The organism is Calditerrivibrio sp. (assembly GCA_026415135.1).
Classification (GTDB): domain Bacteria; phylum Chrysiogenota; class Deferribacteres; order Deferribacterales; family Calditerrivibrionaceae; genus Calditerrivibrio.
This window is the reverse complement of the sequence record JAOAHS010000006.1, coordinates 1-57,671: the sequence shown is the minus strand read 5'-3', so window position 1 is coordinate 57,671 and position 57,671 is coordinate 1. Positions and strand designations below refer to the sequence as shown.

At 34.4% G+C, this 57,671-nt stretch carries 62 protein-coding genes and 3 tRNA genes (1 of these 65 running past the window's edge); 23 read left to right on the top strand and 42 right to left on the bottom strand.

Going from position 1 to position 57,671, the window contains the following annotated elements; translation table 11 throughout:
- The 3 genes from nadB to N3C60_01415 form a co-directional block, all read left to right on the top strand.
- On the top strand, nt 1-744 hold the 3' end of the coding sequence (gene nadB / locus N3C60_01425) for an L-aspartate oxidase (protein ID MCX8083569.1). 816 nt of this gene lie to the left of the window's left edge; the window shows 744 of its 1,560 coding nt (coding positions 817-1,560); its start codon lies off the left edge, out of view; it ends in the stop codon at nt 742-744.
- The gene (locus N3C60_01420; GenBank protein ID MCX8083568.1) at nt 716-1,390 is read left to right on the top strand and encodes an MnmC family methyltransferase; all 675 of its coding nucleotides are present in this window, start codon (nt 716-718) and stop codon (nt 1,388-1,390) included. Before nadB ends, N3C60_01420 begins: the two co-directional genes overlap by 29 nt.
- A gap of 89 nt (nt 1,391-1,479) precedes the next feature.
- Nucleotides 1,480-1,553: transfer RNA gene (locus tag N3C60_01415), tRNA-Pro, on the top strand.
- Between the two features lie 18 nt (nt 1,554-1,571).
- Here N3C60_01415 and N3C60_01410 read toward each other — a convergent pair.
- From N3C60_01410 to N3C60_01375, 8 genes are all read right to left on the bottom strand, one after another.
- Nucleotides 1,572-2,021 (bottom strand): DUF2703 domain-containing protein, encoded by a 450-nt coding sequence (locus N3C60_01410; protein ID MCX8083567.1) that lies wholly within the window; start codon nt 2,019-2,021, stop codon nt 1,572-1,574.
- 50 nt (nt 2,022-2,071) lie between these two features.
- Nucleotides 2,072-4,891 carry an outer membrane lipoprotein-sorting protein gene (locus N3C60_01405; protein ID MCX8083566.1) on the bottom strand — a complete coding sequence of 940 codons (2,820 nt, stop codon included), beginning with the start codon at nt 4,889-4,891 and terminating at the stop codon, nt 2,072-2,074.
- 172 nt (nt 4,892-5,063) lie between these two features.
- On the bottom strand, nt 5,064-5,636 hold the full coding sequence (locus N3C60_01400) for a hypothetical protein (GenBank protein ID MCX8083565.1): 573 nt from the start codon (nt 5,634-5,636) through the stop codon (nt 5,064-5,066).
- A 91-nt stretch (nt 5,637-5,727) separates the two neighbouring features.
- Complete coding sequence (pnp, locus tag N3C60_01395; protein MCX8083564.1) at nt 5,728-7,848, bottom strand: polyribonucleotide nucleotidyltransferase; 2,121 nt, start codon at nt 7,846-7,848, stop codon at nt 5,728-5,730.
- A gap of 2 nt (nt 7,849-7,850) precedes the next feature.
- On the bottom strand, nt 7,851-8,120 hold the full coding sequence (gene rpsO, locus N3C60_01390; GenBank protein ID MCX8083563.1) for a 30S ribosomal protein S15: 270 nt from the start codon (nt 8,118-8,120) through the stop codon (nt 7,851-7,853).
- Between the two features lie 98 nt (nt 8,121-8,218).
- Nucleotides 8,219-8,809 carry a Holliday junction branch migration protein RuvA gene (gene ruvA / locus N3C60_01385; protein ID MCX8083562.1) on the bottom strand — a complete coding sequence of 197 codons (591 nt, stop codon included), beginning with the start codon at nt 8,807-8,809 and terminating at the stop codon, nt 8,219-8,221.
- A complete protein-coding gene (gene ruvC, locus N3C60_01380; protein MCX8083561.1) occupies nt 8,769-9,281 on the bottom strand; it encodes a crossover junction endodeoxyribonuclease RuvC in 513 nt (170 codons plus the stop codon). Before ruvC ends, ruvA begins: the two co-directional genes overlap by 41 nt.
- Before the next feature lies 1 nt (nt 9,282).
- Nucleotides 9,283-10,011, bottom strand: coding sequence for a YebC/PmpR family DNA-binding transcriptional regulator (locus N3C60_01375; GenBank protein MCX8083560.1), 729 nt, complete (start codon nt 10,009-10,011; stop codon nt 9,283-9,285).
- 124 nt (nt 10,012-10,135) lie between these two features.
- On the opposite strand from N3C60_01375, the gene N3C60_01370 reads away from it, so the two are divergent.
- From N3C60_01370 to secF, 9 genes are read left to right on the top strand one after another with little or no spacing between them, the layout of a single operon-like run.
- Nucleotides 10,136-10,633, top strand: a complete 498-nt coding sequence (locus N3C60_01370; GenBank protein ID MCX8083559.1) for a YajQ family cyclic di-GMP-binding protein — start codon at nt 10,136-10,138, stop codon at nt 10,631-10,633.
- A gap of 12 nt (nt 10,634-10,645) precedes the next feature.
- Nucleotides 10,646-11,002, top strand: coding sequence for a cupin domain-containing protein (locus N3C60_01365; protein MCX8083558.1), 357 nt, complete (start codon nt 10,646-10,648; stop codon nt 11,000-11,002).
- Between the two features lie 13 nt (nt 11,003-11,015).
- On the top strand, nt 11,016-11,432 hold the full coding sequence (ndk, locus tag N3C60_01360) for a nucleoside-diphosphate kinase (GenBank protein ID MCX8083557.1): 417 nt from the start codon (nt 11,016-11,018) through the stop codon (nt 11,430-11,432).
- Nucleotides 11,433-11,478: 46 nt separating this feature from the next.
- Complete coding sequence (thrC, locus tag N3C60_01355; protein MCX8083556.1) at nt 11,479-12,870, top strand: threonine synthase; 1,392 nt, start codon at nt 11,479-11,481, stop codon at nt 12,868-12,870.
- Nucleotides 12,871-13,890, top strand: coding sequence for a tRNA preQ1(34) S-adenosylmethionine ribosyltransferase-isomerase QueA (queA, locus tag N3C60_01350; GenBank protein MCX8083555.1), 1,020 nt, complete (start codon nt 12,871-12,873; stop codon nt 13,888-13,890). It begins immediately after the preceding gene.
- 9 nt (nt 13,891-13,899) lie between these two features.
- The gene (gene tgt, locus N3C60_01345; protein ID MCX8083554.1) at nt 13,900-15,021 is read left to right on the top strand and encodes a tRNA guanosine(34) transglycosylase Tgt; all 1,122 of its coding nucleotides are present in this window, start codon (nt 13,900-13,902) and stop codon (nt 15,019-15,021) included.
- Nucleotides 15,014-15,340 carry a preprotein translocase subunit YajC gene (gene yajC / locus N3C60_01340; GenBank protein MCX8083553.1) on the top strand — a complete coding sequence of 109 codons (327 nt, stop codon included), beginning with the start codon at nt 15,014-15,016 and terminating at the stop codon, nt 15,338-15,340. The genes tgt and yajC overlap by 8 nt, the downstream gene beginning before the upstream one ends.
- Before the next feature lie 3 nt (nt 15,341-15,343).
- Complete coding sequence (gene secD / locus N3C60_01335) at nt 15,344-16,897, top strand: protein translocase subunit SecD (protein MCX8083552.1); 1,554 nt, start codon at nt 15,344-15,346, stop codon at nt 16,895-16,897.
- 10 nt (nt 16,898-16,907) lie between these two features.
- On the top strand, nt 16,908-17,822 hold the full coding sequence (gene secF / locus N3C60_01330; protein MCX8083551.1) for a protein translocase subunit SecF: 915 nt from the start codon (nt 16,908-16,910) through the stop codon (nt 17,820-17,822).
- 28 nt (nt 17,823-17,850) lie between these two features.
- On the opposite strand, the gene N3C60_01325 is transcribed toward secF, so the two are convergent.
- The gene (locus tag N3C60_01325; protein ID MCX8083550.1) at nt 17,851-18,471 is read right to left on the bottom strand and encodes a flagellar hook basal-body protein; all 621 of its coding nucleotides are present in this window, start codon (nt 18,469-18,471) and stop codon (nt 17,851-17,853) included.
- Between the two features lie 81 nt (nt 18,472-18,552).
- Here N3C60_01325 and N3C60_01320 point away from each other — a divergent pair, with 81 nt between their 5' ends.
- Nucleotides 18,553-19,308 (top strand): DUF3108 domain-containing protein, encoded by a 756-nt coding sequence (locus N3C60_01320; protein ID MCX8083549.1) that lies wholly within the window; start codon nt 18,553-18,555, stop codon nt 19,306-19,308.
- On the opposite strand, the gene N3C60_01315 is transcribed toward N3C60_01320, so the two are convergent.
- The 8 genes from N3C60_01315 to N3C60_01280 all read right to left on the bottom strand — a co-directional run bounded on the left by N3C60_01315 (nt 19,296) and on the right by N3C60_01280 (nt 26,664).
- Nucleotides 19,296-20,246: a tRNA-dihydrouridine synthase family protein gene (locus N3C60_01315; GenBank protein MCX8083548.1), complete on the bottom strand. Its 951-nt coding sequence runs from the start codon at nt 20,244-20,246 to the stop codon at nt 19,296-19,298. The two genes, N3C60_01320 and N3C60_01315, sit on opposite strands and share 13 nt — an antisense overlap.
- Nucleotides 20,243-21,217: a tRNA (adenosine(37)-N6)-threonylcarbamoyltransferase complex transferase subunit TsaD gene (gene tsaD, locus N3C60_01310; protein ID MCX8083547.1), complete on the bottom strand. Its 975-nt coding sequence runs from the start codon at nt 21,215-21,217 to the stop codon at nt 20,243-20,245. Before tsaD ends, N3C60_01315 begins: the two co-directional genes overlap by 4 nt.
- Entirely contained in the window at nt 21,214-22,428 is a 1,215-nt protein-coding gene (locus tag N3C60_01305) for a divergent polysaccharide deacetylase family protein (GenBank protein MCX8083546.1), read from the bottom strand. The genes tsaD and N3C60_01305 overlap by 4 nt, the downstream gene beginning before the upstream one ends.
- On the bottom strand, nt 22,409-23,740 hold the full coding sequence (locus N3C60_01300; GenBank protein ID MCX8083545.1) for a S41 family peptidase: 1,332 nt from the start codon (nt 23,738-23,740) through the stop codon (nt 22,409-22,411). The genes N3C60_01305 and N3C60_01300 overlap by 20 nt, the downstream gene beginning before the upstream one ends.
- Nucleotides 23,737-24,897 carry a peptidoglycan DD-metalloendopeptidase family protein gene (locus N3C60_01295; protein MCX8083544.1) on the bottom strand — a complete coding sequence of 387 codons (1,161 nt, stop codon included), beginning with the start codon at nt 24,895-24,897 and terminating at the stop codon, nt 23,737-23,739. The genes N3C60_01300 and N3C60_01295 overlap by 4 nt, the downstream gene beginning before the upstream one ends.
- A complete protein-coding gene (locus tag N3C60_01290; protein MCX8083543.1) occupies nt 24,890-25,660 on the bottom strand; it encodes a permease-like cell division protein FtsX in 771 nt (256 codons plus the stop codon). Before N3C60_01290 ends, N3C60_01295 begins: the two co-directional genes overlap by 8 nt.
- A 115-nt stretch (nt 25,661-25,775) precedes the next feature.
- Nucleotides 25,776-26,453 (bottom strand): cell division ATP-binding protein FtsE, encoded by a 678-nt coding sequence (gene ftsE / locus N3C60_01285; GenBank protein ID MCX8083542.1) that lies wholly within the window; start codon nt 26,451-26,453, stop codon nt 25,776-25,778.
- Complete coding sequence (locus N3C60_01280; protein MCX8083541.1) at nt 26,446-26,664, bottom strand: hypothetical protein; 219 nt, start codon at nt 26,662-26,664, stop codon at nt 26,446-26,448. The genes ftsE and N3C60_01280 overlap by 8 nt, the downstream gene beginning before the upstream one ends.
- A 141-nt stretch (nt 26,665-26,805) precedes the next feature.
- Here N3C60_01280 and N3C60_01275 point away from each other — a divergent pair.
- The 4 genes from N3C60_01275 to N3C60_01260 all read left to right on the top strand — a co-directional run bounded on the left by N3C60_01275 (nt 26,806) and on the right by N3C60_01260 (nt 29,739).
- Nucleotides 26,806-26,879 (top strand) — tRNA-Arg (locus tag N3C60_01275).
- Nucleotides 26,880-26,933: 54 nt separating this feature from the next.
- Nucleotides 26,934-27,929 carry a GGDEF domain-containing protein gene (locus N3C60_01270; protein ID MCX8083540.1) on the top strand — a complete coding sequence of 332 codons (996 nt, stop codon included), beginning with the start codon at nt 26,934-26,936 and terminating at the stop codon, nt 27,927-27,929.
- Between the two features lie 336 nt (nt 27,930-28,265).
- Entirely contained in the window at nt 28,266-29,342 is a 1,077-nt protein-coding gene (gene leuB / locus N3C60_01265; GenBank protein ID MCX8083539.1) for a 3-isopropylmalate dehydrogenase, read from the top strand.
- A 10-nt stretch (nt 29,343-29,352) separates the two neighbouring features.
- On the top strand, nt 29,353-29,739 hold the full coding sequence (locus N3C60_01260; GenBank protein MCX8083538.1) for a nuclear transport factor 2 family protein: 387 nt from the start codon (nt 29,353-29,355) through the stop codon (nt 29,737-29,739).
- A gap of 16 nt (nt 29,740-29,755) precedes the next feature.
- On the opposite strand, the gene N3C60_01255 is transcribed toward N3C60_01260, so the two are convergent.
- The 17 genes from N3C60_01255 to N3C60_01175 are packed head-to-tail and all read right to left on the bottom strand — an operon-like array spanning nt 29,756 to nt 44,836.
- On the bottom strand, nt 29,756-30,613 hold the full coding sequence (locus N3C60_01255) for a prohibitin family protein (protein MCX8083537.1): 858 nt from the start codon (nt 30,611-30,613) through the stop codon (nt 29,756-29,758).
- A 1-nt stretch (nt 30,614) separates the two neighbouring features.
- Nucleotides 30,615-31,301 carry a 2-C-methyl-D-erythritol 4-phosphate cytidylyltransferase gene (gene ispD / locus N3C60_01250; GenBank protein MCX8083536.1) on the bottom strand — a complete coding sequence of 229 codons (687 nt, stop codon included), beginning with the start codon at nt 31,299-31,301 and terminating at the stop codon, nt 30,615-30,617.
- A complete protein-coding gene (locus tag N3C60_01245; protein ID MCX8083535.1) occupies nt 31,301-32,275 on the bottom strand; it encodes a PIN domain-containing protein in 975 nt (324 codons plus the stop codon). Before N3C60_01245 ends, ispD begins: the two co-directional genes overlap by 1 nt.
- Nucleotides 32,262-33,272, bottom strand: coding sequence for a potassium channel family protein (locus tag N3C60_01240; protein MCX8083534.1), 1,011 nt, complete (start codon nt 33,270-33,272; stop codon nt 32,262-32,264). Before N3C60_01240 ends, N3C60_01245 begins: the two co-directional genes overlap by 14 nt.
- Nucleotides 33,269-34,072, bottom strand: coding sequence for a YggT family protein (locus tag N3C60_01235; protein ID MCX8083533.1), 804 nt, complete (start codon nt 34,070-34,072; stop codon nt 33,269-33,271). Before N3C60_01235 ends, N3C60_01240 begins: the two co-directional genes overlap by 4 nt.
- A 12-nt stretch (nt 34,073-34,084) precedes the next feature.
- Nucleotides 34,085-34,768 (bottom strand): YggS family pyridoxal phosphate-dependent enzyme, encoded by a 684-nt coding sequence (locus N3C60_01230; protein ID MCX8083532.1) that lies wholly within the window; start codon nt 34,766-34,768, stop codon nt 34,085-34,087.
- Nucleotides 34,765-35,496 (bottom strand): polyphenol oxidase family protein, encoded by a 732-nt coding sequence (locus N3C60_01225; protein MCX8083531.1) that lies wholly within the window; start codon nt 35,494-35,496, stop codon nt 34,765-34,767. The genes N3C60_01230 and N3C60_01225 overlap by 4 nt, the downstream gene beginning before the upstream one ends.
- Nucleotides 35,472-37,034, bottom strand: a complete 1,563-nt coding sequence (locus tag N3C60_01220; GenBank protein MCX8083530.1) for a radical SAM protein — start codon at nt 37,032-37,034, stop codon at nt 35,472-35,474. Before N3C60_01220 ends, N3C60_01225 begins: the two co-directional genes overlap by 25 nt.
- Nucleotides 37,035-37,841, bottom strand: coding sequence for a 1-acyl-sn-glycerol-3-phosphate acyltransferase (locus N3C60_01215; GenBank protein MCX8083529.1), 807 nt, complete (start codon nt 37,839-37,841; stop codon nt 37,035-37,037).
- Nucleotides 37,842-37,859: 18 nt separating this feature from the next.
- Entirely contained in the window at nt 37,860-38,651 is a 792-nt protein-coding gene (locus tag N3C60_01210; GenBank protein ID MCX8083528.1) for a 1,4-dihydroxy-6-naphthoate synthase, read from the bottom strand.
- A gap of 5 nt (nt 38,652-38,656) precedes the next feature.
- Nucleotides 38,657-40,237, bottom strand: a complete 1,581-nt coding sequence (locus tag N3C60_01205; protein ID MCX8083527.1) for an MCE family protein — start codon at nt 40,235-40,237, stop codon at nt 38,657-38,659.
- 9 nt (nt 40,238-40,246) lie between these two features.
- Nucleotides 40,247-41,005, bottom strand: a complete 759-nt coding sequence (locus N3C60_01200) for an ABC transporter ATP-binding protein (protein ID MCX8083526.1) — start codon at nt 41,003-41,005, stop codon at nt 40,247-40,249.
- 5 nt (nt 41,006-41,010) lie between these two features.
- Nucleotides 41,011-41,781 carry an ABC transporter permease gene (locus N3C60_01195; protein MCX8083525.1) on the bottom strand — a complete coding sequence of 257 codons (771 nt, stop codon included), beginning with the start codon at nt 41,779-41,781 and terminating at the stop codon, nt 41,011-41,013.
- Nucleotides 41,781-42,869 (bottom strand): alanine racemase, encoded by a 1,089-nt coding sequence (alr, locus tag N3C60_01190; GenBank protein ID MCX8083524.1) that lies wholly within the window; start codon nt 42,867-42,869, stop codon nt 41,781-41,783. Before alr ends, N3C60_01195 begins: the two co-directional genes overlap by 1 nt.
- Nucleotides 42,866-43,993, bottom strand: a complete 1,128-nt coding sequence (gene prfB / locus N3C60_01185; GenBank protein ID MCX8083523.1) for a peptide chain release factor 2 — start codon at nt 43,991-43,993, stop codon at nt 42,866-42,868. The genes alr and prfB overlap by 4 nt, the downstream gene beginning before the upstream one ends.
- A gap of 7 nt (nt 43,994-44,000) precedes the next feature.
- The gene (locus N3C60_01180; protein MCX8083522.1) at nt 44,001-44,450 is read right to left on the bottom strand and encodes an N-acetyltransferase; all 450 of its coding nucleotides are present in this window, start codon (nt 44,448-44,450) and stop codon (nt 44,001-44,003) included.
- On the bottom strand, nt 44,450-44,836 hold the full coding sequence (locus N3C60_01175) for a hypothetical protein (protein ID MCX8083521.1): 387 nt from the start codon (nt 44,834-44,836) through the stop codon (nt 44,450-44,452). Before N3C60_01175 ends, N3C60_01180 begins: the two co-directional genes overlap by 1 nt.
- Before the next feature lie 195 nt (nt 44,837-45,031).
- Between N3C60_01175 and pyrR the strand changes: the two genes are divergently transcribed.
- The 6 genes from pyrR to N3C60_01145 all read left to right on the top strand — a co-directional run bounded on the left by pyrR (nt 45,032) and on the right by N3C60_01145 (nt 49,536).
- On the top strand, nt 45,032-45,568 hold the full coding sequence (gene pyrR / locus N3C60_01170) for a bifunctional pyr operon transcriptional regulator/uracil phosphoribosyltransferase PyrR (protein ID MCX8083520.1): 537 nt from the start codon (nt 45,032-45,034) through the stop codon (nt 45,566-45,568).
- A gap of 1 nt (nt 45,569) precedes the next feature.
- Nucleotides 45,570-46,508, top strand: a complete 939-nt coding sequence (locus N3C60_01165; GenBank protein MCX8083519.1) for an aspartate carbamoyltransferase catalytic subunit — start codon at nt 45,570-45,572, stop codon at nt 46,506-46,508.
- The gene (locus tag N3C60_01160; GenBank protein MCX8083518.1) at nt 46,508-47,782 is read left to right on the top strand and encodes a dihydroorotase; all 1,275 of its coding nucleotides are present in this window, start codon (nt 46,508-46,510) and stop codon (nt 47,780-47,782) included. The genes N3C60_01165 and N3C60_01160 overlap by 1 nt, the downstream gene beginning before the upstream one ends.
- Before the next feature lie 51 nt (nt 47,783-47,833).
- Nucleotides 47,834-47,921, top strand: a tRNA-Ser gene (locus N3C60_01155).
- A gap of 111 nt (nt 47,922-48,032) precedes the next feature.
- Nucleotides 48,033-48,809 carry a hypothetical protein gene (locus tag N3C60_01150; GenBank protein ID MCX8083517.1) on the top strand — a complete coding sequence of 259 codons (777 nt, stop codon included), beginning with the start codon at nt 48,033-48,035 and terminating at the stop codon, nt 48,807-48,809.
- 10 nt (nt 48,810-48,819) lie between these two features.
- Nucleotides 48,820-49,536, top strand: coding sequence for a J domain-containing protein (locus N3C60_01145; protein MCX8083516.1), 717 nt, complete (start codon nt 48,820-48,822; stop codon nt 49,534-49,536).
- Here N3C60_01145 and N3C60_01140 read toward each other — a convergent pair whose 3' ends face one another.
- The 8 genes from N3C60_01140 to N3C60_01105 form a co-directional block, all read right to left on the bottom strand.
- Nucleotides 49,537-50,619, bottom strand: a complete 1,083-nt coding sequence (locus N3C60_01140; GenBank protein ID MCX8083515.1) for a chemotaxis response regulator protein-glutamate methylesterase — start codon at nt 50,617-50,619, stop codon at nt 49,537-49,539.
- Nucleotides 50,606-51,469, bottom strand: a complete 864-nt coding sequence (locus N3C60_01135) for a protein-glutamate O-methyltransferase CheR (protein ID MCX8083514.1) — start codon at nt 51,467-51,469, stop codon at nt 50,606-50,608. Before N3C60_01135 ends, N3C60_01140 begins: the two co-directional genes overlap by 14 nt.
- A gap of 18 nt (nt 51,470-51,487) precedes the next feature.
- Entirely contained in the window at nt 51,488-51,985 is a 498-nt protein-coding gene (locus tag N3C60_01130; protein ID MCX8083513.1) for a chemotaxis protein CheW, read from the bottom strand.
- A gap of 64 nt (nt 51,986-52,049) precedes the next feature.
- Entirely contained in the window at nt 52,050-53,723 is a 1,674-nt protein-coding gene (locus N3C60_01125) for a methyl-accepting chemotaxis protein (GenBank protein ID MCX8083512.1), read from the bottom strand.
- Nucleotides 53,724-53,725: 2 nt separating this feature from the next.
- Nucleotides 53,726-55,882, bottom strand: a complete 2,157-nt coding sequence (locus N3C60_01120; GenBank protein MCX8083511.1) for a chemotaxis protein CheA — start codon at nt 55,880-55,882, stop codon at nt 53,726-53,728.
- Complete coding sequence (locus N3C60_01115; protein MCX8083510.1) at nt 55,883-56,164, bottom strand: STAS domain-containing protein; 282 nt, start codon at nt 56,162-56,164, stop codon at nt 55,883-55,885.
- A 12-nt stretch (nt 56,165-56,176) separates the two neighbouring features.
- On the bottom strand, nt 56,177-56,545 hold the full coding sequence (locus N3C60_01110) for a response regulator (GenBank protein ID MCX8083509.1): 369 nt from the start codon (nt 56,543-56,545) through the stop codon (nt 56,177-56,179).
- 14 nt (nt 56,546-56,559) lie between these two features.
- Nucleotides 56,560-57,671: methyl-accepting chemotaxis protein (locus N3C60_01105; GenBank protein ID MCX8083508.1), on the bottom strand; the 1,112-nt coding region annotated here is incomplete at its 5' end.

Below are 57,671 nucleotides of genomic sequence, written 5' to 3'. Positions count from 1 at the left end.
CTGGCACCAAGGGACATAGTGAGTAGAAGTATATTTTTTGAAATGATGAAAACAGACTCAGAATTCGTTTATATGGATTTGACCCACCTTGACAAAGAATTCGTTATAAATAGATTTCCCAAGATATATAATACATGCCTCAATTATGGTATTGATATAACAAAAGAGCTGGTACCAGTTAGCCCTGCAGCCCATTATTATATGGGTGGAGTAAGTACAGATATTTGGGGTAGAACTAATATAGAAAATCTATACGCTTGCGGTGAGGTTGCCTGTACAGGCGTTCATGGTGCTAATAGACTAGCAAGTAACTCCCTTCTTGAAGGTGTGGTATTTGGTGGAAGAAGTGCAAAAGCTGCAATTATCGATACCAAATCATGTGATATTATAAAAGTGGATTATAAAGTAAATAGTTACATCGATCCTAAAGATGTAGAACTAATATACGAAAATGTACAGGAAATCATGTGGAAAAATGCAAGTATCGTGAGAAATGAAAAATCATTAAAAACCTGCTTAGAATATTTAACCTCTGTTTTAAAAGATATAGAAAATAAGACCCCCTTATCAAGGAAATGTGGTGAGCTCAAAAACATTATCACTGTTTCTATTTTGTTAACTACTGCTGCACTTGAAAGAAAAGGTTGCAAGGGAGCCCATTACAGGGATGATTACCCAGAGAAGATTGGAGAAAGCTGGCACATAATCTTTGAAAATGCCCAATTTAGTCCCATTATTAAATGATAAAAAACTTTTTGCTACTGCTGATGGATCCATATCCTTTTACAACCTCACCTATGAGGAAGCTTACCATGCAAAATCGATAGGAGCTTACACAGAAAGTCTGTACAAATATGTATTAGCCTCTGGAATCAGGGAGAAATTGTTAAAAAAATCGATAAAACTCTTAGACATAGGATTTGGGTTAGGTTATAATATCGCAGTAACTATAGAGAAAACTCTTGATCTCAAAAACAGACTCCATATTGTCTCCCTTGAAAAAGATAAAGAACTAATAAATATCGTTTATAATCTTGAGATTCTGTGGCCAGTCAATGGATTTAAAATCTTAAAAAAGTTAATTAAAAATGGTGAATACGATAAATATTACTTTGACCTAAGATATGGTGATGCAGTGACAGAAATTTTAAAAGAAACAGATTCATATGATGTTATATATTTCGATCCCTTTAGCAAAAATAAAAACTCAGAAATGTGGAGCAGAGATGTCATAAATAAGCTTTATGATATTTTAAAGGATGATGGTGTTATAACAACTTATGCCTGTAGTAAAAAAATAAGGGAAGAATTCAGAAATATTGGGTTTAAGTATTTAGAGATAGAAAATCTACCAGATAGTTTCCAAAAAGGCACAATTTTTCATAAATAATACATATCTACCATGTAGTTTTAATAAAATTCAAAAAGTAAAATTTTAGTTGACATAAAATGGAAATTATAATATAAGTTTGCTTCCTTCGGGGCGTAGCGCAGCTTGGTAGCGCATCGGTCTTGGGAACCGAGGGTCGGGGGTTCAAATCCCTCCGCCCCGATACTTTTAAATATCTCTATTAACAGCAACTTCTATTTGGTCTTTTAGGAACATTTATTTCACAACATTGTCCCTTTTCTCCTTTAGCTATTATGTGTGAAGCTGCAAAAAGCCCAGCTTTAATTATAAGTTCTGCTGGTATCGACTCATAAACATAACCATCTATTTCAACGGTTCTACACTCAGCAGGTCCACATACATCACAACATGGACTTTGTCCGAATGTTCCTCCAAGCCAATCCTCTAAGAGTCTCTCGTTGAGCCAAATTTGATTAGATCTTAGCGGATCCCTTTCGAAATCCTCTAAAGAGATTTCACCCTTTTGCAGAACAACATCTACACCCAATGGCAAAAGAGATTCCTTGAGTACGGAAATAGCTTCCTTTATTTCTTGTTCTGTTAATGCACATCTGGGACATGTCTCTCCTTCAGATAATAGGCGCTGCCATTTGATGTTTAGTACTTTCATTTTCATACCTCTTAAGTAAAAATTTTCTCAGCATAAATATATTAACATTTTTATATTTTTTCAACAACCCTTTGCCAGTTAGAAAAGTTTAACTCTATCCTCTGCAAATTACCATCGTAGAAGATAACTTTTACTGGTAAATTGGTTTCTTTAGCTACGAAAACCTCTAACTTGCTATTAGTTGGTTGGTTTGTTTTCAGGGACTTTTCCCAAGTATAACACAATACACCATTTACAGCTACCAGGTTGGACTTTAGATCGAACTTGACATCTTTCAGTTCATGAATAAAATCATCAAGATCATACCTATCAATCTCATCCCTTTTAAATTCTATGTACTTTACAGTCTTAAGCTTATTTTTTTTATCCCATATTATGACAGGATCCATACCACCTGCATCCAATTTCTGCATATCATTGTAGATTGAAACCTTAAAAGCTCTACTATATGTAGGTTTAGTATTTGTGGCTGGATTGTAGTAGTTTACACTAACATCTGCTGTAAAGTTTTTGATAGAGACTGGAGCCACATTAACAAAAGGCTCTTTTGTATTAATATTTTCTTTGTGAACAAAAACTTTTTTATCGTAAAAAAGATTATCTTTATTAATATATCCCGATATACTCTTTTTCCGGTCTTCGTCAGACAGCTTAGCTATGTTAGTATGTTCAAACTTTTTCCCTTCGGTGAAAAAGGTAACCGACTCTATTACTCTATAATCTATATTACCAGATGTATTTGAAAAGTTCCCTTTGAATTTTTCAAAAGAAGTGGTTAGTTGTTCCACATAACCACCTATCTCCATCTCCCAGGGTCCAGTATCAGATACTATTTGTTTAAAACCCTGAACAGGTTTAGTATTCAGTCTAAATTCTTTTATTTGTTTGGTTTCAGTTGATTTTTTCCCATAAGGATGATCTATTATAACAAAGTAATAAGGACTAATTATAGAAGGTGCAGATGTTCCTTCATAGCTAAATATAACTGAACTGTTTTGGGAACTGAGCTTGTCATCTTCTTGTAAATACCTACCATCTATCGCCACATCAATACCTTCAGATTCTTTTTTATTGCTGGATACAACAAACCCCTCTTTTTCTAAAATTGCATATACTTTATCAAAAGGTCTTATATCATAATTAGAAAAAAGAAATACCCCATTGATCACTTGAGCCTGAAATTTTATAGGATACGAAATAGGGATGGATACATTTTCTGTTGCATGGATAGGGATATTATTTGTTCTTTCTACAACAACAGAAATAGATCCATTATACTTTGGAACTCCGTCAGCTGCATTCACATAACCCTTAACAACATTTTGGATAAAATCCACCTTTTCTATAAATACTTGATCATATGGAAATGTTGCTTCTTTAGATTCGGAGAAATTATTGGTAGTACCAGGAATCTTTACACTAACATAATCACCTTTTCTTAGATCAAACGAAAATCTAAAATTACCATTTTTATCAGTTTTTCCATTTATCAAACGTTCTTCACCAGCACTAGTAGTAATTTTGATACTTACATCTTTATCTGCGTATGGATGTAAACCTTCTATTATCTGCCCTTTTATAGTATCAGTGTAAGCGCATACATCAGTAAGGGAAATACTATATCGACTGGTTCTTTCTTTTATGTAACTAAAAAGAGGATATTTATATTCATACAGATCCTTGCTTTTATCGAAAGATTTTATTTTGACTTTGCCAGTAACTTTCATGAAACCATCCCCTTTTATGCTTAAAAAATCACCTGTTGCTCCTTTAACATTGGATTTAACATCTAACAATAGCCCTATCTTATTATCTAAAACTATTTTACCTTTGTTTATCACTTCAAAAATCACCTCAGCCAAGATACTCGCCTCACCTTTTAGATTAGCAGATAAGGAAACATTATCAGCATTCACCTTGAAATCAAAATCTTTTACTGTATTAAAACTTGTTGGGATAAAATATGCTGTATCCCCATATAAACCAGCCTTTAAAGAAGCATTTTGAGTTATGGCATAGGCAAAGGTAATCGAACCATCAACACCAATAACAAGATAAAACCCAATCCCAACCTTACACCCATCAGCAGGAATACTGTATTCATATAGTGGTATTTTAACATCTTTTTCTAAGTCAGCATGAAATTTAACATCTACCTGTGCATTTTGGGATGTAATGAATATAAATTTATAGCCACTGTTTTTAGAATATTTTACTTCAACGGAAGGTGCATCAACTATAATAAATCCTTTAAGAGCCACTTCCACAAGCTTTCCTTCTTTATCATAACCTGGAAGTTTTTTCTGTTCATCAAAATAAAAAGCAAAACCTGTCCCTTGAAATGTAGTTGATTTTTTCCCCAAAGAAACAGCTTTTATTCCAGGAGCAAGCTTTACAATATTTGCGTCGTTGAGAAACAGTTTTTGCTCGGCTATTGTTATATCTTCCACAATATCATCATCGGCTTCCATAACAATATAATAACCATCATCACCAACGATGAACTTCATTGCCAATAAAGAATAGGGATCTGCATAAATCTCTCCAGGCTGAACAAAAGGTACCAATCTTCCATTAATTTTACCATTTTCTGTATTCTCCCTTATAATCTTGGTTTGATCGTCTGTGAGCCAATTAACTTTTTCTTTTAATTTTAGATTAACATTTTTTAGTGAGACTGGCTTTATGCCACTCTCTCTTGCCCTTAGGGAGATCTCAGGTAAGTCTGTTGGCCCTATGTTTTTTAGCGTCTTTATGGCTATGGGATTAAAATTTGGAGAAATGTCCAATGTTTTTGCCATTGAAAAATCTGAATTAATCAAAATAAACAAAAAAACCACTGATACTAACAGCCTATAAAGTATAAACATACAAACCTCCTTTACTGTTTAAATATCAGTTCGAAAAGCTTTTAAGGAGGATTAAAATAGTCCGGGACATTATGTAGCATGACATGATGTTAGGGCTATAAAATTATCTCCTCTAATTTAATTGTAAAAGGTATTTGTGATATGTCAAATAAAGTTTACAAATTTTTAAATATTATCTCTTAATCTTATCAACATATTGAGGATATAAATCCTTAAAACAATCTGAACAGATCCCGTGGCTAAACATGATACCTACTTTTTGAAAATAATTTTCAAAATACATCCAATTCTCATTATCCCTTATTTTTTTGCATTTGGAGCAGATGGAAATTGGCTTCAAATTTAATTTTTGATATTCTATAAATTCTGTACAAACTTTTATAAGCTGAATATAACCCAAAATATCTTCCCTATCCCTTATTATTAAAATATTAAACTCCCTGTACTTTCCATCAACTGGACTCTTCTTAATAAATTTTATAATAGACTGATACCTATGATATTTACTAACAAAACAATCTTCACAAATTGTATCACGTCCCCTAATAACCCTATAACACTTTTCCCCCAAAAGACGTCTTCCTATAGGTATAAAATCAAGATCCTTCCAATTACAGTATAAAATATTTAAGTCTTTATCCATTATATTCACAGTATAACCTAAAATGTCTAATAAAATAAGTTGCTCAGAATCTGGGTTAGGATATTTAATTAGACCTGAAAGGGTGTTAACTTTCTCCAGCATGAAATAGCTTAAATTTTATTTTAAAATAAGTCAAGAAGAATATAAAAACACAAGTGGAAATATTATCCACCTGTGATTTATATAATCATTTTTAATCAGTGTGCTGTATCTTTTCTAAAATTGCTTTTCTCGATATTTTGTGGCGTCCTCTTTCATCTTTCCCCATGTATTTAACTTGAACAATATCTCCTACCTTTAGGTATTTTGAAATATCGTCTATCTTTTCATGACTGTACTGGGAAACATGTAAAAGAGCTTCTAATCCCGGAGCTATCTCAACAAAGGCACCATAATCCATAATCTTTTTCACTTTACCTTTGTAGGTTTTATCAATGGTAAGGTCTCCTATGATGGCCTCTATCATACCTATTGCACTATCGATAGCATCCTTAGAGCTTGCAAATATATTGACAACACCACCATCAAGGATATCAATGGAAACACCAGTTTCCTCAATAATCGCTTTTATATTTTTACCAGCCGGGCCAATTATAAGCCCAACCTTTTCAGGATCAACATTCATCGTAACAAAGCGGGGTGCATAAGGTGAAAGATCACTTCTTGGAGCAGATAAAACAGCTTTCATTTTCTCCAATATATATAATCTACCAACTTTTGCTGCAGCAAGGGCCTCCCTCACCAGATCCATTTTTAAACCTTCTATCTTTATATCCATCTGAAGAGCAGTGATGCCATCTTTTGTACCAGCCACTTTAAAATCCATATCACCGAGATGGTCTTCAATCCCCATAATATCACTTAATATCGCATATCTACCCTTTTCATAGATTAATCCCATAGCAATACCAGCCACTATATCCTTGATAGGCACACCAGCATCCATAAGAGCTAAGGATCCACCACATACAGATGCCATAGAAGAAGAACCGTTTGACTCCAATATTTCAGACACTACTCTTATTGTATAGGGAAAATCAGATTCATCGGGGATAACATAAGAAAGAGCCCTTTCAGCCAAAGCACCATGCCCCACTTCCCTTCTACCTGGAGCACCCATTCTACCAACTTCACCTACAGAAAAAGGTGGAAAATTGTAATGCAGCATAAATCTCTTAGAAGAGTTACCTTCGATATCATCCACCATCTGGCTATCCATCTTTGTACCCAAAGTTGCAGAGACAAGAGCCTGTGTCTCACCTCTTGTAAAAAGTGCAGACCCATGAGCCCTGGGAAGAAGCCCCACCTCTATATCTATAGGTCTGATTTCATCATACGCTCTGCCATCTACCCTAATCTTATTTTCAAGAGTGATCTCTCTAAATATCTTCTTTTCCACTTCATGATATGCTTCAGAAAATAGTGTCTTGTTTTCCTCAAACTGGTCACCCAATTCGTCCTTAAGTTTTTCGAGGTATTCATTTTTTACCCTATCTATCGCCTCATATTTCTCTTTTTTACCTTTAGTCATCACAGCATCAAAAAGAGCCTGTTTACAGTCAGCATACACCTTTTCAAGAATATCTGTAGGAACAGAAAAATCTTTGAACTCAGCCTTTGGTAATCCAATCTGCTCCCGCATACCCTTTTGTACTCTTACAATCTCTTTAATAGCTTCGTGCCCTCTTTCAAAGGCTTCCACAACCTCTTCCTCAGATACATTTTTCATCCCAGCTTCAACCATTACAATGGCATCTTCAGTACCAGCTAAAACTATATTCATAGTAAGCTGATCAAATAGATCTGCATCTGGGTTTATAATATACTCACCGTTTAACTTGCCAACCCTCACAGCACCAACAGGACCATTAAAGGGGATATCAGAAATCATGAGGGCTGCGCTGGCAGCATTTATGGACAGAATATCTGGAGAGTTCTTTTGATCACTTGATACAACTGTTACCACAATCTGAACTTCATTTCTAAATCCATCTGGAAAAATAGGTCTCAATGGTCTATCGATGAGCCTTGATATAAGGGTCTCTTTGTCAGATGGTTTCCCTTCTCTTTTAATAAACCCTCCGGGAATCTTACCAACAGCATAAAACTTTTCAATATAATTAACTGTAAGTGGGAAAAAATCGATATCATCAGGAACATTCTTACTCATCACAGCAGTGACAAGAACAACAGTATCCCCTTGTTTTGCCCATATACTTCCGTTTGTCTGCTTTGCCTTCCAACCGGTTTCTAAAATTATAGGCTCGGCATCACTGCCAAGCCTTATTTCAAAAGACTTAATATCTTTTTCCATCATTACTTCCTTATACCAAGTCTTTCGATCAACTGCTGATATCTATTGAAATCTTTTCTTTTTAGATAATCAAGCAGTTTTCTTCTTTTACTTACCAACATTAAGAGCCCTTTTCTTGAATGATGATCCTTTACATGGGTCTTAAAATGTTCTGTAAGCTGGTTTATCCTTTCAGTTAAAAGGGCAACCTGGACTTCTGGAGAACCTGTATCATTCTCCTTCGTTTTGAACTTTTCGATAAGTTCTTGCTTCAATGCTTTTTCTAATGCCATTACACACCTCCGAATTTGATACTATAACATATTTAGACTATTTTACAAGTATTTTGTGACAAAAATTTATGATTCATACAAAGATCAATTGTAACCAATTACTGATTCAATAGCCTCAAGGCTTCCCTTAAACGATCCTGTAACGTTTTATATGATGGATCTATCTTTTTAATTACAGCCAGAGCATCCCCTCGCTTATAACCAAAATTTATCAAAGCGCTTACCAAATCCGAATCGTTATCCAATAAATCTGATGAAAAAACCTCGACCTCATCAACTTTATCCCTAAGCTCCAATATAATCCTCTCTGCAGTTTTTTTACCAACACCAGGGGAAATGGCAATCGAACCTATATCTCTCTCTTTAATAGCTCTTTTAAGGACATCAACATCAATGGAAGAGAGAATAGAAAGAGCTATTTTAGGTCCAATCTTCGATACAGTATTTAGCAATCCAAAAAGCTTTTTTTCCTCCTCGTTTAAAAAACCATATATCGTAATACCATCTTCCCTGACAACAGTTTGGGTGGGGATGGTCACCTCATAATTTACCTCTGGCAAACCTGAATAACACTTTAAGGTTATAAAAATCTCAAAATAAATGTTGTTTACATCCAAGATAATTCTATCTGGATATTTTTCAACCAATTTACCTTTTAATCTTGCAATCATAAACGATACCTTTTTCATAACAGGTTAACTGAAAAGCCAAACAGATAGCACAAGCCAGAGCATCACTGGCATCAGATGCAACCCCAGAAAGATCAATCTTTAGTAGAATCTCCACCATCTTTCTAACCTGTTCCTTATCTGCCTTTCCATAACCAACAACAGCTTTTTTTATCTGTAAAGCACTAAACTCAAAGAGATCCACCTTATTGGATAATAGCGTAGATATTATAGCACCCCTTGTCTCACCCAAAAGGATTGCACTCTTAATATTAACAGAATAAAATATATCTTCTACAGCAGCGTAAGCTGGCCTGTACTCTGTTACCAGTGAATGCACACCATCAACAATACTTTGTAACCTTTTCACCAATGATTGTTTAGGATCAGTCTTGATTACATCGTGTTTTATATAACCCAAGTTTTTCCCTTCAAGCTGCAGTATACCAACCCCTGTTTTGTTTAAACCCGGATCTATTCCAAATATGATCAAATTACTCTACCATATCAAAATTAGAATACACTTCCTGCACATCGTCTAAGTCTTCGAGGGCTTCAAGCAGAGCCATTGTTTTTTGAGCTTCTTCACCTGACAGCTCTATGGTATTTTTTGGTCTCATTGTGATTTCCGCATACTCTATTTTTATATTGTTAGACTCAATAGCCTTTTTTACATTTTCATAGTTGGATGGATCGGTGATTACTTCGTAACTTTCTTCGTCCCCAACCACATCTTCTGCCCCAGAATCTATAGCAAGCATCATTATTGTATCCTCATCTACTGCATCTTTTGGAATATTTATTACCCCTTTTTTATCAAACATCCACGCAACACAACCTGCTTCCCCCAAACTACCTCCCCTTTTTGTAAAAGTTGACCTAACTTCTGCAACTGTTCTATTCTTGTTATCGGTTAACGCCTGAACAAGTATTGCTACACCACCAGGTCCGTAACCCTCATACATTACATCCTCATAGTTTGCACCATCACCTTCTCCTAAACCCTTTTTAATAGCCCTTTCCACATTCTCTTTTGGCATATTAGCGGCTTTAGCCTTATCAAGAGCAAGCCTCAACCTTGGGTTGAACTCTGGGTCTGCACTTTGTCCTATTTTAGTAGCCACCGTAAGTTCTTTGGCTATTTTTGTAAAAATCTTCCCCTTTTTTGCATCTTGAGCAGCTTTTCTATGTTTTATATTTGCCCATTTACTATGTCCAGCCATTAAAACCTCCACAAATTTTGGGTGTGATATTATAATCATAAAATATTTTTTTTCAAGATTTTTCTTGATTTTAAGTTTAGAATATGTCATATTTTCTATTTGTGATGTTAAAAAGGAGGTAAGTATGGCTGAAGAGCATTCCTTCGACATCGGTTGTGAAATAGATTTTCAAGAGGTATCAAATGCTGTTAATCAAGCCAACAAAGAGATCGAGCAAAGGTTTGACTTTAAGGGTTCTGCCAGTAAAATAGATTTCAACAAAGGTGAAAAGGAGATCACTATCATCTCCGATAACGAAGGAAAACTAAAAAGTGTACACGAAATACTTATTTCAAAACTTGTAAAAAGGAATGTATCTGTAAAAGCCCTTATCTTTGGCAACATAGAAAAAGCATCTGGTAATACAGTCAGGCAGAAAATAACCTTTCAACAGGGCATCCCCCAAGATAAAGCAAAGGAGATTGTAAAAACAATAAAAGACTCCAAAATAAAAGTGACTGCTTCAATAAACGACGATAAAGTAAGGGTAAAAGGTAAAAAGATTGACGATCTTCAAGAAGTAATAAAGCTAATAAAGTCAAAAGATTTTGGCATAGAAATACAATTTACTAATTACAGATAGGAGAAAACGCTCATGATAATAAGAGGTGAAAATTTAGAAGGAAAGATAATCGAAAAACCACGAGAGGGTCAAGGAAGTCTTGTCAATTTCGGGTATGAAGGGGTACATGGTATTAAAGGTAAAATCAAAATGTTTTCTGTAGTAAATCTTCAGCCTGACTCATCTGTAGGTTACCATCAACATGTAAATGATATGGAGATCTATCTTATGTTAGATGGCACTGGAGTAGTAAATGATAACGGAAATATCGATATTTTAAAACCCGGGGATATGTTAATTACTAATTTTGGAGAATTCCACTCCATAGAAAACAAATCAGCAGAACCTATTACTTTTTTAGCCATTATAATGGATAAAATTATAAACTAGGAGGAATAGATCAATGGAAAGAACATTTGCTATCATTAAACCTGATGCTGTCGCTGCGGGTAATTCTGGAAAAATTATCGATCGCATTGAGAAAGAAGGCTTTAAGATTGTAGCAATGAAAAAATTGTGGATGACCAAAAAGATGGCTGAAGGTTTCTATGCCGTCCATAAGGACAAACCTTTTTTTAATGCCCTCACAACATTTATGAGTAGTGGACCATCCATTGTTATGATTCTTGAAAAAGAAAACGCCATAGCAGACTGGCGAAAACTTATGGGAGCAACAAACCCAGCTAACGCTGAAGAAGGAACAATCAGAAAAGAGTTTGGTAAAAATATTGATAACAATGCAGTTCATGGCTCTGATGCCCCAGAAACTGCTGCCCAAGAAACAAGATACTTTTTTGCTGACATAGAAATAGTCTCATGAGAAAGGGGGGCTCCCCTTTTCCTTTTAAATTTTTTGAGGTGAAACGATGAGATACAAAAGTACAAGGGGAAAGGTAAAAAGTATTTCATTTTGTGATACCGTTCTTATGGGTTTGGCTGATGATGGTGGGCTTATAATACCTGAACATATCCCAGATATTTCAGAAGCATTACCAGTATTAAAAAATCTCCCCTATAAAGAGCTTGCTTTTAACATAATTTCAAAATTTGTAGATGATATCCCAGCAGAGGAGCTAAAAAACATAATAGAAAAAAGTTACTCCACTTTTGATACAGATGAAGTTATACCAGTAAAAAAGTTTGGGAACAATCTTTTTATAGGTGAGATTTTTCATGGCCCCACTTACGCTTTTAAGGATATAGCATTGCAATTCTTAGGTAATCTTTTTGAACATGTTTTAAATAAACAGCAGAAAAATATAAATATTTTAGGTGCCACCAGTGGAGATACCGGTAGCGCTGCAATTTATGGTTTTAAAGGGAAAAAAGATATAAACATATTCATCCTTCACCCTTTCGGAAAAGTTAGCCCCGTCCAAGAACTACAAATGACAACAGTAACAGATCCAAATGTATTTAACCTAGCCATAGATGGAACATTCGATGATTGTCAACATATCGTCAAATCGATTTTTAATGACCTTGATTTTAAAAAAAGATATTCTTTAGGTGCAATAAATTCGATAAACTGGTCAAGGGTCTTAGCTCAGGTCGTATACTATTTTTTCACCTATTTTAGAGCTACAGAAAACTTAGAAGAATTTCCAAAGGTATATTTTTCAGTACCCACAGGTAACTTTGGTAATATATTTGCTGGTTTTATTGCTTGGAAGATGGGATTGCCTATAAAAAAACTGATATTAGCTACTAACGAAAACAATATACTAACCAGGTTTATACAAAATGGTGATTATAGTGTCAGTGAAGTAGTCCAAACCTACAGCCCATCTATGGATATTCAAGTGGCAAGTAATCTAGAAAGGTACCTTTATTTCCTTTACAATGAAAACTCAGAAATCCTTACAAAAAAGATGTTTGAATTTCAAGAAAATCATAAGCTAACCTTTTCCAAAGAGGAACTTACCAAAATCCAAGAAACATTCATTTCCATATCCACAACCAACGATGAAACCCTAAACACAATAAAATCATTTTACAATACCCATGGTTATATCTTAGATCCCCATACAGCTTGTGGCGTAAACGCTGTTAAAAAGATTGATGATGGATCAAGCTATTTCATCACACTGGCTACAGCTCATCCAGCCAAGTTTGAAGATGCTATTATAAAAGCTATTGGTAAAAAACCAGAAGAACCAGATAGAATAAAGGCTATAAAGACAAAAGAAAAAAGGTACTCAAGACTGCCTAACTCCATTGCGGAAGTAAAAAACTTTATTAAGAGGCAGTTAAGCTAAATGTCATATAAGCTTTCTGATTTCGATTTTGATCTACCAGAGGAACTCATAGCCCAATACCCACTTGAAAAAAGAGAAGACTCAAGACTTTTAGTAGTAGATAGAAATACCAAAAAATATTTCATCACAGAGTTTAAACATATAAAAGACTATCTGCCTAAAAAGAGCTTCTTGGTTTTAAACAATACAAAAGTGATAAAAAGTAGACTTTTAACCAGAAAAGATACCGGTGGCAAGGTGGAGCTGTTTTTTTTAGAACAAATCGAGAAAAATAGATTTAAAGCTTTAACAAAAGGTAATTTAAAGAAAGGAGATTTATTAAAATTTGATAATCATATAGGAGTCAAAATTCATTCAGAAGATGGAGATGGCATAAAGATAGTAGAAGTCTTAGGTACAGACCCTCTGGAGCTATTAGAAAGATACGGTCATATCCCTTTGCCACCTTATATAAAAAGAAACGATGAACAACTGGATGAACATAGGTATCAAACGGTATATGCATCTAAACCTGGTTCAGTAGCTGCCCCCACAGCAGGGCTACATTTCAGCGAGGAGTTACTTCAAAGCATAGGAAAGGATCATCCATTAATAGAAATAACATTAAACGTAGGCATAGGTACATTTAAACCTATAAAAACCGAAAATATCAACGATCACAAAATGCACCAAGAACGATACTACATACCCAAGTCATCATTCGATCAGATAAATGATCTAAAGTTAAAGGGTTACACGTTGATTGCCGTTGGGACAACATCCCTTAGATCTCTGGAATCTTCGTCAGAAGATGGTTTATTGACAAGATATGGTGAACAAGTGACAGATATATTTATAAAACCTGGTTATCAGTTTAAAATTGTTGATCATCTTATAACAAATTTTCATTTACCAAAATCAACGCTATTTATGCTTGTATGTGCTTTTGCAGGAATAGATTACATGAAAGAAGTCTATAACTATGCGATAAAAAACAGATTGAGATTTTTTAGTTATGGAGATGCAATGCTTATATTATAGGAGGTTGATATTTTAGAGTTTAAGATAGATGCCAAAGATACCACATCTGCTGCAAGAGCAACAACCATAAAAACTTCAAAAGGTATAATACAAACACCGATCTTTATGCCAGTGGGCACTGTTGGATCTGTAAAAACCCTCACCCCGGAAGAACTTTATGATATAGGTGCAACCATCATCTTAGGTAACACATATCATCTACATCTAAGACCTGGGGAAGACATTGTGGAACACTTTGGTGGTTTACACAGGTTTATGAACTGGCAAAAAAGTATTCTAACAGACAGTGGAGGTTTTCAGGTTTTTAGTTTAGCCGATCTGAATAGGATTAGTGACGATGGAGTCGAATTTAAATCACATATTGATGGAAGCAAACATTTCTTTTCCCCCGAGATCTCCATGGAAATACAAAAGAAATTGAGCTCTGACATTGTAATGGCTTTTGATGAATGCGCTCCTTACCCATCTGAAAAAGAGTATGTATTAAAAGCTTTAGAAAGAACAACAAGATGGGCTGAAAGATGTAAAAAATATCCACTAAATCCACATCAGTCCCTGTTTGGAATTGTTCAGGGGGGTGTGTTTAAAGATTTAAGGAAACTTAGTGTTGACCAATTAATAAACTTAGATCTTCCAGGTTATGCCATAGGTGGATTGAGTGTAGGTGAAGAGATACCTCTGATGTATGAAACAGCAGAGTTCACAGCACAACTATTACCAGAAAATAAACCAAGATATCTTATGGGAGTAGGAACCCCTGAAGATATTCTTAACTGTATTGAATACGGCATAGATATGTTCGACTGCGTTATGCCCACAAGAAATGCAAGAAACGCCTTACTTTTCACTTCAGAAGGGAGGCTTTCAATAAAAAGAGCCGATTTAGCTAAATCAGAAGATCCTATAGATAAAAACTGCGACTGCTACACCTGTAAAAATTTCTCAAGAGGTTATTTAAGACATCTCTACAAAGCAGGAGAAATACTTTCTATGAGACTTAACACCATTCATAATCTACATTTCTACATTTCTCTTGTAAAATCTGCGAGAAATGCTATAATCTCTGGCAATTATAAAAAATTTAAAGAAGAGATGTTAAATAAACTAAAACAAGGAGGAAACAATGTTTGAATCATTAGCTTATGCATCAAATGGAGCTCAAGGGGGTAACCCTTTAACGGGCCTTATACCTTTAATTTTGATTTTCGGTGTATTCTATTTTTTATTGATTAGACCCCAGCAAAAAAGGCAAAAAGAGCACATGAAAATGATAGAATCTTTAAAAGCAGGTGACGAAGTCATTACTTCAGCAGGTATTTACGGCCGTATAGATAGGGTATTGGATCAGAATACGTTTGATGTGGAGATAGCTAAAGGTGTTATAGTCAAAATGACTAAAAATGCTATCGCTGCCAAAGTGAATCCAACAAGTCAAACGGAGGTTAAATAACCGATGCAACTTAAGTTAAGATGGATAACCATCGCAATAGTCTTTGCGGTGGCTTTATTTTTTATGTTTCCATTGGATAAAAGGATAAAATTAGGTCTTGATCTTAAGGGTGGTATGCACTTAGTATTGGGGGTAGAGACAGATAAAGCAGTCCAAGCTAAAATCGACACGTTGACAACTCAGATAAGAAAGGAGTTAAGAAATTCCAAGATAAACTTTTCATTTGTCCAAAAAAATGAAAATAACAAAATAACAATAGGTATACCTGATGCCAATGAAAGAAAGAAGATCATCGAACTATTAAATAAAAACTATCCGATCCTCAAAGAAAGCGGTTTGACAACCGATGAAAAGATCATAGAACTATCACTTGATCCGGATGAAACCAAGAGAATTAAAAATTACGCCGTAGAACAGGCCGTCCAGGTAATAAGAAACAGAGTTGATCAGTTTGGGGTAAACGAGCCAATTATACAAAGACAGGGAACGGATCATATCTTAGTGCAACTTGCAGGCATAACAGATCCAGAAAGAGCTGTAAATCTCATAGGAAAGACAGCACAACTCAAATTTTATCTTGTGGATGAAGCTGCCAACAATGAAGAGACAATAAAGTCTGGTAATATACCTGCAGATTCTATAGTTCTTTACAGCAAAAAAATAGACAAAGTCACAGGACAGGTTACCTCCACTATACCTTACGTTCTGAAAAAAGATGCTGTCTTGACAGGTGACTATCTTGTAGAAGCAGAGGTAAGAATATCCTCCCAATTTAACGAACCCTATGTATCTCTAAAATTTGACCCGGCAGGCAGCAAGCTTTTCGAAGAAATTACCGCGGAAAATGTGAACAAAAGGATGGCTATAGTACTTGATGACAATGTTTATTCCGCCCCTGTTATCAGGGAAAAGATAGCTGGTGGTGAAGCCCAAATTTCAGGTAATTTCACCCTTGATGAGGCAAAAGATCTAGCCATTGTTCTTAGGGCTGGTAGTTTGCCCGCACCTGTTAAGATTTTAGAAAACAGAACTATAGGGCCATCATTGGGTAAAGATTCGATCAATAAAGGTATTATAGCTGGTATAATTGGAGTTGGTGCAGTTATTTTATTTATGTTAATCTACTATAAGTTTTCTGGTCTCATAGCAAGCATTGCTCTTTTGACAAATGCAATCTTGATTCTTGGTGCTATGGGGATGTTTAAAGCCACATTGACATTACCTGGTATTGCAGGGTTAATACTTACAATGGGTATGGCCATCGATGCAAATGTTCTGATCTTTGAACGTGTCCGTGAGGAGCTAAGAATCGGTAGAACACCAATGAATGCCCTTGAAGCTGGGTTTGAAAAAGCCATGTCCACAATCATCGATGCCAACATAACTACCCTTATTGCAGGTTTGGTTTTGTTTCAATTTGGGACAGGTCCAGTAAAAGGATTTGCTGTTACGTTAACTATCGGTATCTTATCCTCAATCTTCACAGCTGTTACCCTATCCAAAACTATTTTTCTGACCCTTTATGGCAATAAAGAGATCAAAAGGCTAAGTGTATAAGGAGTCGATGATGGCAGAGTTTTTAGAATTAATAAAACACAATTCAAAAATAGATTTTTTAGGAAAAACCAAACTATTCTTTATAATATCAGGATTGTTAATAGTGCTATCTATCATTCTAATAACCACAAAAGGATTAAACTATGGTATCGATTTTTCTGGAGGAACAGTAATCCAAATAAAATATGACAAAACCCCAGATATCAATAACTTGAGAAAAGCATTAAATGAATTAAAGATTGGGGATGTATCTGTACAAAACTTTGGCAATCCCAACGAAATTTTGATAAGATTAGGTAAAACTCAAAATATCCCTTTAGAGGAGTTATCTAAAAACATACAGGCTAAGATAGCTATTGTAGAACCCAACAATAAGTTTATCGTTGAAAGAATCGAACAGGTGGGCCCACAGGTCGGCTCCGAGTTGCAGTACAAAGCAATGATGGCTCTCATATATGCAAATATTGGTGTTTTAATATATGTGGCTATCAGATTTGAGCTTATTTACGCCATAGGTGCCATTTTAGCATTAGTACATGACGTAATTATAACATTGGGTTTTTTAAGCCTAACCTACAAAGAGTTTAATCTAACAGTAGTAGCTGCTTTGCTTGCTCTCATCGGTTATTCCCTCAACGATACAATTGTTGTTTTTGACAGAATAAGGGAAAGGATCAGAAACTCTGTAGACACCAAAATAGATATAAAAGATATTATGAATAAAAGTATCAATGAAACACTGAGTAGAACAATTATCACCTCTTTTCTAACATTTTTAACAGTATTATCACTTATGATTTTCGGTGGCGAGGTGATAAATCCTTTTGCTTTTACGCTCGTTGTAGGCATTGTTATTGGTACTTATTCATCTATAGGTATAGCCAGTGCACTGGTATTCACAATAAAGCATTTAAGGAATAAATAATCCCGGGTGGGTCCTCCCACCTGTTTATTTAACCTACAATGTTTACTATATTCCCCACCATCTCATCTATCGTCTTGATGCTCTTCACATTTACTTGAATATACCTGAGGTTTGTTATACTGTCCACCATCTCCCTTGCCAAATCGACATTGGAAGCTTCTAAGAAACCTGATAAAATCTCGTAGCTTGACTCAGGAATAGGTATACCACTTGGATCATATAGATCAATCTTACCCTTAAGCTCACCGTCTGCATACACATTACCCTTGTTATCTATTTCTATCTTACTGGAATCCTTACCCACATTGACACCCAGTTTTCTTCCAGAAACATCCACCAAGTCACCATTTTTATCTGCACTAAAAATACCGGTACGGGTGTAAGTAAATTTATCCCCATCACTTACTCTAAAATACCCTTTACCATTGATAGCCAAATCCAAAGGCCTACCAGAGTTTATAAAATAACCAACACCATCATCTGTAGTTACTGAGTAGAGTTCCACTCCACCCTTTGAAAACTCTTGTAGATGTGAAATTTTTGCTTTGAAACCTATGGAATTTATATTGGATATATTATTAGCTGTTATTCCATACTTTTTATTTCCAGCATTTATTGCAGAAAGTGCATAAAATAGACCTGGTATCATCTTTACCCCTTTTATAATAAGATATCGACCAAAATATTAAATTTCAATTGTTTTTTTTTTGAAAAAAAATATATTTTTTTTATGAGATTTCTATTAATACTTCTAATACTAATTTTTCCATATATAACATTCTCTGAAGAATTAAAACTATGCTATGACGTAAAAGCTTTTTTTGTGAAAATAGGTGAAACATGTATCTTTTATGATAAAAAAGATGAACTATTGTACTTTAATAGTTATATTAGATCATCCGAACTTGTCAGCTTTATAAAGAGGATAAACGATACAGGTAAAGGGATAGCAGATTTAAAAAAATTTGCCCCCATCTATTTCCTATTTGATCAGGAAGAAAGCACATATAAAGCCACCAATGAATACTTTTATCAACACAACAAAATAATATCCAAAACCATCAAGTATGACAAATCCTGGCAAAAAAAAGAGGAAGAGATAAAAGAGTTCGTTGAAACAGAATATTTTGAGCCTTTTATGTTGTCTATGGTTTTTTATAAAAATGTGAAAAATAACAAGTTAGAACCCCTAAAACTTTTCTATAAAAACAAAACATACAACATCCCTTACAAGATATTAGGTAATGAACTGGTCGAGATAAACAATAAATCATATAATACCATCAAGACCTCCGTGACCCCTTTTATTAAAGGTAAAGGCTTGTTGATACCAGACGGAGAATGGTTTATATTTTTAGACAAGGAAAATCTCTATCCTATAAAAATAGAAGCAAAATTTATAATTGCCAAAGCAACTGCTTATCTTAGCAAAGAATCAGGTGATAAAAGTCTTATAAAAAAAATCTTAGAACATTATTCCAAATAAAACTCAATAATCAAATCCCTAATGGCCCTTTCATCTTCCCCCACGGAATAGATTTTCTCTCTAAACAAGGTACTGTTTTTATATCCTTTAGAAAACCAAACAGCAAACTTTTTAAAAGATGATAAAAAGTATCTATTTTCTCTATATCTTTTTTCCTCCTCCAACAAAAGAAACAAGATATCCACAATCTCCTTAGAAGACAAATACCCTATAGGGTTTTTATTATGTTTCAAAGCCTCAAAGATCCAGGGGGATTTCATCATCCCCCGTCCTATCATAATACCATCCACTCCAGTATCTTGCATCTTTTTAAGTGATACTGGATCCACAACATCACCATTACCTATAATAGGGATCTTAGCAATTGATTTAATCTCCGCTATTGCGTCGTAGTTAACTGTACCTGAATAGAGTTGTGACTTTGTTCTGCCGTGAATAGTTATGGCATCTACCCCTTCCCCTTCACATATTTTTAACATTTCCCTATAAACATAGTTCTCTTGATTCCATCCCAATCTCGTTTTTACTAAAAGTGGCTTATGGGTAGCCTTCCTTGCAGCACAGACAATCTCTTTTGCTAACTTAAGATCCGTAAGTAGATATGCTCCTGACTTTGCTTTTATAACTTTTTTCACAGGACAACCCATATTTATATCAAAACAGAAAAAGTTGAAGTGGTCTTCGATTATTCTAATAGCACTTGGATATGATTCTGGATTACCACCAAATATTTGAATACCGATGGGGTTTTCATCATCAGCAACATCAATTAACTTCAACGTTTGTCTATTGTTCCGTTTGATCCCTTCCACCGATATCATTTCGGTAAAAATCAAACCTTTATGATATTTTCTAACTATTTTTCTAAAAGGTAAATTGGTAATTCCAGCAAGGGGAGCACCTACCAGTGGTTCCTTGTCTAAAAGAACACATATCATATCATCAAATCATCATTATCTTTTGCTGTTTCCCTAAACCCTAAAAAATCTCTTTTTCTAAAAATTTTGTATGCAGCATAAGCTATCATATCACCATTATCAGTACATAGTCTTTTTGATGGGAAAAAAACTTTACCATTTATTAGTAACGGCAAATGCTCTCTTAAATAGTTATTACAAGCCACCCCACCACTGACAACTACCTTTTTTAAACCGGTTAGAGATAGTACATAATTGACTTTTAGTGCTACAGTATCACAAACAACCCTCTGAAATGAAGCCGCAATATCTTCCAAACTAAAGGTTTTTGCCTCAATCAGATTGATCACATGGGTTTTTAACCCACTAAAACTAAAATTAGGTTCATTTTTAAGAGCTATAGGTAGTTTTACCCTATTTTCATCACCCTTTAAAGCAAGTTTTTCTATTTCAGGTCCACCTGGATAAGGTAGCCCAGCAAATTTTGCTATTTTATCAAAACTTTCCCCAACAGCATCATCCAAAGTTTTGGAATAAAGTCTAACATTGTAACACTCATCTACTCCATATATATGCGTATGCCCTCCGGATAAAACAACACCCAAATAAGGGGGGGTTATATCATTATCTATTTCAGCAGATAAAATATGTGCAAAAAGATGATTGACCCCAATCAACGGTCTATTTAGCCCAAGAGATAGCCCTTTAGCAAAAGAAATCCCAACAAAAAGAGCCCCAATGAGACCGGGAGATTTGGTAACACCTATAAGGTCTATATTATGAACCTCCAAACCAGCTTTCATCAAACATTTCTCAAAAACAGGTAAAATATTTAGAGCATGGTTTCTGGATGCTATCTCAGGTACAACACCCCCAAACCTGTTGTGGATATCAGCCTGAGATGATATTACAGAGAAAAAAATCTTTTTTTGGGAATTGTATATGGCTACAGATGTTTCATCGCAGGATGTTTCAATGCCACAAACAATCATTTGACTACCTCACTAATAGTGGATATATGGACACCATTTTTTTCAAGTTCGGGTAAAACCTTCTCCAGTACCTCAACAGTCATATTTCTCAAATGCCCAATAACTATCACATCCTGTTTATCCAAAAATCTGACAGCTTCATAGATCTTGTTTTTTATATAGTTGTAATCTGCCATATTGTCGATAAACCTCTTACTCTGACCGCATTTTAGACCGTCGATACTTTTACAGACATCATATGCAACCGTATTAGGTGTAGTATGACTATCTACGAAAATATCCGTATAACTTTTAATAATTTCAAGAGTTTCTTTCATTTTTTCGCTATTTTCTGTAAAAGCCGAACCCATATGATTGTTTACCCCCGATACTCCCCCAAGCCTGGTTATATTCTCCTTGATTGTAGCTTCTATTACAGATCTTGGCATATTAAGCAAAATAGCACCTTTTCCAGGGTTTGTGTCAGGATAGGATTTAGGTTCCATAGGTTGATGAAGTAAATACTCTTTTTTGTTATTTCTGGCTAATTCAGCGGTCTCTTTGTCAAATTTCGAATATGGAAGAATAGACATCACTATGGGATACTTCATACTTGCTACTTTTTTTGCTAATTCTATATTCTGACCGGCATCATCAAGGATCACAACAAATCTATGCTTATCTCTAAACCTATGTTCTGTTGACCCTTTTTCCTGTTTACTATTATCTCTTTTTATCTCACTATCGTAATCAGCTACATGGTTTTTAAAAGCTTTTTCTTCAATTAGATCTATCTCTATTTCTACAATTGTATTTGTGTGTTCAAAAACGAGTTTGTTTCCGTAATCCTGGAAAGTAAATCCTGATGATCTTAAAAAGCTTATCAATATCGGTTTTAACGCTTCATTTTCACTCTCGTAAAGGAGTAATTTATATCTGTGAAAAAAACCGCCTTCTACTTTTTGGGATCTTTCTAACTTTAATCTTTCTTTGCTAATCTCATGATCAAACAAGAATATCTTAAGTTTTTCATCGATATTGAGATCAACAACCTTAGGTAAACTATCCCTCTTGTTTTTTTTAGTAGCTTCCAAATCCTTCTTTATACCATCGACCTTTAGATTTACAAACAAAACAAAAACTATCGAAACAAGCAAAAAAAATATACCACCTACTATTAAAGTAGGTGGTATATTGTGTTTTTTATTACTCCTATTTGGTCTTCGTGCCATATATTATCATACCCTTCAGAAAATCATAGGCATATTTCAACTGTAGATCCTTTTCAAAGTCTATACGATCAAGATCAGAGAGAGTAATATTATCATTTTCTTTATTTTTACCCTTTTTACTATCCTGTTTCTTTTCTTCATCACCTGTTATATGTTTATCTAAGTCTTTCTCCCTTAATTCCATATCGTTCTCTCTATAAACGATTTCGCCAGATTTTACTTCTATATCAGGACTGATACCAACACCCTGAATAGATCTACCAGATGGGGTGTAATATTTTGCTGTGGTAAGCTTTATAGCAGAACCATCACTCAAATTAAAGGTTGTTTGAACGGATGCTTTCCCAAAAGATGTTGTACCTATGATTATAGCCCTCTTATGATCCTGAAGTGCACCGGATACAATCTCAGAAGCAGAAGCACTTCCACTATTTATCAGTACCACCATTGGAGTGTTATAATCGGATACCCCCAAATTTCTTGACTTAAGATACATGCTATTTTTTTCATTACGCTCTTTGGTAAATACTACCGTTTTACCCGGCTGTAAAAAGAGAGAAGTCACATTTACAGCTTCATCAAGCAACCCACCGGGGTTATTTCTGAGATCTAAAATGATCCCTTTTACACTATTTTGTTTGAGTTTTTCAAGGGCTTTAGATAATTCAGAGGATGCAGTCTCATTAAACTGAGTAAGCCTCAGATACCCTATATCATCTTTAACCTGAAACTTCACAGTTTTAACCTTTATGACCTCCCTAACAATAGTAACATCAAACGGTTTGCTATCTGATCCTCTCAATATGGTTATCGTAACTGACGTACCTGGTGTACCCCTCAATTTATTAACAGCTTCATCAATTGTAATATTTGCAGTAGACTTACCATCAATCTTTATTATTTTATCACCAGCTTTTAAACCTGCTCGATGAGCTGGAGTGTCCTCGATGGGAGCAATTATTGTCAACACTTTATCTCTCATACCGATAGTTATCCCTAACCCACCAAATTCACCTTTTATTTCTGTTTTAAAATTGTCAAAAGCCTGTTTATCCATAAAATTAGAATGGGGATCCAACTCATTTAACATCCCTTTTATGGCACCCTGTATCAACTTTTGGGGATCAACCTGATCCACATACTTTCTCTCTATTATATCAAGAGCATCTGAAAACATCTCGAGGTACTGAAACTTACTTATACCCTTCTGGGCATAAACAGATTTTACTTTAGCAACGGCAAAAATAGTCATAACAAGTGCCGTAGCTATTATGAAAACAACTAACACCTTACCAAATCTATTTTTTATCATGCTGCCTCCTTCTTAAGCCATTCTTCAGGGTTTAAAGCGTTATTGTTTTTTCTTATCTCAAAATAAAGATAATGCTGTACATCTTGAATGTCAACATCAATTATTCCTATTTTATCCCCTTTTTTCACCTTCTGACCATTTTGTACCATCACATCATCTATGTTGGCATATATAGTATAGTAGTTATCTTCATGGGAGATTATTATTAAGTTTCCATATCCTTTGATCCAATCGATATACTTTACAACACCATCATAAACTGATCTTACAAAACCATCACCCTGCACTTGAATCTTGATACCTTTATTAAAGACTTCTGTCTTCAAAGCCTCTACATACTTTACACCGTAGTGTTCAACTATTTTCCCTTTTACAGGCCAATCAAGACCCCCTTTGAGTTTGGCAAAACCATTACTTACTGGTTTCTGGGGCTGGTTTTTACTTTCTTTCTCCACTTCAAGGAATCTCTTATTTAGATCCTCATACCTTGAAGTAAGTATATCAAGATATGACTGCTTGTTCCTTTTATCAGCATCCAGTACTGCTAATGTTTGTTGATACAATACCTTTTCATTTTGAAGCTCTTTTATTACATCCCATTTCAGCTTTTTAAGGTCTTCGAGCTCTTTCTCTTTTTCTACCAATATCTTATTAAGATTATCTATAGCTTGTTTTTTTTCTACAATCTGATTTACCTTTTGCTTCATATTGAGATTAGCTTTCTCTAATATCTCAAGGTTTTTGATCATCTCATGATAGCTGTTAGAAAAAATAAGAAGCTTTAGATTTAATACACCTCTGTTATCAACAAAATAAATATTTCCCTTTTTTATCTCTTTTATTAGCTTACTTATATCATTATTCAAAATATCGATCTTTTCTATTACCTCAGCCCTACTCTCCTTAACAAGATTATACCTACGGTTTATCTCATGGAGAACATTTTCATTCAATCTGATCTCCTTTTCAATATTTCTTAATTTTATCACCAAGGACGTTTTTGATTGATCAATCTTTTTTAGCTCATCTTTTTCCTTATCCAGTTCTTTTTTTAATATCATAAGCTCGTTATTGGACTCAATGATAATGTTTTTAGAGGTAGATGATATGGATAATATCGGAACCAATAGTAAAACCAGTAAAACAATCCTACTCACCTATAGCCCCCATCTTATCCAAAAAGGAAAAGACCGAAAGAATAGATGCAAGAAAAGAGATAACCAATATAGAGGTATAAATAGCTAATAACAAAAAGAAAGATGGATTTTTAATAAATATTAACCCCAGTTTATCAAGAAAAAAATATTTTATAGAAAAAAATGTAATATACTGGAGTATAAACGCTACTAAAAAGGAGAGTGTAACCTCTATTATTGAAGCAAAAACAAATGGCGTTACTATAAAGCTTCTGGTGGCTCCAACTAAATTATATATTTTTATTTCATCCTTAAACTTATACAACTTTAGATTGATAGTATTATATATAACTGAACCTATCGACACAGACAATAGGAATGTTAATACCATAACAAAGATCTTCAAACCAACCTTTACTGATAAAAAGTTTATTAGCCACTTCTCCCCAAAAGATGTGACCTCTACAATATCAGACTTGCTTAGTTCAAGCTCAACCTCCTTTACATATCTTAACTCCTGAAAACTATCTTTTAAAACTATTTCAATAAAAGAAGGGAAAAACTCCTGGGGAAGTAGTTCTAAGTATTTCTCACCCATATATGAATTTTTTAGATACCTATGGGATTCTGCTGAAGAGTAAAATTTAACTTCTTTAACACTTCTTAGCTTTTTCAACTCCAACATAAGCTTATCTACTTTATCCTTCGAAGTGTCTTTAAGGTATGCTCTTATATTCTGAATATTTACAAGGTTTCCAAAAAAATTATCAACCGAATAACTCAAAATGAAAAAAATAAAAAAAATATATAAAGCAGTTATTATCGTAATAATAGAAGTTACATTTATAGCGATATTTCTCCTAAATAAAAGTACACCCTTTAAAAGAAGAAACCAAAGCTTATGCCAATTCAACTTTTTTGGTATCATTTATTATCTGTCCCTGTTTTAATTCTATTATTCTACCGTTATGTTTCTCTATTAGGTACTTATCATGGGTAGCAACCACAACGGTGGCACCCATCTGAACAGTATCATATAAAAGAGATATAATGTCTTCTGCTCTTTCCTGATCAAGGTTACCAGTAGGTTCATCTGCCAAAATTATGGATGGTTCATTGATCAAGGCTCTAGCAATAGCAACCCTCTGTTTTTCGCCTCCTGAAAGCTTCTTTACCAACGTTTCCCTTCTACTGTATATCCCTAGTCTTCTTAACAAAGGTAATATCTTATTCTCCATGGATTTCTTTTCAAGATAAAATATTTCGAGAGCTATTTTGACATTTTCATAAACAGTTCTATCCTCGAGAAGCTTATAATCTTGAAACACAACACCTATATTCCTTCGCAAATATGGTATGCTACTTTTACTTATATGACTTATATCTTTGTTTGCCACTAATACAACACCCTTTGTAGGCAAAAGATCTGCGTAAATAAGTCTGAGTAATGTAGATTTTCCTGCACCACTTTCTCCAGTGATGTAGACAAACTCACCTTTGTCGATTGTAAGAGAAACATTGTCCAAAGCTCTTTTTTCACCAAAAAAATTCACCGTAACATTAAAAAACTTAATCATTAGACACTAATTTATCCCTAATAATCGCAGCTTCTGCAGTCCTGTGCTGTTTTTTTGTTGTTTCGTAATCAATAAAATTATCCTTATAGGAAAATATAACCCTACCCTTTACAAAAACCTGAGTAATCACCTTATCACCTACAATCTCTGTCTGAACATGGTATATTTTACCTTTGTGGGTAACATTGGAATTCAACGTCTTATTAGCCATAGCTAACTATATAATATTTTATAACTTTTTCAAGTAGAAATCTTACTTAGATCAAACCCAACAAACCTTTTCGTTTTTATACTTGACAATTAAAACAATGGATGATAATAAAGTATTGAAGACGTTGATAAAATTCTTTATGCGCCCTTAGCTCAACTGGATAGAGCATCTGACTACGGATCAGAAGGTTGTGGGTTCGACTCCTGCAGGGCGCGCTTTTTTATTATATTTATTTGCTTTTTTTTTACTATCTGTTATAATTTATTAAGATGTACCAGGAAAAATTAAACTACTACTACTTAAAGATCGCTGAGGTTCTTTACCTTTTTAGCTTTACAATAACAATTGTCTCACTAAAATTTTTAGAACTGAACAACTCATTTTACAACTACTTCATAATTCTATTTCTTTTTATCTTTGTCATTGTAAAATTTTCAATAGAAGAAAATTATCCAAGCCACAAGATCATCATCTATATGATTCTACTACAATCGCAAAATTTGTTTTTTTCATCCCTGTATACCAAAGAATCGCTGATATTTATCTTTCTCATCTTATTTGGAGTAATGATATATACTGTATTAATGAGAGACAGCTTCACTAAAAAGATACATTACATAGTAATCGTAGTGATATCCTCCCTACTAATAATCTCTAAAAACCCAAATAGCCTTATTTATATCCTTTCATTACCATTCGTCATAATCATAGCCATCAACTTTGAAAAAACCAACAAAATAACATTCAATATCATAAACGAGTTATCCACCACCGACGATCTAACAGGGCTACTCAATCAAAGCGGTTTTATGAAAAAGATAGAAGAGGAGTTTTACAGATCCCAAAGATACAACAAAACATTTTCAGTACTCATGCTGGACTCAGATAACTTAAAGCATGTAAACGACACCTATGGACATAAATACGGAAGCATGGTGATTACTTCAATTGCCGAAGTCATAAAATCCAACATAAGAAGAACTGACTTTGCCGCAAGATATGGAGGAGATGAGTTTATAATCTGTTTAGTAGAAACAGAAATAGAAGGTGCTAAAGAAGTAGCAGAGCGCATTAGAAAACAGTTTGAATTAAAATCTTTTTTCACAAAGGATGAAAAAAAGTTTAATCTAACCGTTAGTATCGGCATAAGCAATTACCCGTTAAGTGGAGATAGCCTACTTGATATCATCGACAACGCAGATAAAGCTCTCTATGAATCAAAAAAACAGGGAAAAAACAAAACAACCCTAATGATTAAAAATTAATCAAGCGCTATAAGTATAAGTCTCTTAAAATCTTTATATCACTGTCCAGAAAAATCCAACAATTTTTCAACAGATAATGTTCATAAAAAAATTCTTGACAAGATAACTTAGGCTTTTCAAGAAAATACATACAAGTTGTTGTTAGACAACACATATTTCAGTAAATAATAGGTACCAAACAATTTATTCAATAATAACAGGAATTATTTTTCAACAATTTTTCAACATAAAACATGTTACATGTTATTCTTAAAACAGATATAAAATAGTATATTTAATTTTTCTTGAATTTTTTTTATTTTCACTATACTATATCAAAAACAGGAGAGGTGACATATGTATAAAATCGCTGTATTACCAGGTGATGGTATCGGTCCTGAAGTGATGAGTCAGGCAATAAAGGTATTAGCTAAAATAGAAAAGAAATACAATATAAAGTTTGATTGCTCTTTTGCAGATGTTGGTGGTATCGCAATAGATAACTATGGAGAACCACTCCCAGCACACACATTAAAGCTATGTGAAGAATCTGACGCCATACTTTTTGGCTCAGTAGGTGGACCAAAATGGGAAAACTTACCACCAGACAAACAGCCTGAAAGGGGAGCTCTACTACCCCTTCGTAAACATTTTAATCTTTTTGTAAATATAAGGCCTGTAAAAGTTTACCCAGCTTTAAAAGAATCATGTTCATTAAAGGATAAATTCATAAAAGATGGTATAGATATCGTTATACTCAGGGAATTAACCGGTGGCATATATTTTGGTCAACCTAAGTACATCGCCGAAGATAGAAGTTACGCTGTGGATACAATGAAGTATTCCGTTAAAGAGATTCAAAGGATTGCCAAAGTAGCCTTTGAAACAGCCAAACTTAGAAAAAAAACAGTAACAAGTGTTGATAAAGCAAATGTACTCATGACATCCATCCTTTGGCGCGAAGTGGTTACAGAGATTTGGAAAAAGGAATACCAGGATATAAATCTAAATCACATGTATGTGGACAATGCGGCAATGCAGCTTGTGAGAAACCCCTCCCAGTTTGATGTCATTCTCACGGAAAATATGTTCGGGGATATATTAAGTGATGAAGCAGCCATGCTCACTGGATCCATCGGTATGCTTCCCTCTGCCTCATTGAATGAAAAAGGTTTTGGATTATACGAACCAATCGGTGGGACTGCACCAGATATAGCTGGTAAAAACATTGCAAACCCAACAGCTCAAATACTATCAGCAGCTCTTATGTTAAGATATAGTTTTAAAATGGATAATGCAGCAAAAGATATTGAACATGCTATCCAAAAACTCCTTGAAAAAGGTATTAGAACAGCTGATATTTACTATGGTGACGAAAATACTTACAAAGTATCAACAGATGAATTTTGTGATGAACTTATTAAATTAATATAGGCTAAGAATTATGAATATCAAACAAGTAGAACAGTTTTTATATAACCATTTAAAATCTATTTATGATGGCGATTTTGATACCTACAAACGAACAACATCAGAAGATCTTGGACTTTACGAATGGTTCGTATCACCCCACAGAATAGATGGTATAGATTTCCATAGATTTATGATGACAAACAATTGGGCAAAAACAAAAAATGGTTATAACATCCACCTTCAGGATCTAAGGATTCAGATCTATAATAATACAGCAATTGCTAGTTACACTCTTCTTTTATCAGTGATATCAGAAAATGGTATAGAGCATAAAGTCATAAACGAGTCAAGGGTTATTATAAAAACCAAAGAAGGGCTTAAAGTGGTCCACGTCCACAAAAGCCCAGCAGGTAAATAACAAAGTTAATTTTTTATCAATGTTCTGCTTTTTTCAGCTTTTCTATATCTAAAAAAGGGATGGCACCTCCGGTAACAGCCGGTAGTTTCCCATCCCATTTTTCTATAGCTTTAAGGGAAGCCTCTATTCTTCTCAATTCCACAAGCAAAGGTGTAACATTTTCCTTTTGTATTCTCAAAGACTCTGCTTCTGCTTTTGCTTGGGTAATCTTCTGCTCAGCCTCTATTTTTACCCTTTCAAGATCCCTCTGGGCTTTTAAAGCTAATTGTTCCGCTGTCTGTTTTTGTTCTATTGCCTGAGTAAATTGCTGAGAAAATCGAAAATTTAAAATAGAAAAATCATCTACCACAATATTATAAGCAATTAGTCTTTCTTTAAGTAGTACTTTTATATCGTTTCTCACTTTTTCCCTTTGAGTAATTAATTCAACAGCAGTATATCTTGCAGTAACAGCCTTTACCACTTCCTGTACAGCAGGATCAACAATCTTATCCCGATACCCAAGACCTATAGTCTTGTAAATAACATTAGCTTTTTCAGGTATGATATGAAAATTTAGAGCAATTGTAGAATGTATATCCTGAAGATCCTTAGAAGCAGATTCCGCATCTGTTTGGGATTTTTGGACTTTCACATCCATTTTAATAACTTTCTGTACAATAGGGATGACAAAATGAAGCCCCTCAGATAACGTCTCATCACCTGGCTTTCCGAAGGTAAGTACTACCCCCCTTTCCCCAGCATTTATCACAACAAATGGATTAAAAATAAATAATAATACTATAGTTACCACGAGTATAGGAACAATAAGAGCAGCTTTTCTAAACCCACCAGCAGGTACATTACTTTTAAAAAAGGAACTATTTTTTTCCATACTAACCTCCTGCTAACATATCAAAATACATTAAAATATATTCCGCCAAATGTAGATCCTCTTTAGTAGTGATCTTTATATTGTACCATTCAGATTCCACAAAACCTACCTCATACCCAAAAAATTCGAGAGCCATCGACTCATCGGTTATAAAAATACCCCTATCATTTAATTCCTTCAAACACCTTAACAATATGTTTCGATTAAACACTTGAGGTGTGTGGATAAGATATAGCTTATTTCTATCTATCGTTTTATCCACAATATTATCACTGATCATCTTTACCGTATCCTTAACCTTTATACCACATACAATCCCATAATACTTAGAATAATGTTCGAGCATTCTATCGATAATAATCTTCGATAAAAAAGGTCTTACAGCATCATGAATAAGCACAAAATCGCTATGTGCTCTTATAATACAATTATAGACCGTATGCTGTCTTTCCTGACCTGCAGGAGCGAAGGAATAGTTTTTGATACCAAGGTCATTTAATATATCCTCAAGAACATTGTAATCATCATCCGAACAACCTATTATAAACTCTGCTGCATCTACACTTTTCAATCTGAGCAGAGTATGATATATGATCTCTTTACCAGCAAATTTATAAAACTGTTTTTTTTCCTTTTTAGAAAATCTCTTTCCGATCCCACCAGCAGGGATAATTATACTAAGACTCATTATTTTATCTTAGTGAAAATAATTCTACCAGATTCACTCTGTAACACTGAACTAACAATAACATCAACCGTTTTACCTATCAATGACTTCCCATTTTCCACCACTACAAGGGTTCCATCATCCAAGTACCCAACACCCTGCCCATATTCTTTCCCCTCTTTTTGAATAGTAATTTTTAATTCATCCTGAGGAAAAACATTTTGTCTAAGGGCAAGAGCTAGTTGATTAATATTCATACATACAATTCCATGAATTTCAGCCACCTTAATCAGGTTATAATCAGTGGTTATTATTTTCCCATTTAGCTGTTTAGCACAGGCTATCAACTTATCATCCACCGATTGGGCATCAGTGTAATCATCATCTATAACCTCAACAGGGTTATTTTTCTGCTCTTGAATCTTTTTTAGAATATCCAATCCCCGTTTACCCTTTTGTCTTCTAAAATGATCATGGGAATCAGCTATATTTTGCAACTCTTTTAACACAAAAGACGGAATTATCAGCTTAGATTCTATAAAGTTTGCCATAATAATATCGTAAATTCTACCATCTATTATAGAAGATGTATCCAATATCTTTGGGATTTCGATAATCTTTGTTTTATAACTTCTCTCTTTTTTAGACCACTTTTGAAAAAGGTAGTCAATGAGAAAATGGTTTTTATAACCTATGAAAATGCCTATATACCCCATAACAAAGTTAAAACCCATTTTCACAGCATCGTTATGAAAAAAAGTTTCAAATGTTTTGGTTAAAAAATATGAGATGAGTAAAAAAATAAGACCACCGATAAAACCAGCTAAAATTTTGGTACTTTTCAAATCTGAGATTAATATTTCAATAATATTGATTAAAAGGATTACCCCCAAACCATAAACAACAGCATAGTTTATATCGATCCCAAGCTGATCCCTGAGAAAGATAAAGGCAGTAATGATCACAATAGAATAAATCAACCTAAATTTCCACATTATCACCCCTTATGAAATTATCAAACCTTTTACAGTCCTCTACACTTCCTATTATAATGATTATATCACCACTCTCAATTATTTCAACGGCTTTTGGATTATAAATTATTCTTCCATCATTTTTTTTGAGAGCAAGTATAATCAAACCATAGTCCCTAATACCAGATTCAGCAATACTTTTATCACATAATTTCCTCCCTTTCAATACTTTTATCTCCATCACATCAACATGTAGATCACTATTTAATGTAAAATCAAAAAATTCCGAAACATGGGGTCTTAAAATGGAGTTTGCTATACTTTTACCACCTATCATATAAGGTGAAAAGACCTTATCAGCACCAGCCAATAACATCTTCTTATATGATTCCTCATCTGAAGCCCGGGTGTAGATGGTGATGTCCTTTCTCAACATACGAGCAGTCAACACTATATAAACATTTTCCGCATCCGTATTGACCACTGATATAAGGCCTTTGGCAGTTTTTATAGCTGCTAGCTCTAAGACCGATTCTTTAGTAGCATCACCTATAATGTAATAGAAACCATTTTCTTCAAAATAATCTAAAAACTTATCACTTTTTTCAATAACAACAAAATCTACCTTACCCTTAAACTCTTCAGCTACAATTCTACCCATTCTTCCAAAACCACACAATATATAATGATCCCTTAATCTTGCAATCTTCTTGTTCATACTATTCCTCTTAAAAATTCTTCTTATTTCACCTTCTATAATATATTCTACAACCTGAGTAGCAAAAAATGCAAGGGCACCTGTTCCAACAATAATTAAAAAAATAGTAAAAAGCTTACCAACATTATCAAGCTCTACAACCTCTCTGTAACCAACTGTTGCTATAGTAATAATCGTCATATAAAGGGCATCAATTATACCCATGTTGGATATAATCATATACCCAAAAGTCCCGATGATTATAACTATAAATAATAATCCTAAAGAGAGCTTTATCCTGTTTAGACTATATACTCTCATGCAAAAAACCTAAAAATCAAACCCCTTAATATCTCTATAACTAAAAGGACAACAATTGCTGAAAGATCGATGAACCCTAATGGGGGTATCACCTTCCTAAAAGGAGCTAAGATCGGTTCTGTCAATGAATATATAATCTGCACAATGGGGTTTCTTGGATCCGGGCTAACCCATGATATTAAAGCCCTTATTACTATAAGCCAAAACATAAATCCCAAAAAACTATTCAATATAAACACACTTCCCTTTAAGACACTAACAGCGGAAACTTCTAAAAAATAATCATCAAGGACTATCTTATTAGAAACAACCTGCAAAACAAAACTTAAACTCCAGTAAAGTATTAACATAAAGAGAATAGTAGGGATAACAATTCTGTTATCTGGTAGCTTAATAAACCTTCTAACAAACTTTACCCATGGTAGCCCTATACGATAGAAATAGATCGTATAATATGTACTAAGCCCCACACCAGCACCCAACAATATCGATAAAACAAAAAAAATAAATAGAAAATCGATGTTATCCTGTAGTACAGTAGTAAAAGTCAACAGAGGAGAATTAGAAACAAATATTAAACTAATCAGAAATTGTAAAATGATCAAAAAAAATATAAACAAAGGGATATATCTGTCAGTATATACCTTACTCTTTCCTTTAAAAATATTTGAAAAGATAGGCTCAGTCAACGAAGCAACAAGTTTACCAAAGGGATTAAAATACAGTTCCTGATTAGTAAAAACCTTTCTAAAGATCAACACCACAATGTAAACCTTGATTATTAAATTAAAAAAGAACATAACACCCCCATATCATCTTTCGCCAAAAATTGCTGTTCCAATCCTTACCATATTAGAACCTTCCTCTATAGCTATCTCAAAATCATCACTCATCCCCATTGAAAGTATATTAAAATCTCTAAAACAATCATACTTAACCTTTGTTTCGTCAAAGAGTTTTTTCATATTCCTAAAATGTAATCTATTCTCCTCAGGGTTTTCCCTGTAAGGCGGTATAAACATCAAACCTCTAAGGTTAAGTGAAACACAAAATTTAATGGTATTCAACAACTCATAGTAGTTTTCCATTTTCACACCATATTTTTGGGGCTCGTTTACTAAATTTACCTGTACGAGGACATCCTGTATAATCCCCAAAGTATTAAAATAATTGTTTAATTTCAAAGCAAGGTGAGCACTATCCACAGAGTGTAACAATGCAAAATTATCTTTTATCAGCTTAATCTTGTTTGTTTGGATATGACCTATTAAATGGAATTTAATATCCTTATGATCTGATAACTTAGCTATTTTATCTAAGGCTTCTTGGATCCTACTTTCACCAAATACCCTTAGACCACACCTGTAAGCATCTAAGATCTTTTCAACAGGAAACGTTTTACTTACCGCTACAAGTACTATATCCTGGGGATTACGACCGGACCTTAAAGCCGCCTTATCGATCTTCTTTATTATAGTCATAATATTTTCAATCATAACTTCCCCAACAATGATAACATCCTACCTGTTTTCCCATGATCACGCCTATAGGAATATAGATAATCTTTACAAAAACTGCAATACGATATATATTCAACATTTAAAATTGCATGTTTTTCAAGTTTTTCACGTATTAATTGTCCAATATCCATATAAAAACGCCCATTACATCTTTTATAAAAACCCCCATTTGATACCTTCGAAAACCTTTCTATCAACTCTCCACCCACTTCATAACAATCAACACAAATGCCAGGCCCCACAGTAGCAAAAACAACTCTGTCATTTTTTTTATAAAAAAGCTCAAGCCCGTTTTCTACAATTCCAAAATAAACACTCCTCCAACCACAATGTAGATTACATACATAGGTACAACCAATCAATTGTACAGTCCAACAATCTGCAGTTTGAATACCAGTAACCACACCTTCAAGGGATGTAAATATACCATCAGCTTCAACCAAAGCTTTCTCTCCCCTTGAATTTAACTCAAAGATCTCAGCACTATGAACTTGCTTGACTATACTTATATGACTTATATCTAAGATCTTTTTTAATAAATGGTAATTCCCAATAACATTGTTATCATTTGTAAAAAAACCGAGATTAAAACTACTAAACTCCCCACGACTCTTACCCCCAAATCTCGTAGTATATAATTGCAAAATACCCTTTGGCGTATTTTTCGGTCTGATATACATTATGCCTTTATATGCATTAAGCATTTATGATACTCCCTTTCCACAATCTCTTTTTTAACAGGATATTCTAAAAATTGTTCCCATGCAAAAGAACCGTTTGAACTATAAATATAAGTGTGATCATACCTTTTTAAAGCTATTTTATCATCATAACCATTTTCTAAATAATTTTTATAAAAATTCCTTATATCTTCAGGAGCTTTTGCAATAACCGTCTGGATAACAGCATTACGGTATGGCATTATATCATATTTTAAGTTTGGAATTCTTTTTAACTGAGAAAGTATCTTAACCTTTTTATCATAGTCAGATTTAGTAGCAAGTGGAAAATATTGCATGGGGGTAAATGGCTTGGGGTTAAACACATTTAAAGAAACCTTCATTTTACCCAATCTATTAAAATAATCTTTTTGAGTTTTTCTGAAGATATCGGAAATATTCATTACCCTCTCAACGATAGCTTCAACATCCATCAGATCTTCCCCTGGCAAACCAAAGATATAATATAATTTTAAGTTTTCTATACCTACCTTACCAACCGTCTCAGTAATTTTATATAGTTTGTCCTCATCTATTATTTTGCCAATAGCTTTTTTTAGCTTAAAAGAAGCAGTCTCTTCAGCCAGTGTTATGGATCTTACACCCAATTGTTTAAGAATTTTGATAACATCTTCCGTCAAAGCATCGATCCTTAGGGATGATACAGATATACTGAGATTCTGCTGACCAAACCATTTGAGAAGATCTATAAGATTTGGTATATCACCAAACGCTGCGCTAACTATTCCTATATTTTTTGAAAAAGAATATTTTAATACCACATCCTTTATCTTTTCAATATCTATTTTTCTATAAGGTCTAAGGTTATATCCAGTGGTACAAAATCTACAAAAAAATCTACAACTCTTTGACGCCTCTACCAAAAAAGATGAGCTAAACTCCCCACGACAGCTTTTTATACTTGAATATATCGGTTCACCCATTATATCAATTGCATGTTTAGCTCGCACTTTTTGACCCTTATATACAGAGAAGCTAAACTTTTTAAGCTCATTTAAAAAGCTTTCCTTATCTTTATACCCCACAAAAAGTTCTTTGGTTTCTTTAAAAATAGGTCTAAAGTCCCCCACAAGTTGAATATCAACAATATCTATAAGTATCTGAGGGTTTATAAAAACCAGTGCTCCACCAGCTATAATAGGTGGATATCTGTTATCCCTCTCATCAACAAAAACAGGTATCTTCTGTACATCAAAAAATTTGATTAAATTAAGAACATCTTCTTCGTAGTTTATGCTAACTGCAACTATATCAAATTCCTGTAAAAACCTCTGATTTTCTATAGAAAGGTTATCTTCATAAAAATCTAAGACAAATCTTTCACAGGATAATCCGTCCACAGCATTGAACTCTTGATAAACAAACTGAAAACCGAGGTTTTGTGACGCTATTTCATAGACATTAGGATAAATTAAAGCAATCTTTACCCTACCTGTGTTAGACTTAATCCCCTCTTCTTTGAGTATCCTTCTGTAATGCTCTATGACCTTCCATTTTTCCATTTATCTTTCCACCACCACCCCCCACTCAGAAAGATGCTTTTTTATAAAATCTATTACCATTTGGTGTTCTTCATCACCCTTACCTTTTATTTCTATAGGATTACCAATTACAAACCTCATATCCCTATCTGTATATATCTTCCCAAGATCTTTGATAAATTTGCCATTAGACCAAGCATCTGTTTTAAGGGCAATAGGTATAACTGGTACATTCGCCTTTTTTGCTAATTTAATACCCATAGAATTGAACTGTTTTTCATAAAAACTTGTAGTCCTTGTTTTTTGAGGAAATACAATAATCGACATACCATTTTTTAAATGTTTGATACCTTTTTCCATAACTATTCTAAAATCCTCTTTGGGGTTATCCCTTGTTACAACTATCGGATCCCTCGCTTTTAAGATATTTTTAAAAAAAGGTACTTTCATCAACCCTTCCTTCAGAACATAAGTCACAGGTTTAAAGGGTACTATTATAGAGGGTAGTAAAAATGTCTCTGCAGTGCTCATATGGTTTGCCACAAAGACAACAGGACCTTCGGTCTTTTTGATGTTATCTACCCCATCGATTCTTACTTTTATTCCACACTTTTCAATGATATCCAAAGCTCTAAAACTACTTACCATCCATTGATGAAGGTCATATTCCCCTTTTACAGCTAAATTAGAACCATGTAGGATCAATGTCATAATCCTATAATAAAAATATAAAGAGGGGAACATCTTAGCAAATATTGAAACTTTTATATCTTCAGGGGTAACATAACTACCATAATTATATATATATTCCAACTTAAAATTTTCCACAAAAGCCTCCTAACATATTCATATAAAGATATCTTTTTTTAAATTCAACGTATCTGCTACTTTATCTGAAATAGATGACATATCCAGTGAGTATTCGTTAACAAAGTACTTTATATGATCAGTCAAAACCTGATCATCTAACTCTTGGGCATATCCCTTACAAATAGTTCTAATTTCATCAAAGTTTGTGAAAGAGTATTTAATAGAGCTTTTAATAAGATCTTTAATCACCTCTTTTATATCGATGTACACATTTTTAAGAGCAATGGCACCAAGTGGTATAGGTATTTTATATCTCTCTTCCCACATCTCTCCAAGATCGCATACCAACTTTAACCCAAGTCTAAAATAAATAAATCGCCCCTCATGGATAATCACACCCGCATCCACTTCATCATTTAACAAAGCTTCAAATATCCTATCAAATCGCATTTCACAAAACACAAAACCATCCCCAAAAAAACTTTTAAACATCATAAAAGCAGAAGTATTTTTGCCTGGTATTGCGATCCTTTTGCCTACCAAGCAACTTACATCCGAATAGTTTTTAGAAACAACAATAGGACCATTCTTGTGTCCCAGTGCTCCACCGCATGTTAAGATTTTATAATTATCTACTATCTTTTCCAATGCACCATACGATACCTTGATTAAATCGAACTTTTTTTCCATTGCATAAATATTTAACTGTTCCACATCATCCAAAGTAAAATCAAAGATAAAAGGTGAAGGTACAAAACCATTCATCAATGGTGCAAAAATAAATATATCATTAGGACATGGGGATATTGCAACTTTTAAGACATTCATAAAACTTAATTGCTCGGTATAGGCACCTTTCCTAAAAGATACTTAAGATCATCATCCAGGAAAATTAGCCCTGCACCCATGAATGTAGACCTCGTGTTTTTATTGAGAAAATCATCATAACCAGCATTTATATAGATGTTTTTTGTTATATTATACTGCCCCTTGATCTTCAAATGGGGATCTCTTGGAGAATTTTTAGAGCCGAAATCGTAGGCATCAAAAGATATCATAACCTTATCTTTGTATTTATCTGCATATTTACCTTTGTTAAAAGGGAAATAATCAGCACCTACGCCAAACTCCGATTCCATCAAGCCAATTCTTAGATCAACCAGATCTAAAAACCTCTTAGCATACTGTGCAATAAAAGTGATACTGTTTTCACTTCTTTTTGTCTCGGTGTAGGTTTTAGTGGTCCCACTCGATGGTCCGTAAGGTGAATCACCACTCCATGTTGTATAGGTAGTTGTGGATCTACCCTGTGGACTTGATGCCAAACCTAAAAGATAGTATTTATCAGGCTTGGGTTGAATCTTAAGTTTAAAATAACCCTTAGTATCACCAGTATCAAACAACTTTTCACCTTCAAAATTTAAGTAAAATTTAAACTCATCCATCTTTGTAAAAAGGTTTCTAACACCTTTCAAGGTCTCGTTAAGGTTTTCAACAGTTTGATTGTCATTTATAAGTTTTCCTACAGTTCCTTCCCCTTTATTTATTTTATCTGTAATACTATTAATATTATCTACTGTTTTCTCCAACTTAGCAGTGACAGTTTTCATGTTTTTCAAAGTATCCTCTAAGTTCCCTTTAGAGCCAGTTATAAGGTTATCGATGTTTCCTGTTATGTTGTTTACTTTACCAGCAATCTGGGGTGTCTGTTCTTTGAGGGTTTGAGAAACATCTTTAAGGTTTGCAAGTAGTTGATTAATATTTTCCTGATTATCAGTTGCCATATTTTTTACAACTACGGTTATAGCTTCAATATTTTTGATAATATTATTTATCCTTGCCTCATTATAAGCCATGATATCCTTTAAAGCATCTGTAGTCTGTCTTATATTTTCAAGCGTGGCCTTCATATTGTCTTTACCTTCAGCTGTCGCCAATACTTCCCTCAACGATGATGTGATAGCTTTGATATCGTCTGCAATATCACCCAGCTTATTACCTAATTGATCAAAATCAGTTGTACTTTTTGAGTCTTTTATAACACTACCAGCACTTAAATACTCTCCAGTAGCGTTTGGCAATTCCTCCAGTTCAGCATACTTCTCCCCTAAAAACCCTGAGGATCTAACCTGAATGCTAACTTTTGAGGGGATTTTGTATTTTTCTTCAATTAGCAACTCCGCAATTACTTTACTGTTTTCCAAAGAGATCGTTTTTACCTTACCCACATTAACACCCTTAAACTTCACAGGAGCATCGATATTAAGCCCAGAAGCATTTGTTAATTCAGCTTTTATAATATACCCTTTGTCCCCACCAAAAGAGAAATCGCCCACCTTCGTCGTCATATAGCCCAAAATTACCAAAGACATAATTACAAAAAAACCAACTTTTGCTTCCAAACCAAACTTCATCATTTCCCCCTAAAACATCTTTATAGGACCATCTTTAGAACCATTTATAAACTGTTTAACATACGGATTGTCAGAATTTTTAAAATTCTCTTTTGTATCGTTGAGTATCGTCTTTCCATCGTAGATCATAGCCATATAGTCTGCAATCTTAAAAGCACTATCTATATCATGGGATATAACCACAGATGTGATATTCAATTTTTTTTGAGTTGAATAGATCAGATCATCAACAACATCCTTCATGATAGGATCAAGTCCTGTGGTAGGTTCATCATAAAGAATTATCTTTGGTTCTAAGACTATCGCCCTTGCAAGCCCCACCCTTTTTCTCATACCGCCAGAAAGCTCAGAGGGCATCTTATTCTCCACATCTTTTAATCCAACAAGTCTCAATTTTTCGATAACTATCTCCTTAATTTGTCTCTCTTTAAATTTCGTATGCTCCCGCAAAGGAAAAGCCACATTTTCATATACCGTCATAGAGTCAAACAGAGCAGCATTCTGAAAAAGCATACCAAATTTTTTTCTTATATTCACCAACTCCACCTTGGAAACCTTCGTAATATCTACACCCTCAACAACGACTTCACCTTTGTCTGGCATCAAAAGCCCCATCATCTCCTTAAGCAACACAGACTTACCTGTACCCGATGGACCAAGTATCACAGTGATACCACCTTGAGGGACTTTAATATTTATACCTTTATGTACCTCATGTTTACCAAAACTCTTGTGAACATCTTTTAACTCTATAATGATATTTTCCATAACCATTAAAACATAAAAGCTGTTAGTATATAATCAAAAACAAGTATTAATACACACGACAAAACGACAGATTCAGTAGTAGCCTTACCCACCCCTTCTGCACCACCTTCTACTGTAAACCCCTTATAACAACCAACCAAAGTGAGCAAAAGTCCAAAAACAACAGCCTTAACCAAACCATTATATAAATCGCTTAAATCAACATACTGATACATATATTGCAGGTAAAGGGTCTCATTGATATCTAAAATTTTGACACCCACGAAATAACCACCAACAACACCGCAAAATACAGCTACACTGTTCAACAACGGCATAACAATAAGCCCTGCCAATATCCTCGGAGTAACAAGGTATTGAGTAGGATCCACAGCAAGAGAATGTAAGGCGTCGATCTGTTCGGTCACCTTCATCGTACCTATTTCAGCTGTTATTGCAGAACCTGCCCTTGCAGCCACCATGATGGCACTCAAGACAGGACCAAGCTCCCGAGCCATACCAAGCCCCACAACAGTACCCACCATATATTCAGCACCAAATTTATGAAATCCTATATAACTCTGAAATGCAAAAACCATACCAGTAAATGTCCCTGTAAGAATTATCACAGAAATAGAGTTTGCACCAATAAATTCCATCTGTTTAAAAAGCAGTTTCCACCTAAAAGGTGGTCTAAACATCCACAAAAAAGCATCTATCAATAACAAAAACATCCTTCCAGAACCGATTGCAAAACTAAGAATTGGAGTTCCTATGAAGGAAAAAAACCTCTCCATCAATCTTCCTTATAAATACGAGGGATCCTCGGAGATATGCTGGTAAAAATCTCGTAAGATATTGTTCCGGCTAAACTGGCTAAGTCATCAGCTCTTACATTGTCACCCAAAATCTCCACCTCTTCATCCCATAACTGTTCTGGTAAATCAGTAATATCAACCATGATCATATCCATACACACCCTTCCTATGACCTGACACCTGTACCCCTTCACATACACATAACCCTTGTTGGAAAGAGATCTTTTATACCCATCTGCATACCCTATAGGTAAAACGCCCATTACTGTTTTTCTGGTCGTAACATAGGTTCTATTATAACCGATAGACTCACCTTTTTCAAGATACTTTATATGTATAAACTTCGAATATATAGCCATAACTGGTCTAAGACCCAAATCAATCTCAGACTTTACAAAACCATAGGAAATAATTCCTGGTCTTGAATAATCAAAACTATTTTTTAAATATACCAATGCAGGTGAGTTAAACAAAGAGCTTTTGATATTTGGCACTGCTGATTTAACCCTTTGAACCACTTTATCGAATCTTTTTACTTGATAATTTGTATACTCGATGTCACTATCTGGACTTGATAAATGACTCATGATAAGTCTTGGAGAAAGATTCTTAAAACTTTCCATAAATCTCCTAATATCAAAATCGCAATTGTACCCTAATCTATTCATACCTGTATCTATCTTTAAACTAACGGGGTATGTGATACCTTTATACCTCAAATACTTATTAAAAAGACCAGCCACTCTATCATCATATATGTTTATAAGAAAATTATTTTTAACAACTTCATCAAAATAGGCTTCATCTACATAACCCAAAATGATAATATTAGCGTCATTACCCAATCCTTTTCGTAGGGTTATACCCTCCTCTATAGTAGCTACACAAAATGTATCTATATTGGAATTAGCCATTGTAAATCTAGCAAGGGGAACTGCTCCATGTCCATAACCATCAGCTTTTATAACAGGTGTTATTTCAGAGTTTGAAAGCCTTTTGGCAATAGATAGATTGTTCAGATACCTGTCTAAATGTATTAGCGCATAGGTTCCTCTGATATTCTTCATATTTCTTCTTCAAGCCCTTCTGCTATCCCTCTCAAACCAGCTTTATAAAAAAGATAACTCTTGATAAATTCATCAAGATAACCATCTAACACAGAATCCGGGTCTCCAGTCTCATACCTTGTCCTCAAATCCTTGACCATTTTGTATGGATGTAGCACATAAGAGCGTATTTGACTTCCAAAATTTATTTCAGTTTTTGAACTTTCAAGCTCACTTTTTTCTTTATTTCTTTTCTCCATCTCCAGTTCATAGAGCTTGGATCTTAGTATTTTCATTGCATGAGCTTTATTCTTGTGCTGACTTCTCTCATTTTGACAACTAATAACGATACCTGTAGGTATATGGGTTATTCTGACAGCTGAGTCAGTGGTATTGACATGTTGCCCCCCTGCTCCACCTGATCTAAATGTCTCAATCTTTAGTTCAGACTCATTTATCACAATATCCACATCATCATCAATCTCTGGCAACACAAATACAGAAGCAAAAGAGGTATGTCTCTTATTATTTGCATCAAAGGGGGATAACCTAACAAGTCTATGGACACCAGTTTCCCCTTTTAGATATCCATAAGCGTATGGGCCAATAATATTCAAAGTTGCAGATTTTATTCCAGCTTCATCACCAGGCTGATAATCCAACATCTCATATTTAAATTTATGATTTTCAGCCCACCTTATATACATTCTCAAAAGCATATTAGCCCAATCGTTGGCCTCTGTACCACCAGCACCTGAATGTATTGTCAATATTGCATTATTTATATCGTTTTCACCGTTTAAGACTAATTTAAGCTCAAAATCTGTCACTAATTTTTTTAATTCGGAATACACATCATTCAGATCATCCAAAACATCTTCCCCTTCCTCATGAAGATCCAGTAACACGTTGATATCTTCTACCCTACCAAGAAGATAACTCCACTCCTCAAGGAATTTCTTGATATTGGACTGCTCTTTTAAAATATTTTTAGAGTCTTTACTGTTCCAGAAATCGGGATCATGGGTTTTTTCTTCTATTTTAGCTAATCTCTCTTTCAACTCATTCTCTTTTACTAAAACTTTAAAATGTTCAATCTTACTTTTTAACTCATCAAAATCCTGTACAATATCTTCTATCGTCATAACACCTCTATAAATCTATAATCATGCCTATCTCATCACAATCAGGGAATTTGGGACATTTGAAGCAATCAGACCAGATTTTTCTTGGGAAACTCTCCTTTTTAACCACCTTAAAACCCAACTTTTCAAAAAAAAGCTGTTTATATGTTAAGGCAAAAACCTGGCTGAAACCCATCTCCCTCGCCAACTCTAAGCAGCTTTCTACAAGTTTTTTACCCACACCCTTACCGTGACATTGCTCATCCACTGCCAACGATCTGATTTCAGCAAGATTACCCAACGTAGGGTGCAGTGCACAACAACCTAAAATCTTCCCCTCTTCTTCATAAACCAAAAACTCAAAGATACGTTCATAGATCTGTTCTAAGCTCAAATGCAGCATCTCCCCTTTATCCGCAAAATGATTTACAAGCTCCTGTATCCGCTTAGCATCTTTTGTATTTGCTTTTCTGATCATCAAAGGCTCTTTTTAAACAGGTTATAAATTCTGATGGATTCCTCTTTGTCAGGAATAGTATTATAACCTCTACGAGCTCTAATAGTAAACTTTGTTACTTTTTCATTTAGCTCTTTGGTATCAAAATATATTTTATAAGGACCCTTTTCAGCTCTTACACTACCTTCAGAAATACTTGAGTATATTATTAATGCTCCATCCTTTTTAACAGTTTGGATAAATTTTTCTATCAAAATCTCTTTTGGCCTATCAATGGAATCGGTAACCGCATCAGCAGTTACACTATAAGTAACACCTGCACCTGCCACAACAGCTACAGGGACACAACCAACAACACCAAAATATGAAAAAACCAATAAAGCCATCAATAACAAAACATTTTTCATGCATTTGCCTCCTTTAATGATCTAACCTAATTATCTTAATTCACAACCAAAAAATTATCAAGAATTTTATTGACATCGTTTAAATTAGAGATTATCATTACATTTAGGAGTTCAAATGATCAATAAAATTTTAAAAAAATTACACATAATCGATGCCTTCCAGTAATACTGGGAGGCTTTTTTTTTGGAGGAAATATGGCAGAAAAAGAGATCCTAAATAAACATGAAATTGATAATATTCTGATAAGATTAAGCTTCCAAATTGTGGAAAAGATTAAGGAAGATAAAGACCTGGCCATTATTGGTATCAAAAGAAGAGGAGCTATATTAGCCAACCGTATAGCTACAATAATAGAAAAATTCAAATCTATAAAACCATTAATAGGTTATCTGGATATAACTCTTTACAGAGATGACCTCACAGAAATATCAGAATTCCCCGAGGTTTTAGGTAGCGATATCAGCTTTAATGTAAAGGGTAAAACTATTATTCTCATAGATGATGTAATCTTTACAGGAAGAACAGTTAGGGCAGCTTTAGATGCAATAATAGATTATGGTAGACCTAAAAAGATCATTTTTGTTTCCTTGATAGATCGGGGACATAGAGAACTACCTATTCAGCCAGACTTTGTTGGTAAATATGTTCCCACAAATATTGAAGAAAAGATAAATGTAAAAGTTGAAGAGATCGATGGTATCGATTCTGTGACTATAGAAAAAAGGGGGTAGTATGGCTTTAAATAGAAAAGATCTAACCGGCCTTTTGGATTTGACAAAAGAAGAAATTCTTTACATCCTTGACACTGCTGAGAAATTCAAAGAAATAAACAGTAGAGACATAAAAAAAGTTCCTACCTTAAAAGGGAAAACAATAGTAAATCTTTTTTTTGAACCATCTACAAGAACAAGAACTTCTTTTGAAATTGCAGGAAAAAGGCTATCCGCAGATGTAATAAATTTCACAGCCTCAGCAAGTAGCACCGCAAAAGGGGAAACACTCATAGATACAGTAAAAAACATCGAAGCCATGGGTGTGGATATGTTTGTAGTTAGACACTACTATTCCGGCTCAGTAAAATTTATTGCAGAAAATACCAATGCCCATGTAATAAATGCTGGAGATGGAACAAACGAACACCCAACACAATCACTTTTAGATCTTTACACAATCAGAGAAAATAAAGGTAAACTTGAAGGTCTAAACATTGCTATCATTGGTGATATTACCCATAGTCGTGTTGCAAGATCAAATGCTTGGGCAATGAAAAAACTGGGAATAAACTTAAGACTGTTTGGCCCAAATACAATGATTCCAAAGGATTATGAACCATTTGGTTGTAAAATATGCAAGTCAATAGATGAAGCAGTAGAAGATGCTGATGTAATTATGATGTTAAGAATCCAGTTAGAAAGGCAAGGAATTGCCCTATTACCTTCACTAAAAGAATACTCAAAGCTTTTTGGACTAAACAAAGATAGATTAGCAAAAGCAAAAAATGATGCCATAATAATGCACCCAGGTCCAATAAATAGAGGGGTAGAGCTACCATCTTATTTAGCCGATTGCGATAGATCTGTAATTCTAACACAGGTAGAAAATGGTGTTGCAGTGAGAATGGCAGTAATGTATCTTTTAGCTATGCAAAATAATAAGTTGGAGGTCCAATAATGAGTATTTTATTAAGAAACTGTGAGATAATAAATTTTAATAACACAAAAAAAGCCGATATACTCATAGAAGAAGACAAGATAACTAAAATAGGCAATTTAAATGAAATAGCTGAAAAAATCATAGATTGTTCAGGTAAAATAGTAGTACCTGGCCTTATTGATCTACATGTTCATTTCAGAGATCCAGGCCTTGAATACAAAGAAGATATTGAGTCAGGAAGCAAAGCAGCAGTGGCAGGTGGGGTTACCACATGTTTTGCTATGGCAAACACCAAACCTGTTAATGACAACGCCTATATAACCACCTATATGGTAGATAAAGCCAAAAAGGTAGGTTTGATTGATCTTTTTCCAGTTGGTGCCATTACAAAAGGTCTCGAAGGAGCAGAACTTGCAGAGATAGGTGAGATGAAAGCAGCAGGTGCGATTGCTTTTTCAGATGATGGCAAACCTGTTATGAATTCAGAAGTGATGAGAAGAGCTGCAGAATATGTAAAAGGAGTTGGTGGGATAATATTTTCCCATTCAGAGGATAAAGACTTAGCAGGAAAAGGTGTAATAAACGACGGTAAAATTTCTACGATAACTGGTCTTAAAGGTATACCTGCTGAAGCAGAAGAGATTATCGTTGCAAGAGATATCCTAATTTCAAAACTAACAGGAGCCCATTTCCACTTCTGCCATGTAAGCACAAAAGGCTCTGTAGAATTGATAAGATTTGCTAAAGAAAAAGGGTTAAACATAACTGCAGAAGCAGCACCCCATCACTTTACCCTTACAGAAGATGAACTTCTCTCCTATGATACAAATTTCAAAATGAACCCACCTTTGAGGACAAAAGAAGATGTAGAAGCCATCAAGCAGGCAATCAAGGATGGTACTATAGACTGTATAGCTACAGATCATGCTCCGCATCATAGAGATGAAAAATTCATAGAATTCGATTTGGCAGCTTTTGGTATAACAGGATTACAAACACTAATTCCCCTGACCCTAAAACTCGTTAATGAGGGTATCATTACTTTAAACGATTTCGTAAAACTCACCTCCTATACACCCGCCCAGATAACAGGATTGACAGATAGAGGCATTATCGAAGTTGGCAAAAAAGCAGATATTGCCATATTAGATATTCAAAAAGAATATGTATTCGATGAAAAACTCAATAAATCCAAATCCACCAATACCCCATTTTTAAATAAGAAACTAAAGGGGATTAATTGCTTTACCATTAAGTCTGGAAAGGTTGTATACGAACTTGACGATATTTAAAAAAATAGTTGCAAAGTAATAAATTTTGTATTATATGAATCTTCCCAAGACGGAGGAGTGGCCGAGTGGTTTAAGGCACCTGTCTTGAAAACAGGCGTGGGTTGATAGCCCACCGTGGGTTCGAATCCTACCTCCTCCGCTCAATTATATAAAAAGTAAAATATCCTTTTTTATGACATCTAAATTTTCATATTGAAAACAATACCAATTTTGATTTATTATAGTATATAGCAAAAAGATGGAGATCATAATGGGTATAAGCACTGAAATGTTTAGAAAAATCGATCAATTATCCCCAGAGCTAAAAGATGTATTTATGACTTTTGTAGATGAAATGGATAAATCTGTTAAAAAAGAGGATTTTGATGAACTTAAAGAGTTAGTATCAGAACTTGCAAAGGCCCAAAAAAGAACTGAAAACAGTTTATTAGAACTTGCTGAAGCTCAAAAAAGAACAGAAGAAAAGTTAGAACAATTAACAATAAGAGTCGATGAACTCGCCGAAATCCAGAAAAAAACTGAAAAAAAGCTCAACGAACTCGCTGAAGCCCAAAAAAAAACAGAAGAAGAACTAAAATTACTTGTAAAGGAACACAAAAGAACCCGTGAAATATTAGGTGGATTATCTGATATTGTAGGTTATGGCATAGAAGATCAGATAGCACCTTTTATCTTCGATTTTAGCCAGAAAGAATTTGGCGTTGAAGTACAAAATATCACCAGAAAAAACTTAGTTTATCCAGATGGAGCTTATGATGAAGTAAATATATTTGCTGAAGGTAAAAAAAACGGGGAAAAAGTATACCTTATAGGAGAGTGCAAAACTAGACCAGGTAAAAAAGATGTGGATAAGTTTTACTCAAGATTGTTAAGAATAAGGGGCTATCTAAATACAACAGTATACCCATTCTTTGTTGGCTATGTATATCACCCAGAGGTAGAAAACTACATACAGGAAAAATACCCTGACTTAAAATATCTCAAGTCCATCGATTTTTTTGTAAACTATAAAAAAAGATGGGATTAAACAACCACTTATGCATTCATTAGATTTAATAAAAGCATGTAGAATTTTGTTTGAAAACCAAAAATTCATAGACACAAACTTTTTAAGACATATCTCTATGGAGGATGTTAAGTCAGCATATAAAAAATTAGTTTTCCAGTACCATCCAGATATGTTTATAGGTTACCCTCCGGAGATAGTTGAAGAAAAAAGGTCCTATTTTATAAAAATTGTAGAAGCTTACGAATTATTAACTAAATATATAATAGGTAGAGAGATCGGAAAAAATAAACTACTTGAACATACCGAAACAACTAAAAATCCAGAAAAAGAGTACACCCATATACATAATAACAAAAAAAGATATATCCCCAAACGAAATCTTAAGTTTTCAGAATTTTTATATTATCATGGAGTAATCGACTGGGACTTATACATAAAATCCATTAATTGGCAGAGGAGACAAAGAGACCGTATAGGTGAAATAGCTTTAAGATGGCGCTACTTAGATGAGGAAGGGCTATATTTTGTTCTACAAAGTAAAAAACCAACCCAATTAACAGGAGAGATAATGTTGAAATATAGCATTGTTACTCCATTCCAGCTAAAGTCACTACTGTTTCAGCAAAGAAAAGAACAACCCAAAATAGGAGAGTTCTTCTTGATCAACAAAGTCCTAACCCCGAAAGATCTGAACTATTTTTTAGGTCTTCATCAAGCTCATAATGAAAAATATCCCCAAAATTAACTACCACTTCCCTTTTTTAGCAATCTCCATGATATGATAAGGTATAGCCTCCAATGGCAATACCTTCATAACCCCACCCAACTTGATAGCCTCTTTAGGCATACCAAATACTACACAGCTTTCTTCATCCTGTGCTATAGTATAAGCACCAGCCTGTTTCAGTTCAAGCATACCCTTTGCCCCATCATCACCCATACCTGTTAAAATTGCTGCAATAGCATTTTTACCCACATAGTTTGCCCCTGATCTGAATAATACATCTACTGAGGGTCTATGGCGACTAACTAAAGGCCCATCTTTTACCTCTACAAAGTATCTTGCACCACTTACCTTTATTAAAAGATGCTTATTCCCCTGAGCTATCAGGGCCCTACCAGGCAACACATTATCACCATTTTCTGCTTCTTTAACTGTTATCGCACATAAGTTGTTTAATCTTTCTGCAAAAGACCGTGTAAAATTCTCAGGCATATGCTGAACTATTACTATACCAGGGCAATCAACAGGAAAACGTTCTAAAAAGATTCTCAGAGCCTCAGTACCACCAGTGGAAGCTCCTACTAAGACAACCTTCTCTGTCGTTTGTAACTGCATCTTACTTATTTTTGGTGGCTCTACAACATCCGCAGAAAGCTTTGGTTCCACAGGCTTTGCTGTAGGTGTAAGTTTTAGCTTTTTTACATTAGCACGTGCCGCAGCTTTTACAGTATCCAAGATTAATATTTTGGATTCTTCAAAGAAAATCTTCAGCCCCATTTTTGGCTTCTCTATAATATCGATAGCTCCATACTCAAGAGCCCTAATACCTTCTTCTGTATTATGCCCAGCAATACTTGAGCAAATAACAACGGGAAGTGGATGTTGAGACATAAGCTTTTTCAAAAAGGTAAGGCCATCCATTTTAGGCATTTCTATATCAAGGGTGATAACATCAGGAACAAATTCCTGAAGTTTTTCTGCAGCCACATAAGGGTCCTGAGCTGTTTCTATCCTACCAATCTCTGGATCAGATCGCAAAATCTCCTGTAGCGTTTGTCTTACCAGAGCAGAATCATCTATAATCAAAACATCAATTTTTTTCATAGTAGCTCCATTTTATATAAGTTGATGGTCCAACTCTTTTGAGTGGCAAAGAACCATCCTGAATTGTTTCTGAATGTCCTAAAAACAAAAAACCCCCGTCAATTAAGTAGTTTGTCAATTTTCTTACTATTTCATGTTGATCAGTTTTACTAAAATATATCAAGGCATTTCTACAAAATATTATATGAAATTTACCCTCAATGTCATAAATCTTATCCATAAAATTAAGCCTTTTCAATATTAACTTTTCCCTCAGCGGTTTAATGACTTTGACCAATTGTTTAGACGGATCTTTACTCCTTAAAAAATACTTTTTAAGTAAAGTTAGAGGAATTGTAGAAACAGACTGCATCGGATACACAGCCTCTTTAGCTTTTTTAAGAACAGCAGTGGATATATCAGTACCTAATACTTGAAAATCCAGAATCATATCATTTTTTTCACAAAACTCTGATAGAGTAATCAAAATCGTATAAGGTTCTTCACCACTCGAACACGCTGCACTCCAAACTTTTAAAAGACTTATCCTACCTAATTTTTCAATAAGATATGGTAAAGCTTTTTCTTGTAAAAAAACAAAATGATCATTCTCCCTAAAAAACTCAGTTTTATTAGTGGTAACTACGTCTATAAGATTTATTACCTCATCCTCACCCTCTTTAGAATTGAAAACATAATCTAAATATTCTCTAAAACTGGAAATACCAAGAGCCCTAAGCCTCTTTCTAATCCTGCTCTCCAGCATAATCTTCTTTGTATCAGGCATTTTTATACCGCAATGAGACTCAATAAAATTCCTTAAAACCTCAAACTGCTTTGGGCTTAGTTGTTCTTTGTATATATCTAACACTTTAACTCTAAAATATCATCATGTAGTGGTCACTGAGCTAATCTCTCCTATCTCTTCTACAGAAAATACCTTATCTATATCCAGAACAATAACAAATTCATCATCCTTTTTAGCCATACCCTTGATAAAATCTATATTGAGGTTCAAACCTATCTTTGGAGCTTCCTCAATATGTGAGGAATCAAAATCCACAACCTCTTTTACCGAATCAGCCATTATACCAACAGTAGTTTTAACTCCATCGATATCCACTTCAACAATTATGATACATGTATCCACTGTTTTTTCAGAAGGTGGCATACCAAATTTCATCTTTAGATCTACTACCGGTGCCACATTACCCCTCAAGTTTATAACACCCAGCATATAGTCAGGTGTTCGGGGAACTTTTGTAATCTTTATATAGTCAAGGACCTCTTTTACAGATTTTATATCAAGGGCAAAAATTTCATTATTCAAAGTAAAGGTTAATGCAGTTATAGTAGTGTTTGTATCCTTTATTTTATCTATACCCATAAAACCTCCAAAATTTTTTATCAAAAGGAGCTGACTATAATTATAAGTCAGCTCTGTCCATCAATTAAAAGCTCTCAAACTCACTGTCATCATCAAGATTAAGTTTCACACCTTTTGACTTCTCTGTCTTAGCCTCAAGCGCTTTGTTCTGTTGTTTTAATTCCTTTTGGGGCATGTGGGCTACTTTAGGTTGTGTTTTTTTCCTCATAGCAAAATTCTTATTTGAAGCATTTTCGTCTAATTTAAAAAAGGCCATAATATGTATTAACTGTTCAGACTGAGAAGCCAACTCCTCAGATGTAGAAGCCATCTCCTCAGAAGCTGAAGCATTTTGCTGAATAACCTGATCCAATTGCTGTATTGCCTTATTTATCTGATCAACACCAGCAGACTGCTCTTTACTAGCAGCACTAATCTCCTGAACAAGTTCAGCTGTTTTCTGAATATCCGGAACAAGTTTTGCAAGCATTTGTCCCGCCTGCTCTGCCACCTGAACAGATGAGCCAGACAAACTACTAATCTCCGCTGCAGCAGACTGACTTCTTTCTGCTAACTTTCTAACCTCACTTGCAACCACAGCAAATCCTTTTCCATGTTCACCAGCTCTTGCTGCTTCTATAGCTGCATTCAATGCCAAAAGGTTTGTTTGTCTGGCGATCTCCTCTATAATGGAGATCTTGGAAGCAATCTCCTTCATCGCTTTTACAGTTTCAGCTACAGCTTCACCACTTAGCTTTGCATCCTCAGCTGCTTTAATAGAAATCTTTTCAGTAGTAGAAGCGTTTTCTGTATTTTGTTTTATATTTGCAGCCATCTGTTCCATAGCTGAAGAGGTTTCTTCCACCGATGCAGCCTGCTCAGTGGCACCTTGTGATAGTTCTTGTGCTGAAGCACTTAACTGCTGACTACCAGCCGCCACATTATCTGCAACTGACTTCACATCAGCAACAATATCCCTTAATTTTTCTATGGTTTTCTTCATAGAAGCCATAAGATCTCCAAGTTCATCTTTTCTGTCCACTTGGATATCCATAGTCAAATTACCATTTGAAACCTTCTCTAAGCCATCAACTAACAAATCGACAGGTTTTTTAATACTTCTTGTCATTATAATATTTATAACTATTGTAACTATAATTGAAGTAATTAACAACATTATTGCCAAGAATCTGGCTTGTTCCATTTCTTTTATTATTTGCTCATATCTAAACTGATTTCTCTCTTTTTGGTAGGCTATTAGATCATCCAGAGCCTTTATTACCTCCCGCGATTGTCTCCTCGACTTCTCCATGAACAGTTGTAAAGCCTCCTTGTCCTTACCTTCCATAAGCAAAGATATCACATTATTGTTAGCCTCAACTACAGGTTGTAGTTTATTAACAACTTCATTGATAAATCCCCAACCTTTTGTATCATCCTTTGGGGTCAACTCCTCTATTTTTTTTCTTGCTTCGATATATTTAGGTCTATATTCATTATATATTCTTGTTCTTAGAGACTCCCTCTCTTTCATATCTACAAGGAACATGGTCCTTATACCCATAGAAACTTCTCTAAAATTATCTACCCATATATTAGCCCAATCCAATCTTTCATTGTTAACTTTGACTATACGATCGACCTTTTCTCTCACATTGGCAAGTGTATATAATGAATATACAGAAAGCACTATCAACAAAAAAACCAAAACCGAAAAACTTATGGCTAACCTTGTCCCAATCTTTAAATTTTTTAACATATTTAACCTCCTATATATTTACCTTCTTTCTTTAGTTCACAGTATAATTTTATCAATTTTGGAATATCGACAATCAAAGCCACAGAGCCATCTCCCAAAATCGAAGCCCCACTAAAATACTCCACATTTTTATAAAGCCCCCCAAGAGACTTTATCACCGCTTGAACCTCACCATGTATCTCATCTACCACAAGACCTAATCGGAGCTCTGAATAATCCACTATGACAACACTAACCGTTTTTGACCCAACACCCCTGATATCAAACAGTGTATGTAAATCAACATAAGGAAGCAACTGCCCCCTCAATGATATGTATTGTCTTCCTGTTTGCTCCAATCTATCAACATCTACATCAATACATTCATTAACCATATTTAATGGAAATACAAATTTCTCTTTACCCACCTCTACCAAGAAACCATCTATAATAGCAAGGGTTAGAGGAAGCCTTATTCTAATGGTGGTATATCTACCTTTTTGAGACTCAATGGATACAGTACCATGCAACTCTTCGATATTACGTCTAACCACATCCATCCCCACCCCTCTGCCTGATATGTTGGTTACTTTTTCTGCAGTAGAAAAACCTGGCTCAAAAATCAGATTGAAAACTTCCGTATCCGAAAGGTGTTGATATGATTGAATAAGCCCCATGCTTACAGCTTTTTGACCTATTTTGTCCTTATCAAGCCCTTTACCATCATCCGTCACTTCTATTACGATATTACCTGAATCATTATAAGCTTTTAATATTATTTGACCTTTTGGATCTTTACCTGCTTTAATTCTCTCTTCATAGCTTTCAATACCATGATCTATACTATTTCTAATCAAATGAACCAATGGATCATTTATCTTTTCTATAAAAGTCTTGTCTAATTCAGTTTCACCACCAATTATTTCAAAATCTATATCTTTTCCAAACTCCCTACCCAAATCCCTCACTAACCTTTTAAATTTATTAAAAGAATCCCCTACAGGCACCATTCTTAGTTCCATAGAATAGTCCCTGAGATCATTTACCAGTCTAAAAAGAGTAGAAGAAAACTCATCCAATTTTGGATCCTGCAAGGCCTTTGATCTCTGAAGGATGCCAGATGTGGTGGTAACTAATTCCCCCACAATATTTATCACTCTATCCAGTTTTTCTGCATCTACCCTAAGACTTCTCTGTTCGGTGGATTTCTTTTCCTTGATAGTGGATTGTTTTTTTAACGCAGCATCCACAATTTGAGGATCCAACCTCTCCTCCTCCACCAAAATTTCACCAAGTTTCATCTGGGGCTCGACAGTTTTTTGCCAGTTGAGAATCTTTTCCAACTCAGATTCCGTCAAAGTACCTGCTTTAACCAATATCTGACCGATCAACTCATTATCTTCTGGTACTTCATTGATCAATTTGATATATTCTTCAATCTTAGATTTTGGAGGTATTATCAAAACCTTACAATCATCCAAGATATATTCAAAAACATCAGCTATAGCTTGTCTTTCATGTTCTGTTTCCAGATCTATTTCAAAACCGTAATAACACTTTTCTGGATCAAAATCTTTAAAGGATGGTGTATTTAGTATCGTGGTAATGTTAACAATTTTACCCAATTTCGATAAATAGGAAACAAATGAATACGGATCCATGCCAGTCATAAAGAAATTTTCATTAAATCTCAAAGAAATATGCCAGAAATCTGACACCACTTTGTCATCATCATCTTTGTCCAGATCAAGGATTACCTTTTCTTTTTTATCCTCTTTCTTCTCACTTTTTCGTAACACGAACGACCCTAATTCGAGAAGAATAGCATCCCCCATCATTTTTATCTCATCTGTACTGTCTTCACCAGTTTCTCTAATCTGATCTAAAACAGTATTTAAAAAGTCTTTACATTTTAGGAGTAAAGATATAATATCCGAATTAAGCTTGATATTTCCGTTTCTAACATCATCTAAAAAGTTTTCAAATTTATGTGTAAAGCTCTGAATGTAATCAAACCCAACAACGCCAGCAGACCCCTTAAAGGTATGCATAACCCTAAAAAGAGCATTCAATGCTTCTTCATCTTCAATATCTCCTTCAAGACAAAGCAAGCTCTCTTCGGCAGAAGCCAGCAGTTCCATCCCTTCTTCAATAAAAACACTTTTAGGATCTATACTCATCTAAAACTCCAAACGGTAAGTACTTTCAAAATTTTTTATAATATCACTTTTACTTGAGATCATAAAATCGTAATTGTTCTTAATCAAATCCTCGATAAAAGCATATAAAAGCTGAAATCCAGCACTATCCATTTCGTTAACTTCAGATAGATCTATAATTATCTTCTCAGTAAAAGTACAACCTTCCAGCATAGCCTTAATCTCTGCTACATTATGTATTGTCAAACTATCTAAAAACTTTATGACACTACAATTTCCGTTTAAAGTATTTTCCACTGGCATGAGTAACCACCTCTAAGGTAGTATTAGTTTTTCAATAGCTGCAGTGATCTGCTCTGGCTTAAAAGGCTTAACAAGCCAGGCTTTAGCACCAGCCGCCTTACCTTCCATCATCTTACTCTGCTGAGACTCCGTAGTAAGCATCATAACAGGTGTAAACTTATGTTCAGGTAACTTCTTAAGCTCTTTTATAAATGTAATACCATCCATCACAGGCATATTAAGATCTGTTATTATAAGGTTTATTTTTTTACCTTTTGCCTTATCCAGAGCCTCTTTTCCATCCTTTGCTTCCATTACTTCATACCCCATCTTTTCGAGCGTCATTTTAACAACCTGCCTAAGGGAAGCTGAATCATCTACTATCATAATCAGTTTTTTCATCTTTTCCTCCAATCTTAAAAAAACACTAAATTATCTTCCTGTTTTTTTGTAACCACCTTCTTTTTTTTATTTTTAAAATTATCATGCGTATCCCTTTGTTTTTGCATGACATAATGGGATTTGAATTCATTGATGTCAAAATTCACTATTTTACTCAAACTTTCTAATATATTATCCCTTTCTACATTCACTTCACTGAGCATATTATTTAATTTTTTAAAGATCTCTTTTATTTTCTCCAATTGCTGTCTTGTTATATCCTGAAATTGTATGTTAGCAAGTAGTTCCATAACCTTTGAGTTTACTACCATACTACTATCGTAAACTCTTTTTATAATCTCCTGATTCATGTGATCCATCAATCTGTAACTGTCTGCCACTGAACTAAGCTGAGTTTCCAACCTGATGAGAAACTCATTCTTCTCTGCATTAATCTTTCTATCTGTCTTGATTGCTAATTTTGACTTTATATTAGCAGCCATCATATTCACAGCTTTTTCTATTTCCGATGCCGCAGCATTGGATTTCACAGATAGCTTTCTAACTTCATTTGCCACCACAACAAATCCTTTACCAGCTTCACCAGCTCTGGCAGCTTCAATAGACGCATTTAAAGCAAGGAGATTTGTCTGTTCAGCTACGCTCTTTATAAGCCCCACCAATGAAGCTAATTCTTTTGCATTATTTTGAAGGATTGAAACTATCTCCATATCCTGCTCTATCTCAAGTCGTTGATTAGCAATAAAGCTTTGGAGCATCTTTAATGTCTTCTCATTTTCTTCTATATTGATGTTAGTCTCTTTGGAAAACTGATCTGATTTGCCCCTTAAGCTTTCTATTTCATTTATAAGGTTATCAGTGGACTCAGATATTGCTTTAGCATAGTCCATTATTTCAAAAGCTGCTCTGTCTGTACTATTTATGATATCCTCCATATGCGCTGATGCAAGTTCATTTATCTCCATTTCTTTTACGAATGTTTTCTTCAACTGAAGCCCAATATCATTAATATAATCATTAATCTCTGAAATAATCCTCTGTTCAAAACCAGCAAACCTCCCAAACCTCTTTTTCAAGAAGTACATATTAAGAACTATAAACACAAAGTAGGAAAAAATAACAGCCA

What these genes read in the sequence shown, in the direction of transcription:
- N3C60_01420 (MCX8083568.1), top strand. Translation starts at nt 716, where the DNA reads ATGCCCAATTTAGTCCCATTATTAAATGATAAAAAACTTTTTGCTACT.
- N3C60_01410 (MCX8083567.1), bottom strand. Translation starts at nt 2,021, where the DNA reads ATGAAAGTACTAAACATCAAATGGCAGCGCCTATTATCTGAAGGAGAG.
- N3C60_01405 (MCX8083566.1), bottom strand. Translation starts at nt 4,891, where the DNA reads ATGTTTATACTTTATAGGCTGTTAGTATCAGTGGTTTTTTTGTTTATT.
- N3C60_01400 (MCX8083565.1), bottom strand. Translation starts at nt 5,636, where the DNA reads ATGCTGGAGAAAGTTAACACCCTTTCAGGTCTAATTAAATATCCTAAC.
- pnp (MCX8083564.1), bottom strand. Translation starts at nt 7,848, where the DNA reads ATGGAAAAAGATATTAAGTCTTTTGAAATAAGGCTTGGCAGTGATGCC.
- rpsO (MCX8083563.1), bottom strand. Translation starts at nt 8,120, where the DNA reads ATGGCATTAGAAAAAGCATTGAAGCAAGAACTTATCGAAAAGTTCAAA.
- ruvA (MCX8083562.1), bottom strand. Translation starts at nt 8,809, where the DNA reads ATGAAAAAGGTATCGTTTATGATTGCAAGATTAAAAGGTAAATTGGTT.
- N3C60_01375 (MCX8083560.1), bottom strand. Translation starts at nt 10,011, where the DNA reads ATGGCTGGACATAGTAAATGGGCAAATATAAAACATAGAAAAGCTGCT.
- N3C60_01370 (MCX8083559.1), top strand. Translation starts at nt 10,136, where the DNA reads ATGGCTGAAGAGCATTCCTTCGACATCGGTTGTGAAATAGATTTTCAA.
- N3C60_01365 (MCX8083558.1), top strand. Translation starts at nt 10,646, where the DNA reads ATGATAATAAGAGGTGAAAATTTAGAAGGAAAGATAATCGAAAAACCA.
- ndk (MCX8083557.1), top strand. Translation starts at nt 11,016, where the DNA reads ATGGAAAGAACATTTGCTATCATTAAACCTGATGCTGTCGCTGCGGGT.
- thrC (MCX8083556.1), top strand. Translation starts at nt 11,479, where the DNA reads ATGAGATACAAAAGTACAAGGGGAAAGGTAAAAAGTATTTCATTTTGT.
- queA (MCX8083555.1), top strand. Translation starts at nt 12,871, where the DNA reads ATGTCATATAAGCTTTCTGATTTCGATTTTGATCTACCAGAGGAACTC.
- yajC (MCX8083553.1), top strand. Translation starts at nt 15,014, where the DNA reads ATGTTTGAATCATTAGCTTATGCATCAAATGGAGCTCAAGGGGGTAAC.
- secD (MCX8083552.1), top strand. Translation starts at nt 15,344, where the DNA reads ATGCAACTTAAGTTAAGATGGATAACCATCGCAATAGTCTTTGCGGTG.
- secF (MCX8083551.1), top strand. Translation starts at nt 16,908, where the DNA reads ATGGCAGAGTTTTTAGAATTAATAAAACACAATTCAAAAATAGATTTT.
- N3C60_01325 (MCX8083550.1), bottom strand. Translation starts at nt 18,471, where the DNA reads ATGATACCAGGTCTATTTTATGCACTTTCTGCAATAAATGCTGGAAAT.
- N3C60_01320 (MCX8083549.1), top strand. Translation starts at nt 18,553, where the DNA reads ATGAGATTTCTATTAATACTTCTAATACTAATTTTTCCATATATAACA.
- N3C60_01315 (MCX8083548.1), bottom strand. Translation starts at nt 20,246, where the DNA reads ATGATATGTGTTCTTTTAGACAAGGAACCACTGGTAGGTGCTCCCCTT.
- tsaD (MCX8083547.1), bottom strand. Translation starts at nt 21,217, where the DNA reads ATGATTGTTTGTGGCATTGAAACATCCTGCGATGAAACATCTGTAGCC.
- N3C60_01305 (MCX8083546.1), bottom strand. Translation starts at nt 22,428, where the DNA reads ATGGCACGAAGACCAAATAGGAGTAATAAAAAACACAATATACCACCT.
- N3C60_01300 (MCX8083545.1), bottom strand. Translation starts at nt 23,740, where the DNA reads ATGATAAAAAATAGATTTGGTAAGGTGTTAGTTGTTTTCATAATAGCT.
- ftsE (MCX8083542.1), bottom strand. Translation starts at nt 26,453, where the DNA reads ATGATTAAGTTTTTTAATGTTACGGTGAATTTTTTTGGTGAAAAAAGA.
- N3C60_01280 (MCX8083541.1), bottom strand. Translation starts at nt 26,664, where the DNA reads ATGGCTAATAAGACGTTGAATTCCAATGTTACCCACAAAGGTAAAATA.
- N3C60_01270 (MCX8083540.1), top strand. Translation starts at nt 26,934, where the DNA reads ATGTACCAGGAAAAATTAAACTACTACTACTTAAAGATCGCTGAGGTT.
- leuB (MCX8083539.1), top strand. Translation starts at nt 28,266, where the DNA reads ATGTATAAAATCGCTGTATTACCAGGTGATGGTATCGGTCCTGAAGTG.
- N3C60_01260 (MCX8083538.1), top strand. Translation starts at nt 29,353, where the DNA reads ATGAATATCAAACAAGTAGAACAGTTTTTATATAACCATTTAAAATCT.
- N3C60_01255 (MCX8083537.1), bottom strand. Translation starts at nt 30,613, where the DNA reads ATGGAAAAAAATAGTTCCTTTTTTAAAAGTAATGTACCTGCTGGTGGG.
- ispD (MCX8083536.1), bottom strand. Translation starts at nt 31,301, where the DNA reads ATGAGTCTTAGTATAATTATCCCTGCTGGTGGGATCGGAAAGAGATTT.
- N3C60_01245 (MCX8083535.1), bottom strand. Translation starts at nt 32,275, where the DNA reads ATGTGGAAATTTAGGTTGATTTATTCTATTGTGATCATTACTGCCTTT.
- N3C60_01240 (MCX8083534.1), bottom strand. Translation starts at nt 33,272, where the DNA reads ATGAGAGTATATAGTCTAAACAGGATAAAGCTCTCTTTAGGATTATTA.
- N3C60_01235 (MCX8083533.1), bottom strand. Translation starts at nt 34,072, where the DNA reads ATGTTCTTTTTTAATTTAATAATCAAGGTTTACATTGTGGTGTTGATC.
- N3C60_01230 (MCX8083532.1), bottom strand. Translation starts at nt 34,768, where the DNA reads ATGATTGAAAATATTATGACTATAATAAAGAAGATCGATAAGGCGGCT.
- N3C60_01225 (MCX8083531.1), bottom strand. Translation starts at nt 35,496, where the DNA reads ATGCTTAATGCATATAAAGGCATAATGTATATCAGACCGAAAAATACG.
- N3C60_01220 (MCX8083530.1), bottom strand. Translation starts at nt 37,034, where the DNA reads ATGGAAAAATGGAAGGTCATAGAGCATTACAGAAGGATACTCAAAGAA.
- N3C60_01210 (MCX8083528.1), bottom strand. Translation starts at nt 38,651, where the DNA reads ATGAATGTCTTAAAAGTTGCAATATCCCCATGTCCTAATGATATATTT.
- N3C60_01205 (MCX8083527.1), bottom strand. Translation starts at nt 40,237, where the DNA reads ATGAAGTTTGGTTTGGAAGCAAAAGTTGGTTTTTTTGTAATTATGTCT.
- N3C60_01200 (MCX8083526.1), bottom strand. Translation starts at nt 41,005, where the DNA reads ATGGAAAATATCATTATAGAGTTAAAAGATGTTCACAAGAGTTTTGGT.
- N3C60_01195 (MCX8083525.1), bottom strand. Translation starts at nt 41,781, where the DNA reads ATGGAGAGGTTTTTTTCCTTCATAGGAACTCCAATTCTTAGTTTTGCA.
- alr (MCX8083524.1), bottom strand. Translation starts at nt 42,869, where the DNA reads ATGAAGAATATCAGAGGAACCTATGCGCTAATACATTTAGACAGGTAT.
- prfB (MCX8083523.1), bottom strand. Translation starts at nt 43,993, where the DNA reads ATGACGATAGAAGATATTGTACAGGATTTTGATGAGTTAAAAAGTAAG.
- N3C60_01180 (MCX8083522.1), bottom strand. Translation starts at nt 44,450, where the DNA reads ATGATCAGAAAAGCAAATACAAAAGATGCTAAGCGGATACAGGAGCTT.
- N3C60_01175 (MCX8083521.1), bottom strand. Translation starts at nt 44,836, where the DNA reads ATGAAAAATGTTTTGTTATTGATGGCTTTATTGGTTTTTTCATATTTT.
- pyrR (MCX8083520.1), top strand. Translation starts at nt 45,032, where the DNA reads ATGGCAGAAAAAGAGATCCTAAATAAACATGAAATTGATAATATTCTG.
- N3C60_01165 (MCX8083519.1), top strand. Translation starts at nt 45,570, where the DNA reads ATGGCTTTAAATAGAAAAGATCTAACCGGCCTTTTGGATTTGACAAAA.
- N3C60_01160 (MCX8083518.1), top strand. Translation starts at nt 46,508, where the DNA reads ATGAGTATTTTATTAAGAAACTGTGAGATAATAAATTTTAATAACACA.
- N3C60_01150 (MCX8083517.1), top strand. Translation starts at nt 48,033, where the DNA reads ATGGGTATAAGCACTGAAATGTTTAGAAAAATCGATCAATTATCCCCA.
- N3C60_01145 (MCX8083516.1), top strand. Translation starts at nt 48,820, where the DNA reads ATGCATTCATTAGATTTAATAAAAGCATGTAGAATTTTGTTTGAAAAC.
- N3C60_01140 (MCX8083515.1), bottom strand. Translation starts at nt 50,619, where the DNA reads ATGAAAAAAATTGATGTTTTGATTATAGATGATTCTGCTCTGGTAAGA.
- N3C60_01130 (MCX8083513.1), bottom strand. Translation starts at nt 51,985, where the DNA reads ATGGGTATAGATAAAATAAAGGATACAAACACTACTATAACTGCATTA.
- N3C60_01125 (MCX8083512.1), bottom strand. Translation starts at nt 53,723, where the DNA reads ATGTTAAAAAATTTAAAGATTGGGACAAGGTTAGCCATAAGTTTTTCG.
- N3C60_01120 (MCX8083511.1), bottom strand. Translation starts at nt 55,882, where the DNA reads ATGAGTATAGATCCTAAAAGTGTTTTTATTGAAGAAGGGATGGAACTG.
- N3C60_01115 (MCX8083510.1), bottom strand. Translation starts at nt 56,164, where the DNA reads ATGCCAGTGGAAAATACTTTAAACGGAAATTGTAGTGTCATAAAGTTT.
- N3C60_01110 (MCX8083509.1), bottom strand. Translation starts at nt 56,545, where the DNA reads ATGAAAAAACTGATTATGATAGTAGATGATTCAGCTTCCCTTAGGCAG.